Source organism: Streptomyces sp. NPDC005303 (assembly GCF_040607335.1).
Lineage (GTDB): Bacteria > Actinomycetota > Actinomycetes > Streptomycetales > Streptomycetaceae > Streptomyces.
This window is the reverse complement of record NZ_JBEXGM010000008.1, coordinates 95137-150558: the sequence shown is the minus strand read 5'-3', so window position 1 is coordinate 150558 and position 55422 is coordinate 95137. Positions and strand designations below refer to the sequence as shown.

Here is a 55422-nt window from a genome sequence, read left to right as displayed (position 1 = left end):
TCAATCTCCTGCTCGCGAGTAGTTGACGAGCAGCTCTCTAGTGCGCGCCCCCGCGCTCCTCACGGATCTGCGAGACCACGCGCGCCACCGTCTGCCGTACCGCTTCCGTCTCGGTGAGGAAGCGCCAGTAGTCGGGGTGGCGGCCCTCCAGGCCGGCGATCGCCCGGTCCAGGCGGCCCACCGAGTCGTCCAGGGGGCGCGCGTGCCGTGGGTCGGGGGTGGTGCGGCCCGTCATGGCGAGGCGCTGGGCGTCACGGATGGCGAAGCGGGTGCGGTCGATCTCCTGCTGAGGGTCCTTCTGCACGGCGTTCAGCCGGCGCAGCCGGTCACCGGCGGCGGAGACTGACTCGTCGGTGGTGTTGAGCAGGGCTCGGACCGTGGAGAGCAGGGAGGTCGCGTCCGGCCAGCGCTGGTCGTCGCGCGCCGCGCGGGCCTCGCGGAGCTTCTGCTCGGCCTGCCGGACGTTCTCCGCGGCCTGGTCCGGGACGTGCTGGAGGTCCTGCCAGCAGGCGGCGGTGAACCGGCGGCGCAGTTCGCTGAGAACCGGATCGACCTGGCCCGCGCGGGTGGTGAGGGCCTCGGCGCGGGTGCGCAGGGAGACCAGCCGGTGGTCGATCTCCGCGGCCCGCTCCGGCAGCCGCTCGGCCTCGACCCGGACCGACTCGGCCTCCCGCGCGACCCGTTCGGCACGCTCCAGGGTCTGGGGTACACCGTGCTGTCCGGCGCCTTGGTTGAGCTTGGTCAACTCCGGCCCCAGAGCGGCGAGCCGGGCTGCGAGGTCGTCTGCCTTGAGCCCCGACTCCCGTACGGCGTCCAGGGCGTTGGAGGCGGCCAGCAGTCCCTGCCGGGCCCGCTCCACGGCCGGGGCGAGGCGGGCGAGCTGGGTCTCGGCCTTGCCTAGCAGCGGGCCGAGGCTGTCACCGAAACGGTCCAGCTCGTTCTTGACGTTGCCCAGCTCGTCCTTGGCCCGGGTGAGCTCGGTACGCGCGTGTGCGGCGACCGCGGCCTCCAGGTCGTCCCGGTCGAGGTCATGGGCGTCGACGGCCTCGATGTAGTGACTGCTGGCCTCGTCGATGCGCCCGCTGATCGCCTGGAAGTCGGCGACCGCCCGCCGGGCGGCGGGGGAGTCGTCGACGGCCGTGATCGTCTCTATCGAGATCCGCAGATCCCGCTGGGCGGTGTCCAGTTCGTAGAACGCGGCCGCGGCGGCGTCCTTCGCGGCCTGCGCCTCGGCCCGCTGGCTCTCCGCGCGCCCGCCGAACCAGCGCCGGGTGCCGCCGCCGGCGAACGCGGCCGGCAGCGCGAGGGCGGCGAGCAGCGGCAGGCCGACGAGAGTGAGGGTGTCCCTGAGCGCCTGGCGGTGTGCGCGCGGCACCGACGACGACGAGTCCGGCTGCGATGGTGTCGCCGTCACATCCCTCTCCCGTGCTGTGTTCGTCCTGGCGGTGCCCGGTGTCATTCTCCCACCGGTTAGGGACGAACACACGGGCCGGTCAGTTCGCGGTTCGCACCGTGACCTTCCCGTCTCCGCTCTGGGCGGACACGAGGTGGTCGCTGGAGTCGGACCGGGGGACGGACACGTCGACCCCTCCGTCGCCGGTCTTCGTGTCCACGCGGTAGGTGGCTTTCGGCAGCTCGACGGTCACGGAGCCGTCGCCGCTGCGGGTCTCCACCCGGTCCGGTACGGCGCCGAGTTCGAGGTGGAGCGAGCCGTCCCCGGTGCGGGCGGTGACCTGGCGGGAGGTGACCTTCGCGCGCATCGATCCGTCGCCGGTGCGCAGCTCCAGCGGTCCGCTGGAGTCGGTGACCCGCGCGGAACCGTCCCCGGTGCTGATGCTCAGCGGGCGGGTGAACCCTCGGGCCCGCACACTGCCGTCGCCGTCCTCGACCCTCACGCTGATGTCCCGCGGCACCTCGATGCGGTGCTTGGCCGCGCAGTCGGCCACGACACCGCTGCACTTCATCCGCAGCACCAGCCGGTCACCCTTCATCGACCAGGTCACCTTCGGGCCCTCGCCGAAGGCGACGCTTCCCTGGAACCAGCGGGTGACCTCGACCGTGCCCGACCTGTTCGAATCGGCGGCGACGATCTCCAGCGCCGAGTCGTCGGAGTCGACGGTCAGGGTGCGGCCGTGGAGGGCGAAGGACTTGTGGTCCGGGGTCTTGTCGTCCCCGGCGGAGGCACCGCAGGCGGTGGCCCCCGCGACGACGAGCGCGACGACCCCGGCCGCGGCGGCGGCACGTGCGGGAACGGAACGGACCATGACGATCTCCCCCTGATCTAGCCCTGAGCGGGCGGTCGCGGGCACTCCGCGACCCTGCTTCGACCCTAGGGACCGGGGCCTTTGAGGGGGATCCGGGCCGCTCCCGGATCGGGGGTGGGGTTTTCCCCCGTATCGACCCTGACGTCCTCGGGCTCCCGAGTAAGGGTTTGCAGGACAGGGCCTTGGGCAAGGTAGGCTGTCGACTCGTCTCGGGTGCGTAGCTCAGGGGTAGAGCGCCTGCCTTACAAGCAGGATGTCGGCGGTTCGAAACCGTCCGCGCCCACCTCACGGAAGGACCCCGGCCGATCGCGGCCGGGGTCCTTCGTCGTTCCTTGCCGTGCCTTGGGCATGCCCGGGCCGTTCAGCCCGCTTCCTGCCCGCGCGACGCGTGCTTCAGCCCGGTGCGGGCGTCCACGCGGTCCGGGGTCTCCACTTCCGTCCAGAAGCGGTGGGTGGTGACGAAGACCGCGAGCTCGTGTTCGCGCTGCCGGAGCTTCTCCACCTCGGCCTGTTCGTCGGGGGTCCAGCCGGGGGAGGCGGGACGCTCCACCTTCCGCCAGCCGTTGTGGTCGCTGAAGCCGTCCAGAGGCGCGACCGACCAGGGGAGCCGCTTGAGCAGGGCCGACAGCTCGGCCCGGACCTGATGCAGCTCCTCCTGACCGGCGAGGAGGTCGCTAGGAAAGTCATAGGTCTTAGCCACGGCACAATGCTACGCCTGTTCGATTTTGGGTTGCGAGTCGCTTCCGGAGGTTCATGCGAACGGGCGGCCGGTCGACGGTCCAGGAGCAGGGCGGGCGGGCAGCGTCCGCCCCAGCCGGGCCAGCGGCGACAGGGCCATCACCACCGGGGACAGCAGCATGCCCGCGGCCGTCACAAGGAGGCTGGTGCGCAGCCCCCACTCCTGCGCGAGGAATCCGCCGAGCAGGGAGCCGAGCGGGGTCAGGCCCATGCCGACGAACGTGATCGTGGCGGCCGCACGGCCCTGCATCCCGTCCGGGGTGACCGCCTGCCGGACGGCCATGACCGTGACGTTCACCAACTGGCCCCCCGCCCCGAACACGAAGCCGACCGCGAGGAGCGCGGCGACCGTCACCGCGGAGGAGCCGTGCAGCGCGGGCACCCACAGGAACGCGCCGTCGCCGACGGCCGCCGCGGACAGGAGTACGGCGCCGTACCCGAACCTGCCCGGTAGCCGGGCGGCCAGCTCGGAGCCCAGGAGCGCGCCCGGCCCCGTCGCCGCGAGCGACAGTCCCACCTCGCTGCCCGACAGGTGCAACTCCCTTGGCAGGAAGAGCAGATAGACGGTCATCAGCGCGGCGAAGGAGAACTGGAAGGCGGCCGAGGCCAGGCACACGGTCCGCAGCGAGGTGTCGCCGACGACGAAACGGAGGCCCTCATGAATCCGCCGCCCGATGCGAGGGGGACGTTCGGAGCGCTCCGGGACCGACTCGATCCGCCGGATCCGCCGGATCGACAGGAACGACAGCGCGAAGAACAGCGCACCGCAGGCGGCAGCGAAGGGCGCCGACAGGAGTGAGACCAACGCGCCGCCGAGGGCCGGGCCGCCGATCTGCGCCGCGGACCGGCTGCCCTCGAGCGCGCTGTTGCCCCGCACCAGCTGATCCCGTCGTACCAGCCGCACGAGCGAGGACTGGTAGGCGACGTCGAAGAACACGGACAGGGCCCCGACCGCGAAGACGACCACGAACAGCGCGGGCAGGCCGAGCAGGCCGAGGAGCCCGGCGAGGGCGGCGGCGCCCAGGGCCAGGGTGCGCCCGGCGTCCGACAGGACCATCACCGTGCGGGTCCGCCATCGGTCCACCCACGCGCCCACGAGGAGCGAGAGCAACAGGATCGGCGCCTGCCCCACGGCGCGCAGGACGCCCAACTGGCCGGCATCGGCGTCGAGGGTCAGGACGGCGAACAGCGGCAACACCAACAGGCTGGTGTGCTCGCCGAGTTGAGAGGAAGTCTGGCCCAGCCAGAGGCTACGGAAGTCGCGGTCCCGCCAGAGGCTCGACGGGGCGGGGCGACCGGAATCGGACACGGCGGAGGAAGGGGACGGCACAAGGATCCTCGGATCGAAGGCTTGCTGTGCCACACCGTGAAGGGCAGCACGCGATGACGGGCCGAACGGCCCACGACGTCAACGCGTGCTCGGGAAACCGGGCATGTCCTCGCCCCTCCTCGGTGACTCGCCGGCCCCGAACATTAGCCGGGCGAGGCGGGGTAATGGAAGGTCGATCAGCCTGGTGAGAAGGAGCCGAGGATGACCGACGACGCCTACCTGTTCCTGCTCGACGACGCGTCCGCGCAGCTCGGCGTGGCCCCCGCCGCCGTCGGTGGGCTCGCGTGCATGGAGACCCCCGCGGTGCGCGCGTGGCTGGACGCCCAGGGATCCACGCCTACCTCCCCGCACCTGCGGCTGCTGCCGCCGGAGGAGACCGCCGCCGTGCCCGAGGGGGCCGAACGGCTGCCCGTGCCGCTGAGCGACGAGGAACTGAGCCGGGTCCGCCACCACCTGGCACCGCAGTCGCTCGCCGGGGTCGAGGAGGAACTGCTCGCCTACCGCGACCGCGCCGACGGCCTGGACGCACTGATCGGCCGCGCGCTGGCCGCCGGTGTGCCACCGCACCGCATCGTAGAACTGACCGGCGTGGACCCCGCGACGGTCACCGCCGCCGCGCAGGGCTGACCGCGGGACCGCGGGATCGCCTCCCGGCCTCACTCACCCGGGCCGGGGTCCGGGTGCACGGCCGACTCGATGCCGGCGCGGGCCGCTTCCAGCTGGGCGGCGAAGGCGATGCCGAGGAACAGCGCGACAGCGGTGAGGTTCGCCCACAGCAGCAGGGCGATGAAGGCCGTGAGCGGCCCGTACACGGCGCCGAAGGCACCGCTCTCCTCGACGTACAGCGCGAGCAGCCGGGTGGCCGACACCCACAGCAGCAGATGCACGGCGGAGCCGAAGGCCAGCCAGGTGTAGCCGGGCTGCACCCGGCGCGGCGACCAGCGGAAGATCACCGCGGAGGCCACCCAGGCCAGCACGAGCCCCACCGGCAGGTCCAGCACACCCCACCAGCGCGGCCCGCCGCCCTCCCGCCCCGCGGACTCGGCCACCGCGTCGCCCACCGCCTCTCCGGCCACGAGCACGACGAAGCCCAGCACCAGGGGCAGACCGGCGGCGAGCGCGAGCACGATCCCGCGCGCGTACTTGCGCGGGAAGGGACGGTCGCGCTCGATGCCGTAGATCCGGTTCGCGCCGCGTTCGATCTGGCCCATGGCCGAGGCGAGGGTCAAAAGGGCGAAGCCCAGGCCGAGCCACAGGGCGAGCGTGCTCCAGACACTCCCGTGGGCGGTGCGCCGCGTCCCGTCGAAGGCGTCCTTCACGACGTCGGCGCTCGCGCCGGGCACGATCCGGCCGAGCGTGAGCTCGATGATCCGGCCCACGCCCTCCGTGTGCACCGACGTGGCCAGGCCGACCAGCGCCACGGTGCACGGGACCAGACCGAGCACCACCTGGAAGGCGAGGGCCCGGGCGTTGGTGAAGCCGTCGGCGTAACGGAACCGCGCGACGGAGTCGGTCAGCAGCCGCAGACCGCCGTAGTGACGCAGGGCGGTGAACGCCTCGTCTCCGGAGAGCTCGTCCCCGATCATGTCCCGGGTCTGCGGGACGCGGACGGCGGTACCCATGGCGTGGACGCTCCTTGTTCGTACGGCAGGTCCCTGTGCGGTTGCCCCGAGAACCGGGTTGTCAGCGGCGTCCGCCGAACTCCCACTCGTGGACCTCCACCGCGGCGTACCGGTCCGCGGTCAGCACGGCCCGCGCCCGGTCCGGACCCGGGGCGCGGACCAGGGCCGCCGTGCCCAGCCAGGTGGTGGCGTCGTCCGAGAGCAGGGGGCCGTACGCGATCAGGTCGTCCCTCTCGGGCGGTACGGCGAGGTCGACGGCCTCTCCCGTGCCGAGCCCCAGCACCAGATACCGGTCACCGCCGGTCCGGCCGCCGGGGAAGTCCCACATGGTGCGGCCCAGCAGATTGCGCCAACGACGGAGCAGCACGTCCCGGTACGCGCCCGCCTGGTAGTTGGGCTCATCGAACGCGAACGCGCGGGCGGCCGCCGGATCGGGCAGGTCGACGATGTGCACACTTCCGGTGAGCCTATCGCCGCCGTCGGCGAACGTCGGCCCACGGGCGATCAGTTCGGCCTCGTACCGGTCCATGTAGGACCAGTGCGCTTGCGTCAGCTCCTCACGCAGGGACAGGGAACCGGGCCGGTCACGGTGGTAGCAGAAGAACTCCATGCCCCAGAGCCTCGTCCACCGACGATCACATCTCAACGGAATTCGCCTGGCTGCGGGTTGGTCAGCTGCGCGAGCATCGGGGTCAGGCGGGGGGCGAGTTCGGGGCGTGAACGTGCGAGTTCGGCCGTGACGACGGTGATCGTGGCGCCCAGGGCGCGGTCGAGTTCCGCGGCGGTGAGCGAACGGACGAGCGTCGTCTCCAGCGCGGTCGAGAGGTCCTCGGGGATCAGATGGGCGCCCTTCGCGTGCGCGGCGGGGTGGCCGAGTCGTAGACAGGCCAGGGTGATCACATGGTCGCGCAGGGCGCTGATCCAGTGCTCGGCCTGCCACCAGCGGGCGCGTTCGACGCACACGCGCGCGTGGAGGGCGTGGTGCCACAGGAGGCCCACCAAGGTGTCGCCGTCCGGAGGAGTGAAGGGTTCGAGGGGGCGGGTCCGGCCGAAGACCGTCCGCCATTGCGGGCCCCGCGGGCCGAACTCGGCCTCCGGGGCGAACGTCAGGTCGATCTCCAGCCAGCCCGGCAGGAGGAACACCCGGATGACGCCGGCCCCGACGGGCAGGTCCCAGTGGTGCCGGGCGCCGAGATCGTCGTAGAGCCAGCCCGTCCACCGCTCGAGGGTCGGAGCTAGGTCGCCGCGGACGGCCAGCACCAGGTCGGTGTCCGACCAGCGGTCCCCCTCCCCGACGGCGTACGAGCCGGTGAAGGCGGCGCCCACGATGCTGTCGTCGGCTTCCGCGCGCGCGAGCAACCGCTCCCGCAGACGGTCCCGTTCCTCGATCGTGAACATCTGCCCCGCTTTCGTCCAAGTGCCGTCGCTTCTTTGTCCATGGACCGATCAGCCGCCGGGACGCGAGGGTCGGTCCATGGGCGCGGATCTTGAGGATTGTCGTGCATAGCCGGGCGATCGAACGGCGACGGACGCCAGGCGGGCTCGTCGCGCTCGCCGTCGGCGGGTTCGGCATCGGGCTGACCGAGTTCCTGATCGCGGGCCTGCTGCCGCAGGTGGCGTCGAGCTTCGCGGTGTCCGAGGCGGCCGCGGGACGGCTGATCTCGGGGTACGCGCTGAGCGTCGCGGTCGGCGCGATCGTCCTGACCGCGGTGACCGCGCGGCTGCCCCGCAAACACGTCCTGGCCGGCCTGGTGGTCCTCTTCGTCCTCGGCAACCTGCTGTCCGCCATCGCGCCGAGCTACGAGGTGATGCTGCTCGGGCGGATCGTCGCGGCCCTGTGCCACGGCTCGTTTTTCGGCATCGGCTCCCTCGTCGCGCGCAGCCTGGTCGCGCCGGAGCGGAAGTCCCGCGCGGTGGCCGTCATGTTCGCCGGACTGACGGTCGCGAATGTCCTCGGCGTGCCGTTCGGCGCGCTGGTGGGGGAGCGCTGGGGCTGGCGGGCCGCGTTCTGGGCGGTCACCGCGGTCGGCCTGCTCGCGCTCGCGGGAATCATCGCGTTCGTGCCGGGACGCGCCGCACAGACACCGTCGACGGCTCCCACCGCCCTGCGCGCCCAGGTCGGCGCGTTCCGGTCCGGGCAGGTCTGGCTGACGCTGGTGGCCACCGCGCTAGGCTACGGCGGGATGTTCGGCGCGTTCAGCTACATCGCCTACACGTTCACCGAGGTGGGCGGCTTCTCCTCGGCGGACGTCGCCTGGCTGCTCATGGTGTACGGCGTCGGCCTGGTCGTCGGGAACCTGATCGGCGGGCGGGCCGCCGACCACGACCGTGACCGCGCGCTGATCCTCGCCCTGGCCGGTCTCACCGTGACCCTGGCGGTGTTCGGGCTGCTCGCCGCCAGCGCCACGGCCTCGGTGGTGCTGGTGTTCCTCATGGGGGTGTTCGGCTTCGCAGGTGTACCCGGCATGATCACCCGCGTCACCGACCACGCACAGGGCGCGGCCCTGGCCGCCGGCGCCAACGTGTCCGCGTCCAACATCGGCAACGCGCTGGGCGCCTGGGCCGGAGGCCTCGCGATCACGGCGGGCCTCGGCTACACCGCACCGCTCTACGTCGGCGCGGTCATGGTGCTCACCGCCGTCGCCGTCATGGCCGCCGCCGCGCGGCGTGCGCGGTCGTCCGGGCGGCGGGACCGCGCCATGGTGGTCCGGCGGTGACTTTCGGGGTGGAACTGGCTTGCAGGGGGAAAGGGGCCGGCCGCGGCAGGGGTGCACCGCGCCGTCGCCGTGCTGGCCGTCCCCGCGCGCCGGGCGGAGCGTCCGGGCGGCCGGGCGGGCCCCGGCGCTGACTTTCGGGGGCGGGGCCGGTTTTCAGGGGAGGGACGGGGTGCCTCGGGGACAGGGTGCACCGCGCCGCGGCCGGCCGGCGATGACTTTCCGGGGCGGAACCGGTCTCCCAGGAGACGAGGAGCGCCCCGGAGAGGAACAGCCATGGAGAACCCACAGAACGTGCGCACGGCGTCGGTGCCGGACATGGAACCGCAGACCGCCGCCGGAAAGGTGCTCTGGCACTTCACCATGTCGTTGGACGGGTTCGTGGCGGGCCCCGGGCACACGATGGACTGGATGACGGGGTTCTCGTTCCGACCCGGCCTCGTCGAGGAGTACGCCGGCACGACCGGGGCCGTGCTGGGCGGCCGGGACGGCTGGGACGCCTTCCCCGACGCCGGTGCCATCTACGGCGGCGCCTGGCACGGGCCGCTGTTCGTCCTCACGCACCACCCCGAGGACGCGGGACCCGCCGCCGGCGTGACCTTCCTGAGCTGCGACGCCGACGACGCCGTCCGGATCGCCCTGGAGGCCGCAGGCGGCAAGAACGTGGAGGTCTTCTCGCCCACGATCGGTCGCCAGCTCCTGGAACGCGGACTGATCGACGAGATCGACCTCCACATCGCGCCGGTCCTGCTCGGCGACGGGATCCGGTTGTTCGACAACCCCGGCGGCGCTCCCATCCGCCTGCAACGCCTCAACGGCGACCGCGCGGCGACGGTGAACGTGCGCTACCGCCCCTTCACGACGGCTCCCAGCCAGTCGGTCAGGTGACGGCCGACCTCTGCGGGACGTTCCTGCTGGATCCAGTGGCCGCAGCCGTCGAGGAGGTGGGCCGCGTGCAGACCGGGGAGGGTGCCGGGGAAGGCGTCGATGGCGTCGGACAGCCAGGTGGTGGAGGCGTCCAGGGTGCCGCCCAGGAAGAGCGACGACTGGTGGATCGGAGCGCCCGCGTACGCGGCCAGGTCCTCCCAGTCCCGGTCCATCGCGCGGTAGCGGTTCAGGGCACCGGTCAGCCCCGTGCGCTCGAACTCCCCGGCGTAGACGTCGAGATCGTCCTCGGTGAGCCAGCCCGGGAGGCGGCCGACGGGAAAGCGGTCGCGCAGCTGCCCGCCGGGTGCGACGAAGTGCGGGTCGGCGGCCGGGAGGTGGGCGTCGGCCGTGGGCATCGTGTCGGCCGAGAGCGCGGCATAGAAGCCGGCCAGCCAGCCGCGTACGTCCGGCTCGATCTCCCGTTCGGCCCGGCCGGGCTCCTGGAAGTAGGAGACGTAGAACTCCTCCTGCCCGCCGATCCCCGCGAAGACCTCGCTGGGGCGGGGGCCGCCGGGCGGCGTGTACGGCACGCTCAGCAGGGCGACCGCGCGGAAGACGTCCGGCCTCAGCAGCGCCGAGTGCGCGGCGATCGTCGCGCCCCAGTCGTGCCCGACGACCACCGCGGAACGCTCGCCGAGCGCCGCCACCACGGCCGCGTTGTCCTCCACCAGCTCGGTCATCCGGTACGCCGCCACCGCCTCCGGCTTCGAGGAGCGGCCGTATCCGCGCACGTCCACGGCGACCGCGCGGTAACCGGCCGCCGCCAGCACCGGCAGCTGGTGGCGCCACGAGTACCAGGACTCCGGGAAGCCGTGCAGCAGCAGGACGAGGGGCCCGGTGCCCTGTTCCACGAGGTGGATCCGGCCGGCGGGACCGGGGACCAGACGGTGGGTGAGGTGCGGCATGTGTCCTCCGTACGTACGGATCACGGGTTACGACGATCCTGCGGGGTGGCGACCAGGCAGCGCGAGGTCTGTTGCCGGTTCGGCAAACCCGCAGGCCGGGGGCGTTGTCAGACCCGGCGCCTAGGGTGGCCGGCATGGAGACGGAGCAGGTGCGGCTGGTGCCCTGGGCGGAGGGCGACTTCTGGCTGCTGGAGCGGGCCAACAGCCCTGAGATGATGGACCACTTGGGCGGGCCGGAGAGCGAGGAGAAGCTCCTCGACCGGCATCGGCGGTACGTCGAGCTGTCGTCGGGGCGGATGTACCGCGTCACGCTCGCGGACGGCGGGGAGACCGTCGGCTCGGTGGGGTTCTGGGAGCGTGAGTGGCGGAACTCGCTGGTATGGGAGACCGGGTGGGGGATCCTGCCGGAGTTCCAGGGCCGGGGGCTGGCCGCGCAGGCGGCCCGTGCCGTCGTGGCGGAGGCACGGGCGGCCGGCGGACACCGGTATCTGCACGCGTTCCCGAGCGTGGATCACACCGCGTCGAACGGCGTCTGCCGCCGGGCGGGCTTCACGCTGCTCGGACAGGCCGAGTTCGAGTACCCGAAGGGGCACTGGATCACGTCGAACGACTGGCGGTTCGACCTGACGGGGGACGAGCGCTGAGAGCGTGCGTGGAGGCGGGCGGTGACGGTCCGGGCGGGCCGTCAGTCTTCGGCGGTCGCCAACTGCCGTACCACCCGCGTCGCGACGGGCACCTTCACCCCGTGCCGGTCCGCCGCGCGCAGCAACGCCCCGCCGATCGCGTCCAGTTCGAGGGGGCGGCCGGCCTCCGCGTCGCGCTGCATCGAGGACTTCATCCCGGGCGGGAAGGCGTCGTAGCGGGCGAGGGCCTGGGCGGGGTCGGCGGGGCCGCCGCAGGCTCCGCTGACCGCGGCGGTCTCCTCGACCAGCGCGGTCAGTTCCTCGCGGTGGTGGGTGCGCACCTCGCCGAGGGGGAGCGCGTGCAGCGTGGTGAGGAGGGCGAAGGGAGCGAGGAAGGACATCTTGGCCCACAGGGCGGCGGCCTCGTCGTCCAGGACACGGCTCCTGGTGCCGGCCGCGGTAAGCACGGAGGCCAGTGCGTCGAGACGCTCGCGCGGGACGCCGTCGCCGGTCAGGTCGAGCTCGGCGAAGGGGCTGCCGTGCTCGATGACGCCCGGCGCGATCCTCGTCGACTCGACGCGGATGACCGCGGGGGCGACCCGGTCCGGGCGGTAGCGGGTGCGCAGGGTCGCCGGGTGCTCGACGCCGTTCAGCAGGGGGACGACCAGGCCGTCGCCCAGGGCGGTGGGCGGGACGCGGTCGAGGGCGGAGCGCAGGGAGGTGTGCTTGACGGCGATCACGCAGGCGTCGACCGGTTCGCGCAGCTCGGTGTCTGCCTCGACGGGGGTCGTGAAGTCACCGAAGGTGCCGCTGCGGACCTGGATGCCCGCCGTGCGCAGGGTGTCCGCCGTGTCCTCGCCGGCCAGGCATATCACCCGGTGTCCGGTGCGGGCCAGGAGGGCGGCGAGCAGGCCGCCGGTGCCGCCGGGGCCCAGGACGGCCACGGTGAGTCTGCGGTGCGCGGAGTCGTGCGCCATGTCGAGTTGTTCCCTTCGCCGGTCGGCCCCGGGGTCGGTGGCCGCCTCGGCAAGGATCATGGCATCGGGAGCGGGCGGACGGAAGCGCCGATCCGCCCGGGGAGGGAGACTGACGGTATGTGCCGCAGTATCAAGACGCTTCGTCCGCCTGTGTTGCCCGAGGAAGCGACGGAGGAGGAGATCCGGGCCGCCGCGCTCCAGTACGTGCGCAAGGTGTCGGGCTTCCGGGCCCCCGCCGCCCACAACCGGGAGGTCTTCGAACGGGCCGTGGAGGTGATCGCCGAGGCGACGGCCGAGTTGCTGGCCGGCCTGGAAGTCCGGGGAGCGACCCGCCGCGAGGCGGGGTGACCTGGACGGCCCTCGGTGCCGTACCCGGTCCGGGGCCGACCGGGGAACAGGCCCGGCCCGTCGCAGGGCGGGCGCTGCCGTAGTCCGACCTTACGTGGGCGCGGGGCGTGCCGTTGCAAGGCGTACCCGGTGTGGGCCCGGCCGGGCAACAGGTCTGGCCAGTCTCCCGGCGAGGTGCTGCCTCAGCCTCGCCGCTGTGGCCGCGGGGCGGGTCGTTGCGCCGCACCAGCTTGCACGCGCCCTGCCGTCGCCGGGGGAGGTGCTGCCTCAGCGTGGCCGCCGTGGGGCGTGGGGCATGTCACGGGCAGCTCACCCGGCTCGCGGCCGCCGCGCGCCCTGCCGTCCCGGGAAGGTTCTGTCCTATCCCGCCCGTCGGCCCGTGCCGGTGCAGGGCTCCACCGCCCACCACACGACGTACGCCCGCAGACGCAGACGCCCCTGACGCCGAAGCCGCTAGCGCGCCTCCGCTCCCCCCGGACGTGGCCGCATCACATAGGCCGCCGCCGCCCCCGCCCCGAACAGGGCTGCCACCGACACCCCCGTCGCCAGCCAGGTCGCCCCCAGCCAGTGCGCGCCGAAGTAGCCGACGGCCACGCTGTACGCCGCCCAGGAGAGGCCCGCGAGGGCGGACCAGGGGAGGAAGTCACGGGCTCGGCGTTGGGCGGTACCGGCCAGGAGGGAGACCACCGAGCGGCCGGCGGGGGCGAAGCGGGCGAGGACCACCAGGGCCCCGCCGCCCGCGGAGAGCGCGTCGCCGAGACGTTCCTGCGCCGTGGTAAGACGACGCGAGCGGGCGATCGCGCGGTCGAGGCGCGCACCGCCCCGGAAGGCGAGGCGGTAGGCCGCCAGGTCGCCCAGCACGGAGGCGGTCGTCGCGCAGAGGATCAGGGCCATCACGTCGGGGACCTGCCCGGTCGCCGCACTGCCCGCGGCCGCCGCCGTCGCGGCCGTGATGACCAGCACCCCGCTGGGCAGCAACGGCACGAACACGTCGAGGAGCACCGACAGCGCGACCATGGCATAGATCCATGGACTGCCGGTCAGTGACCCCAGGCTCTCCAACACCGCGACTCCCCGTGATTCCCCCGTAGACAGCCATACAGCGTACGCGTGGGCAGTGACAGGAGATTCACGGGGGGCTCATGGGATGAGCGCGGCATGTTCACCCGGCTGCCTCGTACGGTGCCCTCCTCCACGGACAGGGGGAGGGCACCGTACGAGACGATCTCAGGCGGCCACGGGTTCCGCCGCCGGCTTTCGTTCCTCCGCCGAGCGGTGGGCGAACAGCCGGTCAAGGCCGAACGCGCCGGACCCGGTGAAGACCAGCAGCAGGAAGGCCCAGGAGAACATCGCCGCGGCCTCGCCGCCGTTCTCCATGGGCCACAGGGCCATGGGCTGGTGCACCTTGAAGTACGCGTACGCCATGGATCCCGCGGCGAGGAACGCGGCGGCGCGCGTGCCCAGGCCGAGCAGGACGAGGCCGCCGCAGACGAGCTGGATCGCGGCCGCGTACCAGCCGGGCCAGGTGCCCGCCTCCAGGGTGCCGCCGTGGGTGCCCGGGACGCCGCCGAGGACACCGAAGAGGGAGGCCGCGCCGTGGCAGAGGAAGAGCAGGCCGACGACGATGCGGTACAGGCCGAGGGCGTATGGCTGGGCGCTGTTCAGGCGTCCGGTCATTGTGGGGGACTCCTTCGGTCGGGTCGGTCCCACAGGGGGGTCGCCCCAGGGGGGATGGGACCGAGTCGGCTCTCCACGCTAGGTGTCCCTGATCTGTGCTTGCAAGTTCAACATTTAGCCACCGGTTTGCCTCTGACGCCCCTTCCGTTTCATCCGTAGTCGCACGTGGAGCGCCGGTCGCCACCCCGTCGACGTCTCCGAAAGTGTGTCCGAATCTGCACTCGGAAGGGTCGTGCCGAACGTGAACAGCCTTGCCTCGCACCGTTGTTGACGATGTGTCAGTGACGCATGGGTAATGCTCCGTCAGAGCCGGGACGCTTCCCGGCCGCTCTCCCCGGTGAGTTCGGACTCCGAGATCGTCACCAGCCGCGTCAGTCCCGCGCCCGACTCCCGCGCATGGTCCAGCCGCAGTCGCGCCGAACGCCCGCTCAGCGTCAGCGTCATGAGCTGGTTGCCGAACCAAGGGCCGCCCGTGTGCCGCCAGGAGACCGGCGGTCGCGCACAGCGTCCGTGCCGGGAGAGCCCCCGCCCGAGCGCCCGCGCCGTCGCGCTCCAGCCGAAGCGGAAGCCGAACCGGATATAGCCGGGCACGGAGTTGTGGACGGGGGAACAGGTGAGCTGGAGGACGCGCGCGTCCGGTCCGCCGGTGTGCCACTTGGGCTCTGCCACGTACGCGTGATGCACGTCCCCCGACAGCACCAGTACCGTCGCCGGCGCCTCGGGACCCGAACCCACCTCGGCGATCAGATCCGCCAGCGCCGTGAAGGAGTCGGGGAACGCCGCCCAGTGCTCCAAATCCGCCTTGCGCCGCAGATCCTCCCCGAACCGGGCCCAGCGCGCACCGCGCTCCCCGCGGCACAGCGCGGCGTCCCACGCCTCGGCGTCGTGCACCAGGTGTGGCAGCAGCCAGGGCAGCGAGGTGCCGATCAGGAGGTGGTCGTAGGAGGAGCGGTCCTCCAGCGCCTGTCCGCGCAGCCACTCGGCCTCGCCGGGGTCCAGCATCGACCGGTTGTCCTCGTCGAGGACGCGGGCCGCGCGGGAGTCGACCATGACCAGCCGCACCCGGCCGAAGTCGCGCCGGTAACTCCAGCGCACGGACGCCGCGTCGGCCTCGGCCCGGCAGGCGAAGGCGCGCAACTCGTCGGTGCCGTCGGGGGATTGACGTACGGCGGCGTAGAGCGGGTCGGCGGCCAGCTCGGCCGGGGCGAGGTTGCCCAGGTGCTGGTAGACCCAGTACGACATCAGCCCGCTCTGCAGCCGCTCCCGCCACCAGGAGACGGTGCGCATGTCCTCGACCCAGGCGGCGGAGGTGTTCCAGTCGTCGATGACGTCGTGGTCGTCGAAGATCATGCAACTGGGCACGGTGGACAGCAGCCACCGCACCTCGGGGTCGAGCCAGGACTCGTAGTAGAGGTGGGTGTACTCCTCGTAGTCCGCCACCTGGTCGCCCGGCGGGTCGCTCAGGTCGCGGCGGGCGGCCAGCCAGCTCTGCGTGGCCGGGGAGGTCTCGTCGGCGTAGACCTGGTCGCCCAGGAGGAGAAGGACGTCCGGGCGTTCGCCCTCCGGCTCGGCGGCGATCCGGGACGCGAGGGTGTCCAGGGCGTCGGGGCCGACCGGGTCCTTCTCGCCCTCCGGAGGCGCGGCCCAGCGGCAGGAGCCGAAGGCGACGCGGACGGGCGCCTCCTCGGTGGGCGTGTGGATCACGGAGGGCGGGAAGGGCGAGTTCGGCAACGGCCACACGCGTGTGCCGTCCAGGAACACCTCGTACGACCGCCCCGTGCCGGGGGTGAGGCCGTCGACCGGGATCAGGGCGTAGTAGTGGCCCGCGATCTGGAAGGTGGGGGCCTCACCGCCGGTGCCGTCCGAACAGCGCACCTCGGCGGTGCACGGACGGCTCGTCTCGACCCATACGGTCGCGGACGAGCCGTCGACGTACCTGAGCAGTGGTCCGACCCGCAGATCCGTCACGTGATCCTCCTCCGTCGCCCCGTACGGTACGGAACGACGGAGGTCCGCGGGGAGGTTCCGTTACGGAATCGTCAGCAGTTGGCGAGGTAGCTCGTGAGCGCGCTCTTCTCCGCGGAGTCGACGGAGAGGCCGTAGTAGTACTTCACCTGGACCCAGGCGCGGACGTAGGTGCAGCGGTACGAGGTGAGCGAGGGCATCCAGGTGGCCGGGTCCTGGTCACCCTTGGACTGGTTCACGTTGTCCGTCACCGCGAGGAGCTGCGGGCGGGTGACGTCGTTGGCGAAGGACTGGCGGCGGGCCGTGGTCCAGGCGCTCGCGCCGGAGTCCCAGGCCTCGGCGAGCGGGACCAGGTGGTCGATGTCGAGGTCCGAGGCGGCGGTCCAGGTGGCGCCGTCGTACGGGGAGTACCAGCTGCCGCTGGTGGCCGCGCAGGCGGAGTCGGTGACGACGTTGGAACCGTCCCGCTTGAGGATGTACTCGCGCGTGTTGCAGGTGCCGCTGATGGTGATCCACGTCGGGAACAGGTCCCGGTCGTAGCCGGTGCGGTTCTCGGTCGCCACGGTGAGCGAGGCGAGATAGGTGCGGGCGGTGGCCGCGCTGACCGGGGTGGGGAGGGCGGCGGAGGCGGTCGGGCCGTTGAGAACCGCGACGGAGGCTATGAGCGCGGTCAGCGCGCCGAGTATGCTGAGCCGTCGACGCGCGTAGAACTTCGGCATGCGAACTCCCTTGGGGGGCGGGGGTGTTGGAGTGCGAGCGCTCGAATGCTCGCGGCTCCGTGTTGCGGGGAGATGTGCGTACGGTGAGAAGTTAGTGACGCGTACATGACACGACAAGGTTTATGGCGAAACGATCACGTACGATGGATGGCGTTGAAGGGGAGTAGCTCTTCGCCGGACCGTCGACATACTGCTCAGCTCGTCTGAGCCGGCGCCCGGAGGCAGGTCTTCACGGACCGGCCAGCGAGACCTTCGGCCAGTAGTGCACTGACTGTGTGCTGCCGTGCCGAGGCGTCGTTTCGCAGGAACACTCTCGGCGGGGCAGCCCCGACCGATTGAGGACCCTTGATCAGCTTCACCGTGACGGCCGTCGTCTTCGGCGTCGTCTTCCTCGCCGAACTGCCCGACAAGACCGCGCTCGCCGGCCTCGTCCTCGGCACCCGTTACCGCGCCTCCTACGTCTTCGCGGGCGTCGCCGCCGCCTTCGCGCTGCATGTCGCGCTCGCCGTGGCGGCCGGGAGCGTGCTGACCCTGTTGCCGCAGCAGATCGTGCAGGCGCTGACGGGCGTGCTCTTCCTCGGTGGCGCGGCCGTACTGCTGCTGAAGAAGGACGACGGCGACGAGGAGATCCGCAATCCGGAGGACCAGTCCTTCTGGAAGGTCGCCGGAGCCGGGTTCATGCTCATCCTGGTCGCCGAGTTCGGGGACCTGACCCAGATCATGACGGCGAACCTCGCGGCCCGGTACGACGACCCGCTCTCCGTCGGCCTCGGCGCGGTGCTCGCGCTGTGGGCGGTGGCCGGTCTCGGCATCGTCGGCGGAAAGGCCCTGATGAAGCGGGTCCCGCTGAAGCTCATCACCAAGGTCGCGGCGCTGCTGATGCTGGGCCTCGGGCTGTGGAGCCTGTGGGAGGCAGTGACCGGCTGAGCTGAACGGCGGGTGAACTGTTCCGGGCGGTGTCCGGGGGGTGGTGGCGGGAACCCGCCCGATTTTGTACCGTGGAGAAACAAAGTGGCCTCCGCCCGTTTTCCCTGACCGGCGGGCGGGGCCGCCTTGTCCCTCCCGGGGGGCGCGGGGGAGACACCTCCGAAGCCCCACGTCCCGCGTCCTGGAGCTGCCGATGACGGCCACCGCCGCCCCCACCGTGCTCACCGCCCGCGCCCTCCTGCTCGACATGGACGGCACCCTCGTCAACTCCGACGCCGTCGTGGAGCGCATCTGGCGCCGCTGGGCCGAACACCACGGCCTGGACGGCGACGAGGTCATGAAGGTCGTCCACGGCCGCCAGGGGCACGCGTCGATGGCGGTCCTGCTGCCCGGCCGGGCCATGGAGCAGAACCTCGCGGACAACGCGCGCATGCTCGCGGAGGAGACCGCGGACATGGACGGGGTGGTGGCGATACCGGGGGCACCGGAGTTCCTGGCCTCCCTGCGGGGGCTGCGCCACGCGCTGGTGACCTCGGCCGACGTCCCGCTGTCCACGGCCCGGATGGCGGCCGCGGGGCTGGAACTGCCCGATGTCCGGGTCACCGCGGAGTCGGTCGGCGCCAGCAAGCCGGACCCCGAGGGGTTCCTCAAGGGGGCCGCGGAGCTGGGTGTGGCACCGGCGGAGTGCGTGGTCTTCGAGGACTCCGGAGCGGGGATCGCGGCCGGGAAGGCGGCCGGGATGCGGGTGGTGGGGGTCGGCCCGAGGGCCGGTCTGCACGGCCCGGACGTGGTGGTGCGGGACCTCACGCAGGTGCGGGTGGAGCCGGTGGAGGACGGCACGATCCGTCTCCACGTGAGCTAGACGCCCTTCACCGGCGGGGAACCGGGCGGCCGCTCCCTCCAACGGTGGCGCGCACCCCGAAAACGACCTACGGCTCGGTCGTCTCCGACTCCAACCGCTCCCGGGTGACCAGGTCGTACACCCCGTGCTCCGCCCCCTGGATCCCCCGCTGCCACTGATAGGCGGCGACCGCGTCCTCGACGCCCTCGTTGTAGTGCCCGGCCGCCTTGCGTGAGTACAGCCCGACCTGGCTGAGCCGCAGTTCGAGCTCGACCACCTCCGGACCCTCGGACCCCCGGCGCAGCACCGGCGGAGTCACCTCGCGCGCCGCGTCGGACCCGGCCGCCGGTTTCGTCGCGGCGGAGGCCGACGGGGTCGCCGAGGGCTCGACGGACCGCGACGGGGCGGGGGAGGCGCTGGATCTCGACGGGGACGGGGAGGCCGACGGGCTCGCGCTCGCCGTGGCGGGCGGGGGCGCGGAGGACGGCCGTAAGGACGCCGTGGCCGTGGACGGGGGTGCCGACGCCGCGCTCGTCGTCGCGTCCGGGACCGCCGGTCGTACGTCCCGCGGCGCCGCCTGGTCCCGCGACGGCGGCTCGTACGCGAACAGCCCACTGGCCAGGCCGGCCGCGGCGACCACGGCCACGACCGCCCCGATGGCGGCGAGGAGGACCGTACGGCGTCGGGTGCGGTGCGGGTGCGCGCCCGTGGTCTCGCCGCGCGAGGAGGAGCCTCCCGCGGCCTCGAACAGGCTCAGGTCGGCGGGGCTGGGGGTGGCCGCCGGCGGGGTCGGCACGCGCAGCGGCATCGTGGCGTCCGGCGCGGGCACCCTCGGCACCGGTGCGGTCTCGTCGTCCAGCTCCACGTACGGCCGTATGCGCAGCGGATCGAAGTCCTCCGCCGCGGCCGCCTCCGCCGTACGCGCGTCCCGCAGCGCGTCCGAGGCGCGCTGGGTGCACCCGCAGGACGGGGTGTTGTCCGTCCCTCTCGGCGCCCCGCACTCCGGGCACAGATGGCCGCTCGGCTCCGCCATGTGTTCGTCCCTCCCCTCACAAACTCCAGAGATTATGCAGAACCCCTCCACAGCCGACTTTCGCAAGCCCCCGGAATATCGGCTTCCAATGGGACTCAACAGGCCGTAACCGGTCACACCGACCACGATGGAGGGACGACTGGAGCCTCGGGAGGTCTTCATGGCCGCGGATGCGCACGGTATGACGGAGGATGTGCGAGACGCGCGAGAACCCCATGTGTCCGGCAATGTCCTCGTCTCGATCGGGGCGCTGCTGCTCGGCATGCTGCTCGCCGCGCTGGACCAGACGATCGTGTCCACCGCGCTGCCCACCATCGTCAGCGACCTCGGCGGCATGGAGCATCTGTCGTGGGTGGTGACCGCGTATCTGCTGGCCTCCACGGCGGCGACCCCGCTGTGGGGCAAGCTCGGTGACCAGTACGGGCGCAAGCGGCTGTTCCAGACCGCGATCGTGATCTTCCTGATCGGGTCGGCGCTGTGCGGCATGGCCCAGGACATGACCCAGCTGATCGCGTTTCGGGCGCTGCAGGGGCTGGGCGGCGGCGGGCTGATGGTGCTGTCGATGGCGATCGTCGGCGACCTCGTCCCACCGCGCGAACGCGGACGCTACCAGGGACTGTTCGGAGCGGTCTTCGGGGCGACGAGTGTGCTCGGACCGCTGCTGGGCGGGCTCTTCACCGAGCATCTGAGCTGGCGGTGGGTGTTCTACGTCAACCTTCCGGTCGGCGTGGTCGCGCTGTCCGTGATCGCTGTCGTCCTGCGCATTCCCCGTAAGTCGACGAAGCACGTCATCGACTATCCGGGAACCTTCCTCATCGCCGCCGTCGCCACCTGCCTGGTGCTGGTGGCCTCGCTGGGCGGCAACACCTGGGCCTGGGGGTCCCCGCAGATCGTCGGGCTCGCGGTGCTGGGGGTGCTGCTGGCGGTCGCGTTCGTGGCGGTCGAACGGCGGGCCGCCGAGCCGGTGCTGCCGCTGAAGCTGTTCCGGGTGCGGACCTTCACCCTGTCCGCCGTCATCAGCTTCATCGTCGGGTTCGCGATGTTCGGGGCCATGACCTATCTGCCCACCTTCCTCCAGGTGGTGCAGGGGGTCTCGCCGACCATGTCCGGGGTGCACATGCTGCCCATGGTGTTCGGTCTGCTGCTGTCCTCGACCGTGTCCGGGCAGATCGTCAGCCGTACCGGGCGCTGGAAGGTGTTCCCGGTGGCCGGGACCGCGGTCACCACGCTCGGGCTCCTGCTGCTGCACCGGCTGGACGAGAGCAGTTCCACCTGGCGGATGAGCATCTACTTCTGTGTGTTCGGGCTGGGGCTCGGGCTGGTCATGCAGGTGCTGGTGCTGATCGTGCAGAACGCCGTCTCGTACGAGGATCTCGGCGTCGCCACGTCCGGCGCGACCTTCTTCCGGTCCATCGGGGCGTCCTTCGGCGTCGCCATCTTCGGCACGGTCTTCGCCAACCGGCTCGGGGACAAACTGGCCGAGGCCCTGCGCGGGGCCCAACTGCCGCCCGGCGTCTCGGTGTCGGGGATCGAGGCCGACTCCCGGGGGCTCGCGGACCTCCCGGGCTCGCTCAGGCCCGAGGCACTGCACGCGTACGCCTCCTCGATCACCGACGTCTTCCTCTACGCCGCGCCCGTCGCGTTCCTCGGGTTCGTGCTCGCGTGGTTCCTCAAGGAGGACCGGCTGCGCGGGTCGGTCACGGCGCCCGACGTCACGGAGACGCTGGCCAGCAACCCCGTGGAACGGTCGTCCTACGACGAGGTGTGCCGGGCGCTGTCGGTGCTCGGGACCCGGGAGGGGCGGCGGGAGATCTACCGGGAGATCACCGTGCGGGCCGGGTACGACCTGCTGCCCGCGTCGAGCTGGCTCGTGCTGCGCATGCGCAAGTACGGGTGGGTGGAGCCGGCGTTGCTCGCGGACCGTACGTCCGTCCCGCTGAGCGCGATCATCGAGGCGGCCCGGCAGGTGGAGGGACGGGGGCTCGCGTCCAGGGAGGGCCTCGATCTGACGCTCACCGAGCCGGGGCAGGAGGTCGCCGCGCGGCTCGCCTCGGCTCGGGAGGAGTCGCTGGGGGAGCTGCTGGGGGACTGGTGGGGGCCCGACCGGCCCACGGATCTCGCCCAGCTGGTGAAGGACCTGAACGACGAACTCTGCGGCTCCGACCGGGAACAGCCGCGTGAGGGGCCCGCGGCGCGGCTGTGACGGGCGGGCGGTTCCGGGTTCGGTTGTCGGGTGGGTGCGGACCGGTGGGGGCTGGTCGCGCTCACGCGGCGGAGCCGCATATTGATACAGCCGCGCCCCTGAATGCCTGCGGCGGCCTGCGCGGGTTCGGTGGGCCCGGCCCTTCTCGCTACAGCGTCTTGCCCAGGGTGTGGTCCGCGTAGATGTCGTCGCTGTACGGCTCGATCTCCTCGTAACCGAGTCTCGCGTACAGGGCCAGGGCCTCGGTCAGGTCCTTGCGGGTCTCCAGGACCAGGCGGGTCGCGCCCAGGTCCCGGGCCGCGGACTCCGCCGCCGCGACGAGGAGGGCCGCGCCGCCCTTGCCGCGCATGCCCTGGTGCAGATAGACCCTGGTGAGCTCGGCGCTTCCGTCGGAGCGCAGGCGTATACCCGCCGTGCCGGCCGGTTCCCCCGCGTATCTGGCCACCAGCAACAGGCCTTTCGGAGGCGTCAGTTCGCCGCCCGTGTGTCTCGCCACCTCCCTCTCCAGCTCCGCCGGATCTGTCCTGCGGTTCTCGTGGAGGAGGTAGTAGCGGTCGCTGACCTCCGTGTAGTAGGCGCGCCAGAGGGCCGCTGCCGTGGGGGAGTTGGGATGTTCCGGAGTGACGGTCCAGGTCATGGCCTGATTGTCGCGTGCACATATGCGGAGACGGTTTGAACGAACCGTTCACGGCAACCCGGCAGTTATGTCAACAGGCCTGATCATCGCTCTGATCGTGATCGTGGCGGCCGTCGTCGTAGTGGCGGCCGTCCTGTCCCTGCGTGGCCGGGGCGCGCAGCACGGCCGGGGCCTGAAGCGACGCTTCGGGCCCGAATACGACCGTACCGTGGCCCGGCACGACGGGGACGAGAAGGCCGCCGAGCGCGAACTCGCCGAGCGCGTCGAGCGGCACGGATCCCTGCGCGAGCAGCCACTCGAACCGGCGGAGCGCCAGCGGTACGAGGACCGCTGGACGGCCGCCCAGGAACGCTTCGTCGACTCCCCTCGGGAGGCCGTCGCCGAGGCCGACCGGCTGCTCGCCGAGCTCGCCGAGGCCCGGGGCTTCCCGGGCGGCGGGCAGTACGACGAACAGTTCAACGCGCTGTCCGTGCATCACGCGGACCATGTGCACGGCTACCGGCGGGTGCACGCGGTGGTCAGTGCTCACACCAACGCCCGGCAGGACGGCGACGGCCGGACGGACACGGAGGACATGCGCGCCGCCATGGTCGAGGCGCGGGCCCTCTTCGAGGATCTCGTGGGCCCGCCGCGGAGCCGCGAGGAGTCCCGTACACCCAACGGCGAGTCCCAGGCGCGCGCGGGTCAGCCCCGCGACGGTCGCCATGACAGCCGTGGACTTCTGCCGGGGGCATTCAACAGGCGTCACGCGAAGGGGAGTTGAGCTGACATGACGGATGCCACAAGCAGGCCGGGCGCCGACGGGGCCCGGGGTGAGGGACGGACCGGCAGGGGTACGGGCAACGACCCCGCGGGTTCGCACAGCCCCCTGGTGACACCCACCGAGACCGAGGCGCCGGACCTGGACCAGGAGAAACGTCCGGCTGGCACCACCGGCACCGAGCGGGGCACCACCGGCACCGAGCGGGGCACCACCGGCGCCGAGCGGGGCACCACCGGCGCCGAGCGGCGCGGGCCCGGCGTCGGTGACGAGGGCGGCTTCGGCGGCGGCTCCGCCGCCGTCCGTGACAAGACGTCCGGTTTCGGCCGCGAGACCGAGCGGGGGCGGGACGCCGGTTCCGCCGACGCCGTCGGCGGTGTCGGGACGGGAGTGGGTGGCCCCTCCGGCCACAAGAGGCACGAGGGCTCCATCGGCCACGAGGGCCACTTGGGCCACGAAGGCCACGAAGCCGGGCTGCTGCCGCACGACGAGTGCGACAAGCTCAGCACGCGGCTCCAGCACGCCGTCGCCGGGTTCGTGGACGAACCACGGTCCGCCGTCGAGGAGGCCGACCACGTGCTGGAGGAGGCCGCCGCCCGGTTCACCGAGGCCGTGACCCAGCGCCGACGCACCCTGCGCAACTCCTGGCAGAGCGGCGACGGCGGCCAGAACAAGGCCATGAGCGCCGGCGACACCGAGCAACTGCGGCTGGCGCTGCGGGACTACCGCGAGCTGACGGAGCGGCTGCTGCACAGCTGACACATCGTCCATACGTACGAACGGCCTGCCGCCCGGATTCGGGCGGCAGGCCGCTTTGGGTGCCTTGCGCCGGACACCGCCGTGCCGGGCGATTTATCATGCGGCGGCGGCGAGCCGACGTGGTTGCCGCGCAGGAACCTTCCAGGAGGAGCGCACGTGCTCGAACTCACCATGGCCGTCGTCAGCGCGGCGGAGGAGGGGGCCACGGCCGGGATGCAGATGGCCGACGCACCCAGTGACCCGGGCACCGTGCTGCGTGTGGGCCGGGACAAGTCCGTGTGCCGGCTCGCGACTCCCGACGACTGGCTGTTCGTCTCCCGGGTCCACCTGGAGTTCCTGTGCGGGCCCGAGGGCGTCTGGCAGGTGACCTGGCTCCAGGGCTCGCAGCCCGATCCCTCGTCCGAGGTACAACTCGTGGCCGGGGCCTACGCCCAGCCGCTGGTCTACGGCGGCTCCGTGACGCTGCCCCGGGGCGGCAACGGCGAGATCGTCATCCGCGACCGCACCGCCCCGCGCAGCGTCAACGTCGGCTTCTACCACGAGGCGTGAGCGTCCCGGCTCACGGCAGCACGCGCGCCAGCGCGAAGCCGTCGTAGCCCTTGCTGCCCACCGTCTGGATCGCGGTGGCGCTCAACCTGGGGTGCCCGCCGATCAGCTCGAGGGCGGTGCGGGTGCCCCGGACGTCGGGGGCGGGGTTGTCGGGGTCGGCCACCCGGCCGCCCCGTACGACGTTGTCCACGATGATCAGGCTGCCCGCGCTGGTGAGCCTCAGCGCCCACTCCACGTAGTGCGGGTTGTTGGCCTTGTCGGCGTCGATGAAGACCAGGTCGAAGGGGGGCGGGTTCTCGTCGGCCAGCTGGGGGAGGGACTCCAGGGCGGGGCCGACCCGCACCTCGACGACCTTGTCGAGGCCCGCGCGGGCGATGTTGCGGTTGGCGACCTCGGCGTGCTTCGGCTCGTACTCCAGTGAGACCAGGCGGCCGTCGGCGGGCAGGGCGCGGGCCAGCCAGATCGTGCTGTAGCCGCCGAGCGTGCCGAGTTCCAGGATCGTGCGGGCGCCCTGGATCTGGGCCAGGAGCTGCAGGAGCTTGCCCTGTGGCGCCGTGATGGCGATGGACGGGAGACCGGCGGCCTCGCTGTCGCGCAGGGCCGCCCGGAGTGTGTCGTCTTCGGGCGCGAGGTAGGTGGTGAAGTAGTCGTCGACGTCGTCCCAGAGCTGCGACTCGCTCATGCACCTGTGCCTTTCATATGTCTAGTTAGAGTGGCTAACTAGTTGCGCTAATGAATATAGTCGCGCTCCCACGCCCTGTCAGGGAATTCACTTCTGCGGGGGCGAGCCGGGCAGCGGCCGGCCCGCCGACTCCGTCATGAACCACACCGCCACACCGCCGATCACCGCGGCGGCCATCATGTAGTAGGCGGGCATCATCATGTTCCCGGTCGCGCCGATCAGCGCGGTCACCACCAGCGGGGTCGTGCCGCCGAAGAGGGACACCGAGACGTTGAAGCCGACCGACAGGGAGCCGTAGCGCACCCGGGTGGGGAAGAGGGCCGGGAGGGCGGACGGCATCGCCGCCGTGAAGCAGACCAGGAGCAGGCCCAGAGCGCCCATGCCGAGCGCGATCGCGAACAGGCTGCCCTGGCGGATCAGCAGCAGGGCCGGGACGGACAGGGCCAGGAAGCCCGCGCAGCCCGCGGCGATCACCGGGCGGCGGCCGACGCGGTCGCTCAGCGCGCCCGCGAACGGCTGGACGACCATCATCAGCGCCATCACTGCGAGCACGACCAGCAGACCGTGCGTCTCGTCGTACTTGAGCTCGCTGGTCAGATAGCTCGGCATGTACGACAGCAGCATGTAGTCGGTGACGTTGAAGACCAGGACCAGGCCCACGCACAGCAGCAGGGCCTGCCACTGGCCGGTGATCATCTCGCGCAGCGGGACCTTCCGGCGGCTCGACTCGGCCTTCTCCGCCTCGGCCGCGAACGCCGGGGTCTCCTCCAGGCGCAGCCGCAGATAGAGGCCGATGACACCCATCGGGCCCGCGATCAGGAACGGGATCCGCCAGCCCCAGGAGACCAGGTCCTCGGTGGACAGCAGGGCCGTCATCAGCGTGACCAGGCCCGCGCCGGCGATGTATCCGGCCAGGGTGCCGAACTCCAGCCAGCTGCCGAGGAAGCCGCGCTTCTTGTCGGGCGCGTACTCGGCGATGAAGGTGGACGCGCCCGCGTACTCGCCGCCGGTCGAGAAGCCCTGGACCAGGCGGGCGGCCAGGAGCAGCAGCGGGGCGCCGACGCCGATCGTGGCGTACGACGGGATCAGGCCGATGGCGAAGGTGCCGGCCGCCATCATGATCATGGTCACGGCGAGGACCTTCTGGCGGCCCACGCGGTCGCCCAGCGGGCCGAAGACCAGTCCGCCGAGCGGGCGGACCAGGAAGGCCGCGGCGAAGGCGCCGAACGTGGACAGGAGCTGGGCGGTCGGATTGCCGGACGGGAAGAAGACCTTGCCGAGAGTGACGGCGATGTAGCTGTAGACACCGAAGTCGAACCACTCCATGGCGTTGCCCAGCGCGGCGGCCTTCACGGCGCGCTTCACGAGGGCCGGGTCGACGGTGACGGCCTCGGGGGTGCCGGGGTCACGGGGGGTGCGGACAGGATGGGTGAGAGCGGGGGCACTCGGCAAAACTTCGCTCGCCTGCCTTTCGACGGGGACAAGGGCAAAAAGCGACCATAGGCGGACTTGCCGGGCTTACGTGCTGCTCAAGTCCGGTCGCGGACCGTAAATAAACGTGCTGTATGCAGGTACCCTGCGCCTGCTCAGGGACGCGCCTTCCCGGCGCGCGTGTGATCCATCTCGCGCCTGGCTGCGCGACGCTCCGCCCGGCGGACTAGTGTCATTCGGACAAATGGAGACGGACGTCAGGTGACGCGGGGGTGGCCTGCGTCCTTCTTCACGGAGGCATGGCACGAACGGGACGAGAGGCCGACGCGGCGTGGCGAATGCGGAGCACAGTGGGGCCACCGAGATCCAGGCGCGGCTGCGTGCGGCCAGGCTCGTCCTGTGGCTGGTGGCGGCCGTCCTCGCCCTACGAGAGGTGGCCGTCGTCCTCCGTACCCCCAGAGGCGAGCGGCTGACGGACCTGGAGACCTGGGTCGGCCCGGACGGCGTCCTGCATGTGAAGGGCTCGCTGTACGACTCGACGCAGTTCACCGGTACCCCGTTCGGGGGACTCGTCCTGAAGCCGCTCACCCGCGCCGCCGAGCAGGCCCTCGGATGGGGCTGGACCTTCGGCACCCTGCTCCTGGTCGTCGCCCTCGGTCTCGTCGCCGCCCGCGCCCTGCCCCAGCCGGTCGGCCGCCGCACCTCCCTGCTCGCCGCGCCGGTCGCGATCAGCCTGCTCATGCTGTCGCTGCCCGTACGCAACACGCTCTACCTCGGGCAGACCAGCATCATGCCGGTCCTGCTGGTCCTCGTCGCCTGCTTCGTCGTACGGGGTGAGCGGGTCAGCGGAGTGCTCATCGGTCTCGCCGCCGCCCTCCAGCCCACGGTCCTGCTCTTCGCGCCCCTGCTCTGGTTCACCGGCCGCCGCCGGGGCGCCCTCACCACGGCCGCCACCTTCGCCGCGGGCACCGCCCTCGCCTGGGCCGCCCTGCCGCACGACTCGTACACCTACTGGGTGCACCACATCGCGGGCACCGGCCTCGGAGGGCCCGCCGACGACCTCGCCAACCAGTCCCTGCACGGCCTGCTGCTGCGTCTGGGCGTGGCCGGGCCGCTGGAGATCTCGCTCTTCCTGGTGCTCGGCGCGGCCGTCGCCACGCTGGGCGTGCGCCGGGCCGTGCGCTACGCCCGCGACGGCCAGCTGCTGCTCGCCGTCGCCGTCACCGGGTGCGCGGCGATCGCCGTCTCGCCGACCACCTGGCAGCACCAGCTGCTGTGGGTGCTGCTCGCGGTCGTCGGGCGGGTCGGCAAGCGGGCCTCCGACCGGTACGTGTGGCCGGTCGCCGTCGTCGTGGTGATGACCCTGCCCACGAAGATGCTGCTGCCGCACATCGCGGCGCTGTACCCCCTGCGGAACAACATGGTGCTGCTGGCCGCCCTCGCCGCCGCCACCGTGATCCCCTTCCTGTCGCGCACTTCGCCGTACTACCAGACGCCGATCCCCACCCAGCACGCCCCCGCGGTTCCCGCCCGGTTCCGGCGCGTACCGCTGCTGCCGTTCCTGCGGCGGGTGCTCACGCGGCCGAACCTGCTCCTCGAACTGCTGCTGATCCGGGTCACGTACGCCGCCTACCAGCAGGTCAGACTCGCGGCGACCGGCGGCAGCAACTCGGCGGGCCGGGCCACCGCCGAGAAGCACGGCCAGCAGGTCTACGACCTGGAACGCCTGCTGCACATCGACATCGAGCACTGGGTCAACCACACGGTCGTCAAGGTCGACTGGCTGCGGAACTTCTTCGACTACTACTACGAGTCCTTCCACTTCGTCGTCCCGCTGAGCGTGCTCGCCGTCCTGTACTGGCGGCGCCCGGTGGACTACCGGTGGGCCCGTGCCTCACTGGGCCTCGCGACCCTGCTCGCCCTTGTCGGGTTCTGGCTCTACCCGCTCGCCCCGCCTCGCCTCATGCCGGCGCTGGGGATCATCGACACCGTGCACGGCGTGCAGGACTTCTCCAAGCCGGACTACGGGACCCTGACCGCGCTGACCAACCAGTACGCGGCGATGCCCTCGCTGCACTTCGGGTGGTCGTTGTGGTGCGGGGTGGTCATCGCGGTCGTCGCGCCGAAGTGGTGGATGAAGGGGCTGGGGCTGCTGCATCCGTTCTTCACCGTGTCGGCGATCGTGGCCACCGGGAACCACTGGGTGCTGGACGCGGTGGGCGGGGCGGCCGTGGTCGCCGGCGGGTTCGGGTTGTCGTATCTGTTCCAGGGGCCGCGGGCGCGGGTGGTGCGTGTTGCTGTGGAGGCGGATGAGGAGCGGGCGCTCGTGAAGCGGTGAGACCCGCGCCCCCGAGGGGTGCCGTCGGATGACAGGGGACGGTCCGGCGCGGTGCAATGGGCCCGTGGACCTGGAGCTGGCCGAAGGGCGGGACGCCGGGCGGCGGCAGGCCTGGGGTGAGGCCTATGCGCTGCTCGGGGCCGCCGATACCGTACGGCCGCTCGATCTTGGGGACGTCGAACTGCTGGCCGAGGCCGCGGACATGCTGGGGCACGGGGACGAGGCGATCGTGCTGCTGCGGCGGGCCTTCAGCGCGTACGCCGAGGCCGGGGCCGTGGGGGCGGCTCTGCGGTGTGCCTACTGGTTGTGCAAGGGGCTGGCCTGGGGTGGGGAGTTCGCGCAGTCGGGGGCCTGGCTGGGGCGGGCCCGGCGGCTGGCGCAGAGCGATCCCGGCTGTCAGGAGTGCGCCTATCTGCTCATGCTGGAGGCCGAGCTGCACTTCCGGGCCGGTGAGCACGGGCCGATGATCGACGTCGCCCGGCGGCTGGCCGACACCGTCGGGGCCGGGGCGGACGCCGATCTCGTGGCCGGCACGGCGATGACGCTGGGACTCGCGCTGGTGAGCAACGGCGAGACCGTGGCGGGTCTCGCCCAGCTGGACGAGGCGATGGTGGCGGTCGCCGAACGGACGATGTCGGCCCGGATGACCGGGATGGTCTACTGCGTCGTCATCGGCACCTGCCAGGACCTCCAGGAACTGCGCCGCGCCCAGGAGTGGAGCGAGGCCCTCGCCGAGTGGTGCGCCGCCCAGCCCGACTTCTCCGGCGCCTACCGGGGACTGTGCCGGGTGCACCGGGCGGCCCTCCTCCAGCTCGGCGGCGACTGGCCGGACGCCGTCCACGAGGCCCGCCTCGCCTGCGCCCAGCTCACCGCGGGGTACGGGGAGGCCGTCGCCGGCTGCGCGTACTACCAGCTCGCCGAGCTGCACCGGTTGCGGGGCGCGTACCCGGAGGCCGAGCAGGCCTACCGTGACACCCTGCGCTACGGCTGGGACACCCAGCCAGGCCTGGCCCTGCTCCGGCTCGCCCAGGGCCGGCGGCCGACGGCGCTGGCGGCGGTGCGCAGGGCCCTGGCGGAGACCGGGGAGCCGGGGCGCAGGGCGCGGCTGCTGGCGGCGGCGGTGGAGGTGCTGCTGGCGGGCGGGAGGCCCGAGGACACCGGGGACGACCTCGCCGAGGCCGCCCGTGCCGTCGACGAACTCGCGCTGATCGCCGACGCCCACGGGGCCGCCGCACTGCGGGCGACGACCGGGCAGGCGCGGGGTGCCGTGCGCCTGGCCGAGGGGGCCGCGGAAGAGGCGCTGCCCGCGTTGCGCGAGGCCGGGCGGCTCTGGCGGGAGCTGGAGGTGCCGTACGAGGCGGCGCGGGTCGGGGTGCTGGTGGGGCTCGCCTGCCGGGCTCTCGGGGACGAGGACTGCGCGGTGCTGGAGTTCGAGGCGGCCCGGCAGACCTTCGAGCGGCTCGGCGCCGGGCCGGACGGGGAGCGGGTGGCACGGCTGGTGGGCGGTGGCGATTTGGTCCTCTCACCCCGCGAACTCGAAGTCGTACGGCTGCTCGCGCAGGGCCGGACCAATCACGCCATCGCCACCGAGCTGGTCCTCAGCGAGAAGACGGTGGCCCGGCACATCAGCAACATCTTCGGGAAGCTGGACGTGGGCTCCCGTACCGCGGTGGCGGCGTACGCCTTCGAGCACGGGCTGCTCGGGCAGGACGGCTCTGCGTAGAACCACCCATGCCGTGCCCGGGCCGAATGGGCATTGCTGTCGATGCGGGCGCCCGGCCCGCGCGGCGAGCATCGAAGCGTGTCCGACGACGTGAGAACCCTCCGCGAACAGATACGGACGGCCCGGCTGAGGCTCGCCGACTGTGCCGCGGAACTCGGGGTGCTGCTACGGGTGAGCGGTGAGTACGCCGAGGCGGAGCGGATGCTGCGGCAGGCCGTGGCGATCTACGAGGCCGACCGCCGGACACGGACGGGGGCCGGCCGAACCGCGGCCGACCGCAGGACCGAGGAGCCGGCATGAGCACCGAACAGCAGAACGAGCACATCGAGACCGTGGTCGTCGGAGGCGGGCAGGCGGGGCTCGCGACCGGGTACCACCTCGCGCGCCGCGGGCGTCCCTTCGTGATCCTGGAGGCGGGCGAGCGGATCGGCGACTGCTGGCGGAAGCGGTGGGACTCGCTGCGGCTGTTCAGCCCCGCCCGCTTCGACGGGCTGCCGGGACTGCCGTACCCCGGGGACGACTGGGCGTTCCCGACCCGGGACGAGTTCGCCGACTACCTTCAGGCGTACGCGGCCTGGGCGGAGCTGCCGGTGCGGACCGGGGTGCGGGTGCGGAGGCTGTCGTACGACGGGACACGCTATGTCGTCGAGACCGACGGGGAGTTGACGTACACCGCCGACAACGTGGTGATCGCGGCCGGGTACGACCGGCTGCCCAAGGTGCCGGACTTCGCGGCCGAACTCGACCCGGACGTAAGGCAGTTGCATGCCGTCTCCTACCGCGGTCCGGGGCAGCTGCAGGACGGGCCGGTGCTGGTCGTCGGGGCCGGGAACTCGGGGGCGGACATCGCGCTGGAGCTGTCGGCGTCGCGGCGCGTCCTGCTGTCCGGGCCGCATCCGGGGCAGATCCCCTGGCGGATCGAGCGGCGGGTGTCCCGGGCGCTGACACCGGTGCTGTTCTTCCTCTTCCGGCACGTGCTGACCGTACGGACGCCGATGGGGCGGAAGCTGCGGCCCAGGGTGCTCGCGCACAGCGCGCCGCTGATCCGGGTCAAGGCGCGGGACCTGAAGTCGGCCGGGGTGGAGCGGGTGGCCCGGACGGCCGGAGTGCGGGACGGGCGGGTGGAGTTGGCCGACGGCACCCGGCCCGAGGTGGCCAACGTGCTGTGGTGCACCGGGTTCCGGCCGGACGTCTCGTGGATCGACCTGGACGTGTTCGACGGGGACGGGGAGCCGGTGCAGCGGCGCGGGGTCGTCGAGGGGCGGCCGGGGCTGTACTTCGTGGGGCGGCTGTTCCAGTACGCGATGGCCTCGTCGATGATCCAGGGCGTGGGGCGGGACGCGGAGTTCGTCGTACGGCATCTGGCGGGGCGCACCGGCCGGGCACCCGTGGCGGAACGGGCCGACGGCTCGCGGAAGCCGTCGGCCCGTAGCGCCGGAACCGGGGTCAGCCCAGGGTGACCTGGAGCTCCTTGACGCCGTTGATCCACGCCGACCGCAGCCGGCGTGGGTCGCCGGCCGCGCGGAGGTTCGGCATGGCGTCGGCGATGGCGTTGAAGATCAGGTCGATCTCCAGCACCGCGAGGGACTTGCCGAGGCAGTAGTGCGGGCCTCCGCCGCCGAAGCCGAGGTGGGGGTTGGGGTCGCGGGTGATGTCGAAGACGTCCGGGTTCTCGAAGACCTCGGGGTCGTGGTTGGCGGCGGCGTAGAAGATGCCCACCCGGTCGCCCTTCTTGATCTGCTTGCCGCCGAGTTCGGTGTCCTGGGTGGCCGTGCGCTGGAAGGCGTTGACCGGGGCGGCCCAGCGGACGATCTCCTCCGCGGCCGTCGAGGGGCGCTCGGCCTTGTACAGCTCCCACTGGTCGGGGTGGGTGAGGAAGGCGTGCATGCCGTGGGTGATGGCGTTGCGGGTCGTCTCGTTGCCGGCCACCGCCAGCATCAGCACGAAGAAGCCGAACTCGTCGGAGTTCAGGTTGCCTTCGTCCTCGGCGGCCACCAGGGTCGTGACGATGTCCTTGGCCGGGCACTGCTTGCGGTCGGCCGCCATGTTCATCGCGTAGGCGATGACCTCCATGGCCGACTCCTGGCCGACCTGCTCGCTGATCGCGTACTCCGGATCGTCGTACGAGATCATCTTGTTGGACCAGTCGAAGATCTTCGCCCGGTCGTCCTGCGGAATGCCGATGAGCTCGGCGATGGCCTGCAGGGGCAGTTCGCAGGCGACCTGGGTGACGAAGTCGAAGGAGCCGCCGGGCAGGGCGGACGCGCTCTCGACGATCGCGTGGGCGCGGTTGCGCAGGCGTTCCTCCAGGGCGCGGATGGCCCGGGGCGTGAACACCCGCTGGACGATCCCGCGGACCCTGGTGTGCTCCGGCGGGTCCATGTTGAGGAGGATCAGCCGCTGCGCGTCGATGGCGTCGCGCTCGATGCGTTCGTTGAAGCGGATGATCGCCGTGTTGAGGTACGACGAGAAGATCTCCGGGTGCGTGGAGACGTACTTGACGTCCGCGTGCCGGGTGACCGCCCAGTACCCCCCGTCCTGGAAGCCGGCGATGTTCCCCGGCTGGGGGATCCAGCGCACCGGTTCGGCCCGGCGCAGTTCGGCGAACTCCGGCAGCGGTACGCGGCTTTGCAGCAGGTCGGGGTCGGTGAAGTCGAACCCGTCGGGGAGTGCTGGACAGGTCATCGGCAACTCACTCCAGCTGTCTGGAAACGATCTGACGATCCATCAGGAACAGAGCTGCCGTGAAGGTAGTAACGGGTTCTACAAGAGGCAAGGGGTGCAGAGGCCTCAATTGCCTGCAAGACCCTTGCGGTGGTGGCCGGACCGTCCGCAGACTGCAAGCACCGCGCCAACTAGAACACGTACTAGTTCCATGGATCCGTTCGGAGGAGAGGACCCGCACCCATGGCCGCCGAACCCGTGATCGTCGAAGCCGTCCGTACCCCCATCGGCAGGCGCGGCGGCGCGCTCGCCAATCTGCATCCCGCCTATCTGCTGGGCGAGACCTACCGTGAACTCCTCGGCCGTGCCGGCATCCCCGCCGACGCGGTGGAACAGATCGTCGGCGGCACGGTCACCCATGCCGGCGAGCAGTCCATGAACCCCGCGCGCACCGCCTGGCTGACCGTCGGGCTGCCGTACGAGACGGCAGCGACGACGGTCGACTGCCAGTGCGGCTCCTCGCAGCAGGCCTCCCATATGGTCGCCAACATGGTCGCGGCCGGGGTCATCGACGTCGGCATCAGCTGCGGAGTCGAGGCGATGTCCCGGGTGCCGCTGGGCTCGGGTTCGAAGCACGGCCCCGGCAAGCCGTTCCCGGACGAGTGGAACGTCGACCTGCCCAACCAGTTCGAGGCTGCCGAACGGATCGCGCGGCGGCGGGGGTTGACCCGGGAGAACGTCGACTCGCTCGGGCTGATCTCCCAGGAGCGGGCGGCCGTCGCCTGGGCCGAGGAGCGCTTCAAGCGGGAGACGTTCGCGGTTCAGGTGCCGACCACCGAGGACGAACAGCGGGCCGGACAGGGCATGTGGCGGCTCGTCGACCGCGACGAGGGGCTGCGGGACACGTCCATGGAGGCGCTGGCGGGCCTGAAGCCGGTCATGCCCACGGCGATCCACACCGCGGGCAACTCGTCCCAGATCAGCGACGGAGCCGCGGCGATCATGTGGACGTCGAAGCGGATGGCGCGGGCGCTGAAGCTGCGGCCGCGGGCGCGGATCGTGGCGCAGGCGCTGGTCGGCGCCGACCCGCACTTCCACCTAGACGGTCCCATCGACGCGACCCGTGCCGTCCTCGGCAAGGCGGGCATGTCCCTGAAGGACATCGACCTCGTCGAGATCAACGAGGCGTTCGCCTCCGTGGTGCTGAGCTGGGCCCAGGTCTTCGAACAGGACCTGGAGAAGGTCAACGTCAACGGCGGCGCGATCGCGCTCGGACACCCGGTGGGAGCCACCGGGGCCCGGCTCATCACGACGGCCCTGCATGAACTGGAGCGCGCGGACAAGGAGTTCGCGTTGATCACGATGTGTGCGGGCGGGGCGCTGGCGACGGGGACGATCATCCAGCGGCTGTAGAGGCCCGGTGGACGAAGGTGGTGGGGACGCCGGGGTCGATCGTGAGACGGCGGGGTCGATCGTGAGGATCGGTCCCGCCGGGGTCCAGGTCCCTGCCCTTCACGTTTCCGACAGGACGGGGGAATGACCGACGGGCTTCGCTGGGTGGCCGAGGCGTACCCCTTCGGCTACGGCCTCGTCTTCTGCGAGGGCCTTACCCCGGAGGAGGTGCTCCGCAGACTCGGTGCCCCGCGCGAGTCCGTCCTCCCGCTGACCCGGCACGAGGCCCAGGAGATCGAGGTCCGCAACTCCATGGACGAGCCGTTCGGTCCGGACCACCTGGAGGATCTGGACGTCGAGGCCGCGGAGGAACTCGGATTCCTGCGGCGCACGGTGGACGCGGTGGTGCGGGCCGGGGAGATCGACGGCTGGGCCTTCGCGATCCAGGCCTCCACGTCGTACGTCTCCGCGGTGAACTACCTCCCCGCGCTCTCCTCGGGCAGCCGCGTCCTCGCCGCGAGCTGTGACGTCAACGCCGCGCAGCGGGTGGAGTACGCGGTGGACGGGCGGGTGCTGTCCTCCTTCGACCCCGGGATCCCCGGGTACGACGACGGCGCGGACCCGTCGGCCCTCGCCTGGCCGGCGGACGGCGGGAGCATGAGCGCGCCGCAGGCCCTGGAGTACCTGGAGAGCCGGTTCGGGCTGTGGGTGCCGAAGGACTCCGAGGGGCGTCGGCTTCCGGCGGCCGGCCTGTCGACGCGCCGATGACCTCGGTCCGCCGTTGATTCCGGCCCACCGATGATTTCCGTGTGCCGACGCGGTCCTCACTCGGAGGAGGTGGTCGCGATGGGCGCGACGGCAGAGCGGGAAGCTCTGGAACGGCTGCGGGTGCTGGTCGGGGAGTGGGTGGTCGAGGCCGAGTTCCCCGGTCAGGGGGCCGCCGCCGGGCGGAGTGTGTTCGAGTGGACGCTGGACGGGCGGTTCCTGGTGCAGCGGACCGAGGCGCCGAACCCCGCGCCGGACAGTACGTCCATCGTGTCGCTCGAGCCGGAGGCGGGGGCGTACACGCAGCACTACTTCGACGCGCGGGGTGTCGTACGGCTGTACGCGATGACCTTCGACGGTGAGGTGTGGCAACTGCTGCGTGAAAAGGAGGACTTCTCCCCGTTGTCCTTCCGGCAGCGTTTCACCGGGCGGCTGAGCGCGGACGGCGACACCATCCACGGCGTCTGGGAGCAGTCGCAGGACGGGTCGGCTCCATGGGAGACGGACTTCGCGCTGACGTACCGCAGGAGCCGCTGACATGAGGCCGACGGGCGAGAACGCGCGCGGGATCGTCGAGGCGAGCCGGTACCTGGTGCTGGCCACGGCGGACGCGGAGGGGCGGCCCTGGAGCACGCCGGTCTACTTCGCGCATGTGGAGTGCCGGGAGTTCTTCTGGGTGTCCTCGCCGGAGACGGTCCATTCGCGGAACATCGCTGTGCGGCCCGAGGTGGGGATCGCCGTCTTCGACTCCTCGGTGGAGATCGGCACCGGGCAGGGGGTGTACATGTCCGCCGTCGCCGCCGAGCTGGTGGACGGGGCCGAGCGGGCGCTGGAGGTCTTCTCCCGGCGGTCGCTGGGGCACGGGGGGCGGGTCTGGACCCTCGACGATGTGCGGGGCGACTCGGGGATGCGGCTGTACCGGGCGGTGGCCGGGACGTACTCGATGCTGGCGAAGGACGGGCGGCCGGACCACCGGGTGGCGGTGGAGCCGGGGTGAGGGTGTAGCGGTCTACACCTGGGGTTCGGGAGTGCGGTCCCTCGTGGCGGCGGGCGCGGACCGGGATCGTGGATCACGGATCGCAACGGTCCGTCACCCAGGTCACCGCACACGTAAGGAAGATCCCGTGTCCTCTTCGCCCACCGCCGTGAAGTCCTTCTTCGCCGACCTGCTGCTCTGGTCCTTCTTCGCCTGCGGCCTCGCCGCGAGTGCCGGTGCCGGGTCCGTCCTCGACGGTACGCAGAAGGACGTGGCGACCTACGCCGGTGGCGTCGTCGCGCTGATCGCGGGATCACGGATCGCCACGAAGCCGAGGATCAAGGCGTTCCTCTCGCGCCCCGGCACCCTGTGGTTCCTGTTCCTCTTCAACGGTGCCATGGCCGCGACCCTGTACTTCGTCCTCGGCGGGACGGACGGCATCATCGCCGCCTCCGCGATGGGCCTGGTCTCACTGGGCGCGGCGGGAGGACTGGTCACGGGCCGCCGCAAGCGCGGGGACGAGGCGACGAGCGGGGCCCCGGGCCGGACGGCACCGTTGGCGTGAGACCTCGGGGCCGTGTGTCGGCGTCTCGGGTCGGAGCGAGCCTGCGGTGGGTCGCGTCCGGGGGCTGCGATGCGGGCCCGGATCTGGGGGCGCGGGCCCGTGGTGGGTCGTGTCCGGGGCTGAGTGGTCCGTGCTCCGGGTCGGGGGCGAGGTGATGGGTCGGGACCGGAGGCTGACTGGTCGCCGTCCCGAGCCGGTTCCCGGGCCGGACGGCACCGTGCGCGTGAGGCCCGGGGCTGCGGTGTCGGGGTTCCGAGTCAGGGGGGGCCGGGGCGGAGTGTGGACGGAGGTTGAGGTGTCGGCGTTCCGAGCGGGGTCCGGGGCCGGACGGCATCGTGCGCGTGAGGCCCGGGGCTGCGGTGTCGGGGTTCCGAGTCGGGGGCGGGGGCCGGGGCGGGGTGTGGGCGGAGGTTGAGGTGTCGGCGTTCCGAGCGGGGTCCGGGGCCGGACGGCACCGTGCGCGTGAGGCCCGGGGCTGCGGTGTCGGGGTTCCGAGTCGGGGGCGGGGCGGGGGCGCGGGGCGGAGTGTGGGCGGAGGTCGAGGTGTCGGCGTCCCGGGCCGGGTCCCGGGCCGGACGGCACCGTGGGTGTGATCCTCCCGGCTGACGTCCCGGCGTCCCAGGTCAGGGGGCGGCCCGTGGTGGGGCGGGAGCGGGGGCTCAGGTGTCGGGGTTCCGAGTCGGGGGCCCGTCCGCCGTGGGGCGGGTCGGTGGGTCACGTGGTGGGCCCCAGGCGTTCGAGGCCGGCCACCGCCTCCGCGGCGGACGCCGTGTCGCCGAACTGGGTGAACAGGTCGCGGGCCTGGGCGTAGTGTTCGCGGGCCCCGGTGGGGTCGCCGCAGTGTTCCAGGGCCGTGGCGAGCCCGACGGAGGTGTGGGCGCGGAGGCGGTCGATGCCGGCGTGGTCGAGGGGTGTGCCGACGCTCCGGAAGGCCTCCGCCGCCTCGGACCAGCGTTCCAGGGCCAGCAGGTCCCTGGCCGTCTCGCAGCGCAGCAGGGCCGCCGCGAACTCGTTCAGGCCGGGAACGTCCCCGGTCCGGGTGCCGAGCAGGGCCCGGTGCAGGGCCAGCGCCTCCTCGCCGCGCCCGGACTCCCGCAGCGCGGTGCCGAGGACCCGCTGGGAGACCGCCCTGCCGGTGGAGTCACCCGTGGTCTCGAAGAGCCGGGTGGCCCGGGCGGCCGCCTCCGCCGCCTCCGCGGGCCGGGCAAGACCCATGCAGGCCCCGCTGATGTAAGCCCACGCCCAGGCCTGCTGGTCGAGATCACCCGTCTCCGACGCCGGTTCGAGCGCCCGGCGTGCGAGTTGCTCGGCCTCCGCGTACTGGTAGGCGCCGACCGAGTGGGCCCAGGCCAGACAGTTGAGCTGGTGGGCCTCGGCCGAGCGGTCACCGAGGGCGGCTGCGGACCGGACGCCGTGGGAGAAGAGGGTCTGCCACTCGGGCCACTGGCTCCAGCGGTCGGAGAACCAGTACAGGGTGCGCGAGGCGTGCAGGATCTCCGTGTGCCGGCCCGCCGCGAACATCAGGGGCAGGGCGCCCGCCCAGTTGGAACGCTCGGCGGTGAGCCACTGCTCCGCCTCCTCGGCGGACCCCGGGGTGAAGGCTTCGGGGTCGCCCGCCCAGGGTTGTGGCGCACCGGGCGCCTCGAACCGGCGGCCCGCCGCGGAGGCCGACCGCAGGAGCCAGTCAGCCATTCGCAGCCGCGCGACCCGGGTCACCGACTCGGGCTCCTCGGCGCTCAGTTGCTCGCGTGCGAAGAGCCGTACGAGATCGTGCAGGGCGTACCGGCCGGGCGTGGTCTCCTCCAGCAGGCCCCGGTCGACCAGCAGGTCGAGGGAGTCCTCGGTGGTGAGCGGGTCCTCGCCGGTGAGGACCGCGGCGAGGTCGGGGCCGACGTCGTGGCCGGGGATCAGGGAGAGGCGGCGCAGCAAGACGCGGTGCGGGTCGGTGAGTTGGCCGTAGGAGAGGGTGAGGGCACTGCGGACGGCGAGGTCGCCCGCGACCAGTCCGCTCAACCTGCGTTCCTCGTCGGCGAGTTGGCCCGCCAGCCGGGCCGGGGTCCAACTCGGGCGGCTGGAGAGGCGGTTGCCGACGATGCGCAGGGCCAGCGGGAGGTGGCCGCACAGTTCGGTCAGCCGGGTGATCGCCTCGGACTGGCCGTCGGTGCGCGGGGCGCCGAGGATCCGCTCCAGCAGCCTCGTCGACTCCCCGCCGCTGAGACCGCCGAGCCTGATCCGCCGCACGCCTTCGAGGCCGGCCAGCGGCCTTCTGCTGGTGACCAGCACGAAACTGCCCTCGGCGTCCGGCAGCAGCGGCCTGGTCTGGGTCTCGTCGGCCGCGTCGTCGAGGACGACCAGCGCCCGCCGGCCGGTGAGCGCGGCCCGGTAGACGGCCTCGCGGGCCACGGGGTCCACCGGGATCCGGTCCGGAGGGTGCCCCAGCGCCGTCAGCAGGAGTACCAGCGCCTCGGCGGCCGGCAGCGGGGAGTCGCTCATGCCGTGCAGTTGGACGCAGACGCTGCCGTCCGGGAAGTCGACGGCCAGCCGCCGCACCGCTTCCGCCGCCAGGGTCGTCTTGCCCTGCCCGCCCGGACCGAAGAGCACCGCCGCACGGGTGCGCGTGCCGGTGGCGAGCGCCTGGAGATCCGCCAGTTCCTGCTTACGGCCGGTGAAGTCCGGGACGGTCCGCAGGAGATACGGCGAGACCGACGGGGCTCCGCGGTCCCGGCCGGCCTCGGCCAGCCGCCGCAGGCGCTCGCCCTGCTCGGCGTCGAGCCGCAGGGCGGCGGCGAGCGCGTCGACCGTACGCCGCTGCGGTCCCCGGCTGCGTCCGCGCTCCAGGTCGCCGAGCGCGCGCACGCTCACCCCGGACGCCTCGGACAACTCCTCCAGGGTCAGCCGGGCGGCCCGGCGCAGGGAGCGGAGCATCACACCGAAGGCGGTGCCGCCGTGCGGTACACCGGACTGCTGAACTCCGTGATCATGACTGGTCATCACGACAATTAGAACAAGTGCTTCCTGCTTCCGCCCGCACTTCTTCCCGCACTTCTTCCCGTACTTCTGCCGTACTTCCGCCGGTACTTCTGCCTGGTGATCACCGCGCTTCCCTGGTGAGCTGGAGTCTCCCTACAAGGAGGACGGACCGACATGCCGTACATCACCGTTGGTGAAGAGAACAGCGCGCCGATCGAGCTCTACTACGAGGACCACGGCACCGGACAGCCCGTCGTGCTGATCCACGGCTACCCCCTCGACGGCCACTCCTGGGAGAAGCAGCTCCCCGCACTGCTGGAGGCCGGCCACCGGGTCATCACCTACGACCGCCGCGGCTTCGGCCGCTCCTCGCAGCCCACCGTCGGCTACGACTACGACACCTTCGCCGCCGACCTCGACAAGGTGCTCACCACCCTCGACCTGACGGACGCGGTCCTCGTCGGCTTCTCGATGGGCACCGGCGAAGTGGGCCGCTACCTGGGCACGTACGGCTCGGGCCGGGTCGCGAAGGCGGCCTTCCTGGCCTCACTGGAGCCCTTCCTGCTGAAGACCGACGACAACCCGACGGGCGTGGACCAGTCGGTGTTCGACGGGATCCTGGAGGCCGTCACCAAGGACCGGTACGCCTACTTCGACGCCTTCTACCAGGACTTCTACAACCTGGACGAGACGCTCGGCAGCCGGATCAGCGAGGCGGCCGTCCGGGGCAGCTGGAACGTGGCGGCGGGCGCCTCCGCGCACGCGTCCGTGGCCTGCGTGCCGACCTGGATCACCGACTTCCGCGCGGACGTGGCGAAGATCGACGTACCGGCGCTGATCCTGCACGGCACCGGCGACCGCATCCTGCCCATCGACGCGACCGGCCGCCCCTTCCACGCGCTGCTGCCGGCCGCCGAGTACGTCGAGATCGAAGGCGCGCCGCACGGCCTGCTGTGGACCCACGCGGAGGAGGTCACCTCGGCACTGCTGGCCTTCCTCGCCAAGTAGACCTCAGGAGAGCAGGGGCTACTCCCGTCCCGACGCGGTCACCGCCAGCACGGCCACCAGCCCCGCCGCGATCGCCAGCGGAATCGCGAGGCCGTGATGGAGGACCAGCCACGCGCCCACTCCGGCTCCGGCCACCATCGCGACCACCGACGCCGTACGGCGGGGGGATCGCGTGCCGGGGCCGCCGCCGGCCCGGGAGTCGGCGGCGAGGCCGGTCAACGTCATGGTCAGCACGGTCGTCGTCAGGTCAGGGACGCCGAGCCTGCGGACCGTGGCGTTGCGCAGGCCCATGGCGAACGCCGTGACGGCGATCAGGGTGTAGGCGGTGGCCGTGGCGCCGGGCGCGGCGAACGCGACCACCGCCGACACCCCCAGAAGCACCGCCTCGGCGGCGAGCGTGAGCCGGGCCCAGGTGCGGCGGGAGCCGGAGCCGAGCCGTACGGCGATCCGGCCGCCCGCCACCGCGCCCACCACGAACGACACCAGCGAGGTGAGCGTGTGCGCCACCGAGAAACCGGGTGCCCCGGCCGCGGCGAACCCGAGGACGACCACGTTGCCGGTCATGTTCGCGGTGAAGACGTGTTCCAGGCCGAGATAGCTGACGGCGTCGATCAGTCCGCTGACCACCGTCAGCCCCAGCAGTACGGCCACCAGGCGCAGCCCGCGGGCCTCGGGATCGCCGGCTGCCTTCGTGCCGGTGCTGCTCTGTTCGCTCATCGGGTCTCCGGATGGCCGGACGGTCGGGGTGCACCCAAGTCCACCATGGTTGCGGGGGACTCTCGGATGTCGGGGTGACCGGCGCGTCCGTAGCGTCGAGGACATGACTGACGAGACGCGCAAATCCCATGCAGCACAGGCGAGTTGGCGTACGCGGAGGGGACTCGCGGCAGCGGCGGCCCTGTTGCTCACCGGGCTCGCCGCGGCCCCGGTGGCAGCGGCCGCCGGTGAGCGGACGCAGCAGCCGCAGCAGACGCGACGCGGTGACCTGGTCTCCGTCGTGCCGGTCGCCGACCGGGACGCCGGGCAGGTCAGGTCGTTCCTGACCGAACGGGACGTCGACACCGACGTGGTGCGGTACGGCGTACGGGCGTACCGGCTGACATACCGGACCGTCGACCCGCACGGCCGCCCCACCACCGCGACCGGGCTGCTGACGCTCCCCCGGGGCGGCACGCACCGTCTCGACCTGGTCTCCGACACCCACGGCACGATGGTCGCCCGCGACTACGCGCCCTCGGCGAGCGAGGACTTCGGACGGGTGCCGTCGTACGTCAACGCCGCCGCGGGCCGCGCGGTCGCCGCCCCCGACTACCTCGGTCTCGGCAAGGGCCCGGGCCCGCATCCGTACATGGACACCGCCTCGTCCTTGACCGCCTCCGTCGACATGCTGCGCGCCGCGCGGACGGCCGCGGAACGGCTCGGCCGCCCGCTGACCGGTCAGGTGTACGCGACCGGCTTCTCGCAGGGCGGCCAGGTCGCGATGGCGCTCGGCAAGGCCCTGCAGGAAGGCGCCGACCGGCACTTCCGGCTGAGGGCGCTCGCACCGGTCAGCGGCCCGTACGACCTGGAGGGCCAGGAGATGCCCGCCCTGTTCGACGGCCGGGTCAACGACACCAGCGGGGTCCTCTACATCTCGTACTGGCTGGTGGCGCAGAACCGCCTGCACCCCTTCTACAAGGACCCCTCCGAGGTCTTCCGCGCGCCGTACGCGAGCCGCGTCGAGGGCCTGCTCGACGGGAGCTACGAGGAGGAGGACGTCGTCAAGGGGCTCGCACCCTCGGTGAAACAGCTGCTCACGCCTGCCGCCTACGAGCGTCTGCGGCACCCCACCGGCGCGGTGCTGGACGCGATGCGTGCCGCCGACCACACCTGCGAGTGGAAGCCGGACGTGCCGGTACGGCTGTACGCCGGTAGCGCCGACACGGACGTGCCCATCGGCAACACCCGGTCATGCGCCCGCACCCTCGCAGGTCAGGGAGCGAGGGTGCGGGTGGTCGATCAGGGGCCGGTGGACCACTTCGGTTCGGTCCTGGTGTCGGCCCCGCAGGTGGTGCGGTTCTTCGACGGGGTCAGGCGGTGACGCGTATTGCCGCGGCTGCCTCAGTACCAGCCGTTGGCCTGCCAGAAGGCCCAGGCGGCGGTCGGGCTGCCGTAGCGGGAGTTCATGTAGTCCAGGCCCCACTTGATCTGGGTCTTGGCGTTGGTCTTCCAGTCGGATCCGGCGGAGGACATCTTGGAGCCGGGCAGGGCCTGGACCAGGCCGTAGGCGCCGGAGGAGGAGTTCGTGGCGTCGACGTCCCAGCCGCTCTCGTGCTCGACGATCCTGCTGAACGCGTTGTACTGCGCGGCGTTCGGGATCATCTTGTGCGCGATGGCCTTGGCCTGGGCGGAGGAGTTGGTCGTGGCCGCCTGGGCCGGCGCCGCGGTCAGGACCAGGCCGGCGGTGGCGGCGGCCAGCGCGACGGTGGTGATGGCCTTCTTCGGAGAAGCGATGCGGCGGGTGAGGCGGGAGACCGACACGGGGAACCTTTTCTTCGGGGACGGTGGTGTCGCTCGCGATCCCGGGGGACATGCGGCGGCGCCGAGGCCCGTGGGCTTGTCGGCGCCGTGCGACGTCGTCCAGAGAAACAGGCTCGGAAGGTGCCCGCAATGACCCCTTTTACTAGTTGTGACCGAATCGCCGGGAAAGGGGGTGAGTGTGATCCGGCTCTCAACTCGCAGGTCAGAGGGGGTATGCCTGAGGCGTTATGTCCGGAATGTTCCTACTGTTCCCCTTAGTAGGTGAGCTGGGTCATGTGGGGCGCTTCACCGTTCGGGCGCCTCGAATGTGACCTGGGCCTCGAAGGCCGCGCGGCGGGTGGCCCGGCGCAGACCCCGGAGGAGGGCCGGGCCGAGGGTGAGCGTCAGGACGACGGTGACCACGGCCCGGCCGAGGTCCCAGCCGAGGGACGTGGCCAGGCAGTACGTCACGAAACGGGCCAGGTTGGCGGGGACGCCGGCGTGCGGGTCGAAGGCGATGTCCGAGGCCAGGGCCCCCATGAAGGGCCAGCCGGCCATGTTCATGGCGGTGCCGTAGGCGAAGGCGGCGAGAAAGCCGTAGGCGGCCAGCAACCCGACCTCCGTACGGCCCTGCGCGCGGGCGGGCACCGGCAGCAGGCCCGCGCCCATCGTGAACCAGCCCATCGCCAGCATCTGGAACGGCATCCAGGGCCCCACCCCGCCCGTGAGCAGGGCGGAAGCGAACATCGTGACGTTGCCGAGCACGAAACCGAAGCCGGGGCCGAGGACCCGGCCGCTGAGCACCATCAGGAAGAACATCGGCTCGATACCGGCGGTACCGGCGCCGATCGGCCTGAGCGCGGCGCCGGTCGCGGCGAGAACACCGAGCATCGCCACCGCCTTGGGGCCCAGCCCCGACTCCGCGAGGGCGGCGGCGACCACAGCGACCAGGAGGACGAGCAGTCCGGCGAAGAGCCAGGGGGCGTCCTGGGTGTGGGTGCCGACCTGGGAGGTGGGCGGGGCGAGGAAGGGCCAGCCGAAGGCGACGACGCCCACGGCGCTGACCAGGGCGAGGGTGAGGAGGGAGCGGGGGCCGAGGTGGACGGCTCGGGTCGTCGCAGGGGTTCGGGGCGGGCCCGGGGTTCGGGTCATGCCAGGGGCTCGGGTCATGACAGGGCCTTCCTCACCTCGGTGACCGTGAGCCACCGCTGCGGGGCGAGGATCTTGCTGACCTGCGGGGCGAAGGAGGGGGAGGACGTGATGACGTCCGCCGCCGGACCGTCGGCGATCACCTCGCCCTCGGCCAGCAGGATCACCCGGTGGGCGAGTTCCGCGGCGAGCTCGACGTCGTGGGTGGCCAGCATGATCGCGTGGCCGGTGGCCGCGAGCTCCCTCAGCAGGCCGACCAGACGGGCCTTCGCCGCGTAGTCCAGGCCGCGGGTCGGCTCGTCGAGGAGCAGGAGGGGCGGGCGGGCGGTCAGGATCACGGCGAGGGCGAGGGCGAGCCGCTGGCCCTCGGAGAGGTCGCGGGGGTGGGTGTCGTCGGTCACGCCGGGGAGGAGGTCGTCGACCAGCGCGCGGCAGGTGCCGGATGCGGCGCCGGCGTCGTGGTCGGCGGCCCGGCACTCGGCTGCGACCGTGTCGGCGTAGAGCAGGTCCCGGGGTTCCTGGGGGACGAGGCCCACCCGGCGGACGAGGTCCCGGGGGCCGGTGCGGTGGGGCTGGGCGCCGCCGACCCGGACCGATCCGGCGGAGGGTTCCGAGAGGCCGACCAGGGTGTCGAGGAGGGTGGACTTGCCGGCGCCGTTGCGGCCCATGAGGGCGATGGTCTCGCCGGGGCTGATGGTGAGGTCGACGTGGCGCAGGGCTTGGACGCGGGCTCGGCGGACGGAGAGGGAGCGGACTTCGGCGAGGTGGGAGGGGGTGGATACGACCGGTTTGGGGCGGCGCAGCCGACGGACCCGGCTGTCGGCCGGGGATCCGGCGGCCGCGGGTGCCGCGTCCATGCGTGCTCGCCCGGCCAGCCGCTCCCTCAGTTCCCCCGCCCTGCGCCGCGCGTCCCGCACCGTCAGCGGCAACGGGTCCCAGCCCGCCAGCCGCCCCAGGTCCACCACCGGCGGATACACCGGGGACACGGCCATCATCTCGGCCGGGGTGCCGAGGACCGGTGCCTCGCCGTGGGCGGGCAGGAGGGCGACCTGGTCGGCGTACTGGATGACGCGTTCCAGGCGGTGTTCGGCCATCAGGATCGTGGTGCCCAGGTCGTGGACCAGGCGTTGCAGGACGGCGAGGACCTCCTCCGCCGCGGCGGGGTCCAGGGCCGAGGTCGGTTCGTCCAGGACCAGGACCCGGGGGTGCGGGGTGAGCACCGAGCCGATCGCCACGCGCTGTTGCTGGCCGCCGGAGAGGGTGGCCAGCGGGCGGTCGCGCAGGGGCGCCAGGCCCAGCAGGTCCAGGGTCTCCTCCACCCGGCGGCGCATCACCGTCGGCGGCAGGCCCAACGACTCCATTCCGTAGGCGAGTTCGTCCTCTACGGTGTCCGTGACGAAGTGGGACAGCGGGTCCTGGCCCACCGTGCCGACCACGTCCGCCAGTTCGCGGGGCTTGTGGGTGCGGGTGTCGCGGCCGGCCACCGTGACCCGGCCGCGCAGGGTGCCGCCGGTGAAGTGCGGGACGAGCCCGCTGACCGCGCCGAGAATCGTGGACTTGCCGACCCCCGACGGGCCCACGAGCAGCACGAGTTCACCCTCGGGCACCTCTAGGTCGACGCCCCGGACGGTGGGTTCGGACGCCCCGTCGTACGTCACGGAGACATCCTCGAAGCGGATCACGACGACGGCTCCTTGGGGGCGAGGTCCGGGGCGGGGGCGAGGAAGGCCGGCAGGAGGCTCAGGAGGACCGCCGCGGCCGGCCAGACGGGGAGGGCGGGGGCCACGAGCGGCACCACACCGGGTTGCAGGGCGGCCGGATCGGTGGCGCCCGCGAGGAACATCACCGCCGCCACGGCCGCGCCGGAACCGACGACCAGGAAGGACCGCGTGGTCCAGCGGTCCGGACGGTACCGGGTGCGCGGGGTGCGGCGGCCGCCCAGACGCAGACCCGCGAGGGCGGCGGCGAGACCGGTGAGGAGTACGGGGATGCCGTAGGTGCCACCCTCGGCGGTGAGCACTCCGTATGTTCCCGCGCAGACGCCGAGCAGCCCGCCGAGGGTGAGCGCGGTCGTCGTACGGCGAACTCGGGGCGGTACCTCGGCCGTTCGGCCGTAGCCGCGGGCGTCCATCGCCGCGGCGAGGGCGACCGAACGCTCCAACGCGCCCTCCAGGACCGGGAGTCCGACCTGGAGGAGGCCGCGGATGCCCGTGTCCGGGCGGCCCCGGAGGCGGCGGGCGGCGCGCAGGCGCTGGACGTCGGCGATGAGATGGGGGGCGAAGGTGAGGGCCACGACCACTGCCACGCCGAGCTCGTAGAGGGCGCCGGGGAGGGACTTGAGGAGGCGGTGGGGGTTGGCGAGGGCGTTCGCCGCGCCCACGCAGATGAGGAGGGTGGCCAGTTTCAGGCCGTCGTAGAGGGCGAAGACGAGGGACTCCGCGGTGACCCTGCCGCCCAGGCGGATGCCCTGGGCCCAGTCGGGGAGGGGGAGTTCGGGGAGAGCCACCAGCACATGGGTGCCGGGGACGGGGGAGCCGAGAACGACCGTGAAGAGGAGCCGGACGAGCAGGACGGCGAGGGCGAGCTTGAGGAACGCCGTGTACGAACGGGACCAGGGAGTGTCCCTGCGGCAGGACGCCACCACGTAGGCGGAGGCGGCGACGAGAAGGGCGAGCAGTAGGGGGTTGGTGGTGCGGGTGGCCGCGATCCCGAGGGAGAGGGACCAGAGCCACCAGGCGCCGGGGTGCAGGGGCTCGGGCCGGACAGGTGAGCTACGCGGCATTCCTGCGCCGCCTCGATCGCCACACCGCCGCCGCTCCCAGTACGGCGATCGCCGCCAGGCCCGCGAACAGACCCACGGACGGGCCCCGGTCCGACGCGGCCGTCTTCTTCCCCGGCTGCCTCCCCTTCCCCGTCACCTGCTCTCCGCACCCCGCCTCCGGATATCCCGCGATCGCACAGAGCATCGCGTCGGTGCTGTAGCGCAGTGGCTTCGCGGTCGCTGCCAGGGCTTCCGCCGTGGTCGCGTCCGGGGGTACGACCGCGCACTCGGTCCGGCCCGACGGGGGCTCCTCGCCGGACGGGGCGTCCGCGGCCGTACCGAAGTCGATGACCAGCGCCACGCGCTTACGGCCGTCCCGCGCCGCCGTGTCCCCGCAGATCGCCGTGAACGACGCCGTCCCGCGGGGCTTGTCCGCGTCCGCCGAGTTCTCGCTCACCGCGAAGCGGAAGCCCTGGACGTCGCCGTCGGAGGGGACCGCGGTCGAGGGGCCCTGGGTGGCGTAGGTCCAGGTCGTGCCGGTGCGGTCCCAGAAGGACCAGTAGCGGTACCCGGCGGCCCGGGCCGGGCTCACGCCGGCCAGGAGGAGGCCGGTCAGGAGGGCCAGGAGGGCCGCCCGCCGTATCACGGCTGCTTCCTCTTGTTACGGCTGCTGAGCAGGAAGCCGATGCCCGCGCCGGCCGCGAGACCCGCGCCGACCGTCCACCAGACGGACGTGCCGGAGTCGTCCTGCGACTTGATGGTCGGTGTCGGTGTCGACGTCGGCACCGGAGCCGGGCCCGTCGCGGTCAGCCGCTTCACCAGGTCGGTGCCCCCGAAGTCCCGCGGATCGGCACCGCCCGTCCGCGCGGCGAGGATCAGCTGGGCGTAAGCCGCGGGGCCGCTCTGCGCGGCCCACTTCGCGGAGTTCCGCTCCAGCCAGCGCACCGGACCCGCGGCCGCCGCCGTCCCGCCCTGCGCGGCCAGCGCCACGACCGCGTCGGCCGTGTTGCCGTAGTCGGGCTGGTTCTCGGAGCCGGGGAGGGCGGAGGTCAGATGACCGTCCTTCGCGACCGCCTTCGCCAGGTACGCCGCACCGTTGGCCGCCGCCTGCCCCGGAGTCGGGCGAGCCGCGTCGGTGCAGGTGGCGTGCTTCTCGGCGCCGGCCTTCACCGACACCATGTCCTGGCCCAGCGCGCCGACGACGGCCGCCGCGGTCGCGTCCGCGTTGGCCGTGAGCTTGCCCTTCTTGTCGGGCTGGTAGGCGAACGCGCCCGCGTCGGCGCACGGCAGGGACAGCCGCAGCAGGGCGTCATAGGGCGACTTGCCGCCCTTGAGGGACTTGGCGGGGTCGGCACCGGAGGCCCTCAGCGCGCCGATCACCACGGACGTCGAGTTGGCGTCACTGGCCCCGCCGGGGGTGTACCCCCAGCCGCCGTCCTTGTTCTGGGCGGACTTCAGCCAGGTCACCGCCTTGCCGGTCTCGGTCTCGTGCCCGCCGGACGCCGACAGGGCCTGTACGGCGGCGGCCGTGCTGTTGGTGTCGACCATGACCTTGGCGTCGCAGGCCTTGGCCGGATCCGCGCGAAAGGCCGGGAAGGCGCCGTTCGCGCACTGCTGCCCGGCCAGCCAGCCGACGGCCGCGGCGGCGGGCTCCACGTCCACCTGGTGCAGGGCGATCAGGGCGAGGGACTGGCGCCAGACCCCGTCGTACGTGGGATCCGTGCTGCCGTACAACCCGGAGGGGGAGGAGGGAGACGGGGACGGCGAGGCGGCTGCGGCGGGTGCGGCCGTGCCGATCACCACGGTGGCTGCCAGGACCGCGGCGCTGCGGCGGACGTTCATGATCGGCGGATGCCCTTCTCCCTGCGGGGAGCCGGGCAGCACGGGAGGACCCCCGGGCGGCTCGGCTCCGTATACCTCGACGGTGCCGCGCACCGGCCGGTTGCCGATGCACGCGAGCCGGTCACGAACCGTACGGGGCACTCCGGCTGACCGTCGCGGGGACGGTTCACGATGGGGGTACCTCCCAGGCCCTTAAGGCACTGGGGGAGGGTCAGCGCCGGAATTGCACCGGCTTTCCCCTGTACGGGTGTGATGACGACCTGGCTACTGTACTCGCCCGTAGGAAAGCGGCCGTGGGCCGCCCGTGGAGCGACGGCGACGCCCCTCGACCCGGTCAGACAGCCACGTACGTCACCGGATCGCTCCCCGTCACCGCCTCCGCGCGCCCCAGCTTCACCAGTCGCCGCAGATGCGCCTCGGCCTCCGAGACCGCGATGTTCCGTGAGCCGTAGGGGATCTGGTCCCAGGGCCGGTTCCACTCCATGCGCTCGGCGAGCTGCCAGGGGGTGAGGGGCTCGGCGAGGAGGGAGCGCAGGTCGGTGAGGCGTTCCTCGTGGTGGGCGAGCAACTCCCGCACCCGGGCGCTCGCGTCGGTGAAGACGTGCTGGTGGGCGGGGAGGACCTCGGCGGGGGCGAGCCGGCCGACCCGTTCCAGGGAGTCGAGGTAGTCGCCGAGGGGGTCGGTGACAGTGGCGTCGTCGGGGTCCTCGTACAGACCGATGTGCGGGGTGATCTCGGGCAGCAGATGATCGCCGGAGAACAGTCGCCCGTGGCCCGGGAGCCGGGACGGGTGCTCCTCCTCCAGGTGCAGACAGACGTGGCCCGGCGTGTGTCCCGGGGTCCAGATCGCGCGGAGCCTGCGGCCGGGGAGGTCGAGGAGTTCGCCGGGGACGATCCCGCGGTCGGGCAGGGCGGGGGAGAAGCCCGGGAGTTCACGGCGGCGGGCGGTGCGCAGGGGGGCCACGTGTTCCTCGGGGGCGCCCGCGGCCACCAACTTGGCCGTCATGTAGGTGAACCAGCGCTCGGCCCGGGTCTCCCGAGTGCGCCGCACGATCGCGGAGTCCGCCGCGTGCATCGCGATCCAGGCACCGGAGGCGTCCCGCACCTTGCCCGACAGGCCGTGGTGGTCGGGGTGGTGGTGGGTGATGACCACGCCGTGGATCTCGTCGACGGACATGCCGCAGGCCGTCAGACCTTCGGCGAGGGTGTCCCAGGAGCCCGGGTCGTCCCAGCCGGTGTCGACCAGCACCGGCCCCCGGTCGGTGTCGACGACGTACACGAGCGTGTGGCCGAGGGGGTTGTCGGGGATGGGCACCTGGACGGACCGGACGCCTCCGCCGTGGTCGTGCACCTGCGCCATGAGTTCCCCAATCACCGCGTTCGGGCAACTATAACTAGAACGGGTTTCGACGGTAGCCCTAGGTCACCAATGTGGCGGCGCACGGCCCGTGGACTCCTCGGAGTGGAACTGGTATCAGTTCCGTATCTGATGGTTCGTCAGTAAGCCGCCCTGGGAGGCGTTCGCCATGGCCGAGCTCGTGGAACACGGACAGCTGTTCATCGGCGGGGAGTTGACCGACCCCCTGGGCAAGGACGTCATCGAGGTGATCTCCCCGCACAGCCAGGAGGTCATCGGACGGGTCCCGCACGCCTCGCGCGCGGACGTGGACGCGGCGGTCGCCGCGGCGCGCACCGCCTTCGACGAGGGGCCCTGGCCGCGGATGTCGCTCGACGAGCGCATCGAGGTCGTCACCAGGATCAAGGACGCCATCGCGGTCCGGCACGAGGAGATCGCCCGCGTGATCTCCTCCGAGAACGGCTCCCCGTACTCCTGGAGCGTCCTCGCGCAGGCCCTCGGCGCGATGATGGTCTGGGACTCGGCGATCACGGTCGCCCGGAACTTCACCTACGAGGAGCGGCGCGACGGAGTCCTCGGTCCCATCCTTGTGCGCCGCGAGCCGGTCGGGGTCGTGGCCGCCGTAGTCCCTTGGAACGTCCCGCAGTTCGTCGCCGCCGCCAAGCTCGCGCCCGCGCTGCTCACCGGCTGCACGGTGGTGCTCAAGCCGTCGCCCGAGTCGCCGCTGGACGCCTACATCCTGGCCGAGATCACCAAGGAGGCCGGGCTGCCGGAGGGCGTGCTGTCCATCCTCCCGGCCGACCGCGAGGTCAGCGAGTACCTGGTCGGGCACCCGGGGATCGACAAGGTCTCCTTCACCGGCTCGGTGGGCGCGGGCAAGCGCGTGATGGAGGTCGCCGCCCGCAACCTCACGCGCGTGACACTGGAGCTGGGCGGCAAGTCGGCGGCCGTGGTTCTCCCGGACGCGGACGTGGAGGCGGCCGTCGCCGGGATCGTCCCGTCCGCCTGGATGAACAACGGACAGGCCTGCGTGGCCCAGACCCGCATCCTGCTGCCCCGCTCCCGCTACGACGAGTTCGCCGAGGCCCTCGCGGCGGCGGCGAGTTCCCTGGTCGTCGGCGACCCGCTCGACCCCGCCACCCAGGTCGGCCCCCTGGTCGCCGAACGCCAGCAGCGCCGCAACCTCGACTACATCAGGATCGGCCAGGAGGAGGGCGCCAAGATCCTCACCGGTGGCGGCCGTCCGGCCGGCCTGGAGCGCGGCTGGTACGTGGAGCCGACGCTCTTCGGGGACGTCGACAACTCGATGCGGATCGCGCGCGAGGAGATCTTCGGACCGGTGATCTGCCTGCTGCCCTACGGCGACGAGTCCGAGGCCGTGAAGATCGCCAACGACTCGGACTACGGCCTCTCCGGCAGCGTGTGGACGGCCGACGTCGAGCGCGGCATCGAGGTCGCGCGGCAGGTCCGTACCGGCACCTACAACGTGAACACCTTCAGCCTCGACATGCTCGGCCCCTTCGGCGGCTACAAGAACTCGGGCCTGGGAAGGGAGTTCGGCCCGGAGGGATACGGCGACTACCTGGAGCACAAGATGATCCATCTGCCGGCCGGCTGGGAGGGGTGAGCGGCGATGGGTGACCGCTGGCACGTCGAGGTCGACCGCTCCCTGTGCATCGGTTCCGCCCAGTGCGTCCACACCGCCCCCGACGGCTTCCGCCTGGACGCCGCCCGCCAGTCCCACCCCGCCGAGCCGGAGGCCGACGCCAACGAGGAGATCCTGGCGGCGGCGGAGAACTGCCCGGTCGAGGCCATCATGATCAGCCTTCTGGGGAGCGGGGAGCCGGTGTTCCCGCCCGAGGAGTAGACGTCGAGAAAATCATGGTTTGCGGGGTTTCATTCCCGGACGCACGTTCTATTCTGGACCTAGGCCTACGAGACGAGTGAGGGAGTCCGACCGGAGTGGCCGACTCGGGCGTGATGCGAAGGTTTCCGCCGGGGCCGACGACGACGGTAGGGCTGAGAGGCCGGAGAGCAGCGGGATGGCTCGACGGCGACCCCCAGAACCTGATCCGGACCATGCCGGCGAAGGGAACCCGTCTCGTAGGTCATTCATGTGTTCGCGTACGCGTTCTGTCGGCCCTGGGCCCGGTCAGGACCGGGGTTCCGTGAGGTCGATCAGTCGGCACACCGTCTCGATGTCGATCTTCACCTGGGCGATGGAGGCGCGGCCCGAGAGCCACGTGATCAGGGCCGAGTGCCAGGTGTGCTCGATGACGCGGACCGCGGAGAGCTGCTCGGGCGTCGGGTCGTCGAGGCCCATGGCGTCCAGGATGATCAGCGTGGTCTGGTGGGAGACCTGATCGACCTCGGGGCTCACACTGCGGTCCGCGAAGGTCAGCGCGCGGACCATGGCGTCGGCCAGGTGTGGTTCGCGCTGCAGCGCGCGGAAGGCCCGCATCAGGGTCTCCGCGACCCGCTCGGCCGCCGTCTCGCCCTGCGGCGGCTTCTTGCGGAGCGTGCCGTGCATGTGTTCCAGCTGGTCCTGCATGGTCGCGACCAGCAGATGGATCTTGGAGGGGAAGTAGCGGTAGAGGGTGCCGAGCGCGACCTGTGAGGACTCCGCGACCTCACGCATCTGCACCGCGTCGAACCCGCCCCGGCTGGCCAGTTGCGCGCTCGCGTGCAGGATGCGGCGGCGCCGCGCCTCCTGACGCTCGGTCAGCGGTGGCGCGTCGGGTCGCGCGGTACTGGCTTCCACTCCGGCCGACTTGGCCACCTTGTCCACCTTGGGTTCCGTGACAGTCCGTGAGGGCTTGCGATCACACAGCATGGCAGGGTGCCGGGCCGTGGCGCGGTCGCGGCGTTCGTGGCGTGAATCACCTGATCCACCGCTCACAGGACCCCTACCTGCCGGTAGATTCAGAGCCTCCTGAACGATCAAGTCTGAAACTTGTTCTAGATTACCGTCTCGTCGTAATCTCGCGGGACAGTGCAGGCAGAAGGGGGCCCAGAGTGACCGCTGAGGCCAGTCAGGCCAGGGCCTTCGAGGGCTCGGCCGCCGACGGCGAGCGACCGCTCCGTATCGCGCTCCTCACCTACAAAGGGAACCCGTTCTGCGGCGGCCAGGGCGTCTACGTACGGCACCTCTCGCGTGAACTGGCCCGCCTCGGCCACCGCGTCGAGGTCATCGGCTCTCAGCCGTACCCGGTCCTCGACCCGGGCTACGACGGCCTGAGCCTGACCGAACTGCCGAGCCTGGACCTCTACCGCTCCCCGGACCCCTTCCGCACCCCGCGGCGAGACGAGTACCGCGACTGGATCGACGCGCTGGAAGTCGCCACGATGTGGACCGGCGGCTTCCCCGAGCCACTCACCTTCTCTCTGCGGGCCCGACGCCATCTCCGGGCCCGCAGCGGTGAGTTCGACGTGGTCCACGACAACCAGACCCTCGGCTACGGCCTGTTGGGCGACGTCGGTGCCCCGCTGGTGACCACCATCCATCACCCCATCACCGTGGACCGCCAGTTGGAGCTGGACGCGGCCGACGGCTGGCAGCAGCGGCTGTCCAAGCGCCGCTGGTACGCCTTCACGCGGATGCAGAAGCGGGTGGCCCGCCGCCTCCCCTCGGTCCTGACCGTCTCCGGCACCTCCCGCCAGGAGATCGTCGACCAGCTGGGTGTCCGCGACGACCGCATCCACGTCGTGCACATCGGCGCCGACACGGACCAGTTCTCGCCGGATCCGTCGGTCCCCGTGGTGCCGGGCCGGATCGTCACGACCTCCAGCGCGGACGTCCCCCTCAAGGGCCTGGTCTTCCTCGTCGAGGCGCTGGCGAAGGTCCGCACGGAACACCCCGGGGCGCACGTCGTCGTCGTGGGCAAGCGGCCGACCGAGGGTCCGGTGGCGCAGACCATCGAGCGCTACGGCCTCGAAGGCGCCGTCGAGTTCGTCAAGGGCATCTCGGACGCCGAACTGGTCGACCTGGTCCGCTCGGCCGAGGTCGCCTGCGTGCCGTCGCTCTACGAGGGCTTCTCCCTGCCGGCCGCCGAGGCGATGGCGACCGGAACCCCGCTGGTCGCCACGACGGGCGGCGCGATACCCGAGGTCGCCGGCCGCGACGGCGAGACCTGCCTCGCGGTGCCGCCGGGCGACTCCGGCGCGCTGGCGGCGGGCCTGAGCCGGCTGCTGGGCGACCCGGACCTACGGGCGCGGCTCGGGGCGGCGGGACGCGAGCGAGTGCTCTCCCGCTTCACCTGGGCCCGCGCCGCCGAGGGAACGGTGACCAGATACCGGGAGGCGATGGCCGACGCCACGCCGGGGACCGCGCCCGGCCCGACGAGCATCCCGACCCGCACGGCGGCTTCGGGCCCGGCTCGCCCGGTAACGGGCTCGGCCGCTTCGGCGACGGACCTGTCCCGCTCGGTGGCCTCGGACGAGGGCGGTTCCGACGTCCCGGGCCACGGTCGTCCGGCGGTTCCGGGCCAGGGGCGCTCCACGGTCCCGGCCGGTTCGCTGGCGGCGGACTCGTCCCGCTCGGCGGTCCCGGGCCCGGGCCGCTCCGTGAGCCCGGTAGCGGGCTCGGTCGGCCCGGCGGCGGACCTGTCCCGCTCGGTGGCCTCGGACGAGGGCGGTTCCGACGTCCCGGGCCACGGTCGTCCGGCGGTTCCGGGCCAGGGGCGCTCCGCGGTCCCGGCCGGTTCGCTGGCGGCGGACTCGTCCCGCTCGGCGGTCCCGGGCCCGGGCCGCTCCGTGAGCCCGGTAGCGGGCTCGGTCGGCCCG

53 protein-coding genes, 1 tRNA gene and 1 riboswitch are annotated in these 55422 nt (G+C 72.2%); of the genes, 26 read left to right on the top strand and 28 right to left on the bottom strand.

The annotated features are described in order from the left end of the window. Nucleotides 1–37: 37 nt before the first annotated feature. Nucleotides 38–1414, bottom strand: coding sequence for a hypothetical protein (locus ABZT93_RS14930; RefSeq protein WP_356103924.1), 1377 nt, complete (start codon nucleotides 1412–1414; stop codon nucleotides 38–40). Nucleotides 1415–1493: 79 nt separating this feature from the next. Then, nucleotides 1494–2264, bottom strand: coding sequence for a DUF4097 family beta strand repeat-containing protein (locus tag ABZT93_RS14925; RefSeq protein ID WP_356103921.1), 771 nt, complete (start codon nucleotides 2262–2264; stop codon nucleotides 1494–1496). A 211-nt stretch (nucleotides 2265–2475) separates the two neighbouring features. Here ABZT93_RS14925 and ABZT93_RS14920 point away from each other — a divergent pair. Further along, a tRNA-Val gene (locus tag ABZT93_RS14920) sits at nucleotides 2476–2547 on the top strand. A 78-nt stretch (nucleotides 2548–2625) separates the two neighbouring features. On the opposite strand, the gene ABZT93_RS14915 is transcribed toward ABZT93_RS14920, so the two are convergent. Further along, the gene (locus tag ABZT93_RS14915; protein ID WP_356103918.1) at nucleotides 2626–2964 is read right to left on the bottom strand and encodes a hypothetical protein; all 339 of its coding nucleotides are present in this window, start codon (nucleotides 2962–2964) and stop codon (nucleotides 2626–2628) included. Nucleotides 2965–3015: 51 nt separating this feature from the next. Next, nucleotides 3016–4332 (bottom strand): MFS transporter, encoded by a 1317-nt coding sequence (locus ABZT93_RS14910; RefSeq protein WP_356103916.1) that lies wholly within the window; start codon nucleotides 4330–4332, stop codon nucleotides 3016–3018. A gap of 201 nt (nucleotides 4333–4533) precedes the next feature. Between ABZT93_RS14910 and ABZT93_RS14905 the strand changes: the two genes are divergently transcribed. After that, complete coding sequence (locus ABZT93_RS14905; protein WP_356103914.1) at nucleotides 4534–4959, top strand: DUF6003 family protein; 426 nt, start codon at nucleotides 4534–4536, stop codon at nucleotides 4957–4959. A 29-nt stretch (nucleotides 4960–4988) separates the two neighbouring features. Here the strand turns inward: ABZT93_RS14905 and ABZT93_RS14900 are convergent, their stop codons facing one another. The 3 genes from ABZT93_RS14900 to ABZT93_RS14890 form a co-directional block, all read right to left on the bottom strand. Continuing rightward, on the bottom strand, nucleotides 4989–5954 hold the full coding sequence (locus ABZT93_RS14900) for a YihY/virulence factor BrkB family protein (RefSeq protein ID WP_356103912.1): 966 nt from the start codon (nucleotides 5952–5954) through the stop codon (nucleotides 4989–4991). 61 nt (nucleotides 5955–6015) lie between these two features. Continuing rightward, nucleotides 6016–6564: a YciI family protein gene (locus ABZT93_RS14895; protein WP_356103909.1), complete on the bottom strand. Its 549-nt coding sequence runs from the start codon at nucleotides 6562–6564 to the stop codon at nucleotides 6016–6018. A 32-nt stretch (nucleotides 6565–6596) separates the two neighbouring features. Beyond that, nucleotides 6597–7352 carry a hypothetical protein gene (locus ABZT93_RS14890; RefSeq protein ID WP_356103906.1) on the bottom strand — a complete coding sequence of 252 codons (756 nt, stop codon included), beginning with the start codon at nucleotides 7350–7352 and terminating at the stop codon, nucleotides 6597–6599. 101 nt (nucleotides 7353–7453) lie between these two features. Between ABZT93_RS14890 and ABZT93_RS14885 the strand changes: the two genes are divergently transcribed. Both ABZT93_RS14885 and ABZT93_RS14880 read left to right on the top strand, forming a co-directional pair. Then, nucleotides 7454–8671 carry an MFS transporter gene (locus ABZT93_RS14885; RefSeq protein ID WP_356103904.1) on the top strand — a complete coding sequence of 406 codons (1218 nt, stop codon included), beginning with the start codon at nucleotides 7454–7456 and terminating at the stop codon, nucleotides 8669–8671. 273 nt (nucleotides 8672–8944) lie between these two features. Continuing rightward, the gene (locus tag ABZT93_RS14880) at nucleotides 8945–9556 is read left to right on the top strand and encodes a dihydrofolate reductase family protein (RefSeq protein ID WP_356103901.1); all 612 of its coding nucleotides are present in this window, start codon (nucleotides 8945–8947) and stop codon (nucleotides 9554–9556) included. On the opposite strand, the gene ABZT93_RS14875 is transcribed toward ABZT93_RS14880, so the two are convergent. Beyond that, a complete protein-coding gene (locus ABZT93_RS14875; protein ID WP_356103898.1) occupies nucleotides 9514–10500 on the bottom strand; it encodes an alpha/beta hydrolase in 987 nt (328 codons plus the stop codon). The two genes, ABZT93_RS14880 and ABZT93_RS14875, sit on opposite strands and share 43 nt — an antisense overlap. A 134-nt stretch (nucleotides 10501–10634) precedes the next feature. On the opposite strand from ABZT93_RS14875, the gene ABZT93_RS14870 reads away from it, so the two are divergent. Continuing rightward, nucleotides 10635–11144, top strand: coding sequence for a GNAT family N-acetyltransferase (locus tag ABZT93_RS14870; protein WP_356103896.1), 510 nt, complete (start codon nucleotides 10635–10637; stop codon nucleotides 11142–11144). A gap of 41 nt (nucleotides 11145–11185) precedes the next feature. Here ABZT93_RS14870 and ABZT93_RS14865 read toward each other — a convergent pair whose 3' ends face one another. Further along, nucleotides 11186–12100, bottom strand: a complete 915-nt coding sequence (locus tag ABZT93_RS14865) for a 2-dehydropantoate 2-reductase (RefSeq protein ID WP_356104253.1) — start codon at nucleotides 12098–12100, stop codon at nucleotides 11186–11188. A 117-nt stretch (nucleotides 12101–12217) separates the two neighbouring features. On the opposite strand from ABZT93_RS14865, the gene ABZT93_RS14860 reads away from it, so the two are divergent. Continuing rightward, entirely contained in the window at nucleotides 12218–12448 is a 231-nt protein-coding gene (locus ABZT93_RS14860; RefSeq protein WP_356103893.1) for a DUF2277 domain-containing protein, read from the top strand. Nucleotides 12449–12901: 453 nt separating this feature from the next. Here the strand turns inward: ABZT93_RS14860 and ABZT93_RS14855 are convergent, their stop codons facing one another. The 4 genes from ABZT93_RS14855 to ABZT93_RS14840 all read right to left on the bottom strand — a co-directional run bounded on the left by ABZT93_RS14855 (nucleotide 12902) and on the right by ABZT93_RS14840 (nucleotide 16809). Then, nucleotides 12902–13513: a VTT domain-containing protein gene (locus ABZT93_RS14855; protein WP_356103890.1), complete on the bottom strand. Its 612-nt coding sequence runs from the start codon at nucleotides 13511–13513 to the stop codon at nucleotides 12902–12904. Between the two features lie 162 nt (nucleotides 13514–13675). Next, the gene (locus tag ABZT93_RS14850; RefSeq protein WP_356103888.1) at nucleotides 13676–14125 is read right to left on the bottom strand and encodes a DoxX family protein; all 450 of its coding nucleotides are present in this window, start codon (nucleotides 14123–14125) and stop codon (nucleotides 13676–13678) included. A gap of 303 nt (nucleotides 14126–14428) precedes the next feature. Further along, a complete protein-coding gene (locus tag ABZT93_RS14845; RefSeq protein ID WP_356103885.1) occupies nucleotides 14429–16093 on the bottom strand; it encodes an alkaline phosphatase D family protein in 1665 nt (554 codons plus the stop codon). A 71-nt stretch (nucleotides 16094–16164) separates the two neighbouring features. Then, a complete protein-coding gene (locus tag ABZT93_RS14840; RefSeq protein ID WP_356103882.1) occupies nucleotides 16165–16809 on the bottom strand; it encodes an HNH endonuclease family protein in 645 nt (214 codons plus the stop codon). Nucleotides 16810–17154: 345 nt separating this feature from the next. On the opposite strand from ABZT93_RS14840, the gene ABZT93_RS14835 reads away from it, so the two are divergent. Beyond that, nucleotides 17155–17736: a TMEM165/GDT1 family protein gene (locus ABZT93_RS14835; protein ID WP_356103880.1), complete on the top strand. Its 582-nt coding sequence runs from the start codon at nucleotides 17155–17157 to the stop codon at nucleotides 17734–17736. 193 nt (nucleotides 17737–17929) lie between these two features. Further along, on the top strand, nucleotides 17930–18598 hold the full coding sequence (locus tag ABZT93_RS14830; protein WP_356103878.1) for an HAD-IA family hydrolase: 669 nt from the start codon (nucleotides 17930–17932) through the stop codon (nucleotides 18596–18598). Nucleotides 18599–18665: 67 nt separating this feature from the next. On the opposite strand, the gene ABZT93_RS14825 is transcribed toward ABZT93_RS14830, so the two are convergent. Continuing rightward, nucleotides 18666–19610 (bottom strand): peptidoglycan-binding domain-containing protein, encoded by a 945-nt coding sequence (locus ABZT93_RS14825; RefSeq protein WP_356103875.1) that lies wholly within the window; start codon nucleotides 19608–19610, stop codon nucleotides 18666–18668. A 160-nt stretch (nucleotides 19611–19770) separates the two neighbouring features. On the opposite strand from ABZT93_RS14825, the gene ABZT93_RS14820 reads away from it, so the two are divergent. Next, the gene (locus ABZT93_RS14820; protein WP_356103872.1) at nucleotides 19771–21813 is read left to right on the top strand and encodes an MDR family MFS transporter; all 2043 of its coding nucleotides are present in this window, start codon (nucleotides 19771–19773) and stop codon (nucleotides 21811–21813) included. Between the two features lie 148 nt (nucleotides 21814–21961). Here the strand turns inward: ABZT93_RS14820 and ABZT93_RS14815 are convergent, their stop codons facing one another. Further along, nucleotides 21962–22450, bottom strand: coding sequence for a GNAT family N-acetyltransferase (locus ABZT93_RS14815; protein ID WP_356103869.1), 489 nt, complete (start codon nucleotides 22448–22450; stop codon nucleotides 21962–21964). A 67-nt stretch (nucleotides 22451–22517) separates the two neighbouring features. Here ABZT93_RS14815 and ABZT93_RS14810 point away from each other — a divergent pair, with 67 nt between their 5' ends. The 3 genes from ABZT93_RS14810 (at nucleotide 22518) to ABZT93_RS14800 (ending at nucleotide 24518) form a co-directional block, all read left to right on the top strand. Beyond that, nucleotides 22518–23213, top strand: coding sequence for a hypothetical protein (locus tag ABZT93_RS14810; protein WP_356103866.1), 696 nt, complete (start codon nucleotides 22518–22520; stop codon nucleotides 23211–23213). Between the two features lie 6 nt (nucleotides 23214–23219). Continuing rightward, nucleotides 23220–23969, top strand: a complete 750-nt coding sequence (locus tag ABZT93_RS14805; protein WP_356103864.1) for a hypothetical protein — start codon at nucleotides 23220–23222, stop codon at nucleotides 23967–23969. 156 nt (nucleotides 23970–24125) lie between these two features. Next, nucleotides 24126–24518, top strand: coding sequence for a hypothetical protein (locus tag ABZT93_RS14800; protein ID WP_356103861.1), 393 nt, complete (start codon nucleotides 24126–24128; stop codon nucleotides 24516–24518). A 10-nt stretch (nucleotides 24519–24528) separates the two neighbouring features. On the opposite strand, the gene ABZT93_RS14795 is transcribed toward ABZT93_RS14800, so the two are convergent. After that, entirely contained in the window at nucleotides 24529–25200 is a 672-nt protein-coding gene (locus ABZT93_RS14795) for an O-methyltransferase (RefSeq protein ID WP_356103858.1), read from the bottom strand. 87 nt (nucleotides 25201–25287) lie between these two features. After that, nucleotides 25288–26652: a glycine betaine/L-proline transporter ProP gene (gene proP, locus ABZT93_RS14790; protein WP_356103855.1), complete on the bottom strand. Its 1365-nt coding sequence runs from the start codon at nucleotides 26650–26652 to the stop codon at nucleotides 25288–25290. Nucleotides 26653–26962: 310 nt separating this feature from the next. On the opposite strand from proP, the gene ABZT93_RS14785 reads away from it, so the two are divergent. The 4 genes from ABZT93_RS14785 to ABZT93_RS14770 all read left to right on the top strand — a co-directional run bounded on the left by ABZT93_RS14785 (nucleotide 26963) and on the right by ABZT93_RS14770 (nucleotide 32152). Next, nucleotides 26963–28969 carry a bifunctional glycosyltransferase 87/phosphatase PAP2 family protein gene (locus ABZT93_RS14785; RefSeq protein WP_356103853.1) on the top strand — a complete coding sequence of 669 codons (2007 nt, stop codon included), beginning with the start codon at nucleotides 26963–26965 and terminating at the stop codon, nucleotides 28967–28969. Nucleotides 28970–29033: 64 nt separating this feature from the next. Continuing rightward, entirely contained in the window at nucleotides 29034–30692 is a 1659-nt protein-coding gene (locus ABZT93_RS14780) for a response regulator transcription factor (RefSeq protein ID WP_356103850.1), read from the top strand. 78 nt (nucleotides 30693–30770) lie between these two features. Beyond that, a complete protein-coding gene (locus ABZT93_RS14775) occupies nucleotides 30771–30992 on the top strand; it encodes a tetratricopeptide repeat protein (protein WP_356103848.1) in 222 nt (73 codons plus the stop codon). After that, complete coding sequence (locus tag ABZT93_RS14770) at nucleotides 30989–32152, top strand: NAD(P)-binding domain-containing protein (protein ID WP_356103845.1); 1164 nt, start codon at nucleotides 30989–30991, stop codon at nucleotides 32150–32152. The genes ABZT93_RS14775 and ABZT93_RS14770 overlap by 4 nt, the downstream gene beginning before the upstream one ends. Here the strand turns inward: ABZT93_RS14770 and ABZT93_RS14765 are convergent. Beyond that, complete coding sequence (locus ABZT93_RS14765) at nucleotides 32139–33377, bottom strand: cytochrome P450 (protein ID WP_356103842.1); 1239 nt, start codon at nucleotides 33375–33377, stop codon at nucleotides 32139–32141. The genes ABZT93_RS14770 and ABZT93_RS14765 overlap by 14 nt on opposite strands. 222 nt (nucleotides 33378–33599) lie before the next feature. On the opposite strand from ABZT93_RS14765, the gene ABZT93_RS14760 reads away from it, so the two are divergent. From ABZT93_RS14760 to ABZT93_RS14740, 5 genes are all read left to right on the top strand, one after another. Next, nucleotides 33600–34769, top strand: coding sequence for a steroid 3-ketoacyl-CoA thiolase (locus tag ABZT93_RS14760; RefSeq protein WP_356103839.1), 1170 nt, complete (start codon nucleotides 33600–33602; stop codon nucleotides 34767–34769). A 123-nt stretch (nucleotides 34770–34892) separates the two neighbouring features. Next, nucleotides 34893–35516 carry a DUF6461 domain-containing protein gene (locus ABZT93_RS14755; protein ID WP_356103837.1) on the top strand — a complete coding sequence of 208 codons (624 nt, stop codon included), beginning with the start codon at nucleotides 34893–34895 and terminating at the stop codon, nucleotides 35514–35516. Between the two features lie 78 nt (nucleotides 35517–35594). Further along, nucleotides 35595–36050: a hypothetical protein gene (locus ABZT93_RS14750; RefSeq protein WP_356103835.1), complete on the top strand. Its 456-nt coding sequence runs from the start codon at nucleotides 35595–35597 to the stop codon at nucleotides 36048–36050. Nucleotide 36051: 1 nt separating this feature from the next. Then, nucleotides 36052–36510: a pyridoxamine 5'-phosphate oxidase family protein gene (locus tag ABZT93_RS14745; RefSeq protein WP_356103832.1), complete on the top strand. Its 459-nt coding sequence runs from the start codon at nucleotides 36052–36054 to the stop codon at nucleotides 36508–36510. Nucleotides 36511–36637: 127 nt separating this feature from the next. Then, a complete protein-coding gene (locus tag ABZT93_RS14740) occupies nucleotides 36638–37054 on the top strand; it encodes a hypothetical protein (RefSeq protein WP_356103829.1) in 417 nt (138 codons plus the stop codon). A 714-nt stretch (nucleotides 37055–37768) separates the two neighbouring features. On the opposite strand, the gene ABZT93_RS14735 is transcribed toward ABZT93_RS14740, so the two are convergent. Continuing rightward, entirely contained in the window at nucleotides 37769–40045 is a 2277-nt protein-coding gene (locus ABZT93_RS14735) for a helix-turn-helix domain-containing protein (RefSeq protein ID WP_356103826.1), read from the bottom strand. A gap of 153 nt (nucleotides 40046–40198) precedes the next feature. On the opposite strand from ABZT93_RS14735, the gene ABZT93_RS14730 reads away from it, so the two are divergent. After that, nucleotides 40199–41032, top strand: a complete 834-nt coding sequence (locus tag ABZT93_RS14730; protein WP_356103823.1) for an alpha/beta hydrolase — start codon at nucleotides 40199–40201, stop codon at nucleotides 41030–41032. Between the two features lie 18 nt (nucleotides 41033–41050). On the opposite strand, the gene ABZT93_RS14725 is transcribed toward ABZT93_RS14730, so the two are convergent. Beyond that, nucleotides 41051–41749: a YoaK family protein gene (locus ABZT93_RS14725; protein ID WP_356103820.1), complete on the bottom strand. Its 699-nt coding sequence runs from the start codon at nucleotides 41747–41749 to the stop codon at nucleotides 41051–41053. A gap of 103 nt (nucleotides 41750–41852) precedes the next feature. On the opposite strand from ABZT93_RS14725, the gene ABZT93_RS14720 reads away from it, so the two are divergent. Further along, a complete protein-coding gene (locus ABZT93_RS14720) occupies nucleotides 41853–43112 on the top strand; it encodes an alpha/beta hydrolase (RefSeq protein WP_356103818.1) in 1260 nt (419 codons plus the stop codon). Nucleotides 43113–43132: 20 nt separating this feature from the next. Here the strand turns inward: ABZT93_RS14720 and ABZT93_RS14715 are convergent, their stop codons facing one another. The 7 genes from ABZT93_RS14715 to ABZT93_RS14685 all read right to left on the bottom strand — a co-directional run bounded on the left by ABZT93_RS14715 (nucleotide 43133) and on the right by ABZT93_RS14685 (nucleotide 50643). Then, complete coding sequence (locus ABZT93_RS14715; protein ID WP_356103815.1) at nucleotides 43133–43552, bottom strand: transglycosylase SLT domain-containing protein; 420 nt, start codon at nucleotides 43550–43552, stop codon at nucleotides 43133–43135. A gap of 285 nt (nucleotides 43553–43837) precedes the next feature. Further along, nucleotides 43838–44701, bottom strand: a complete 864-nt coding sequence (locus ABZT93_RS14710) for an ECF transporter S component (RefSeq protein ID WP_356103812.1) — start codon at nucleotides 44699–44701, stop codon at nucleotides 43838–43840. Next, entirely contained in the window at nucleotides 44698–46362 is a 1665-nt protein-coding gene (locus tag ABZT93_RS14705) for an ATP-binding cassette domain-containing protein (protein ID WP_356103809.1), read from the bottom strand. The genes ABZT93_RS14710 and ABZT93_RS14705 overlap by 4 nt, the downstream gene beginning before the upstream one ends. After that, nucleotides 46359–47462 carry a CbiQ family ECF transporter T component gene (locus ABZT93_RS14700; protein WP_356103807.1) on the bottom strand — a complete coding sequence of 368 codons (1104 nt, stop codon included), beginning with the start codon at nucleotides 47460–47462 and terminating at the stop codon, nucleotides 46359–46361. The genes ABZT93_RS14705 and ABZT93_RS14700 overlap by 4 nt, the downstream gene beginning before the upstream one ends. Next, the gene (locus ABZT93_RS14695) at nucleotides 47452–48087 is read right to left on the bottom strand and encodes an SCO2322 family protein (protein ID WP_356103804.1); all 636 of its coding nucleotides are present in this window, start codon (nucleotides 48085–48087) and stop codon (nucleotides 47452–47454) included. Before ABZT93_RS14695 ends, ABZT93_RS14700 begins: the two co-directional genes overlap by 11 nt. After that, a complete protein-coding gene (locus ABZT93_RS14690; protein WP_356104250.1) occupies nucleotides 48084–49283 on the bottom strand; it encodes a prenyltransferase/squalene oxidase repeat-containing protein in 1200 nt (399 codons plus the stop codon). Before ABZT93_RS14690 ends, ABZT93_RS14695 begins: the two co-directional genes overlap by 4 nt. 334 nt (nucleotides 49284–49617) lie before the next feature. Continuing rightward, nucleotides 49618–50643, bottom strand: coding sequence for an MBL fold metallo-hydrolase (locus tag ABZT93_RS14685; protein WP_356103801.1), 1026 nt, complete (start codon nucleotides 50641–50643; stop codon nucleotides 49618–49620). 166 nt (nucleotides 50644–50809) lie between these two features. On the opposite strand from ABZT93_RS14685, the gene ABZT93_RS14680 reads away from it, so the two are divergent. Together ABZT93_RS14680 and ABZT93_RS14675 are read left to right on the top strand one after the other, a co-directional pair. Further along, a complete protein-coding gene (locus ABZT93_RS14680; protein WP_356103798.1) occupies nucleotides 50810–52267 on the top strand; it encodes an aldehyde dehydrogenase in 1458 nt (485 codons plus the stop codon). Nucleotides 52268–52273: 6 nt separating this feature from the next. Beyond that, complete coding sequence (locus tag ABZT93_RS14675) at nucleotides 52274–52507, top strand: ferredoxin (RefSeq protein ID WP_356103795.1); 234 nt, start codon at nucleotides 52274–52276, stop codon at nucleotides 52505–52507. Nucleotides 52508–52575: 68 nt separating this feature from the next. Further along, nucleotides 52576–52751: riboswitch (TPP riboswitch) on the top strand. A 41-nt stretch (nucleotides 52752–52792) separates the two neighbouring features. Here ABZT93_RS14675 and ABZT93_RS14670 read toward each other — a convergent pair. After that, nucleotides 52793–53428, bottom strand: a complete 636-nt coding sequence (locus tag ABZT93_RS14670; RefSeq protein WP_356103792.1) for a TetR family transcriptional regulator — start codon at nucleotides 53426–53428, stop codon at nucleotides 52793–52795. A 227-nt stretch (nucleotides 53429–53655) separates the two neighbouring features. Between ABZT93_RS14670 and ABZT93_RS14665 the strand changes: the two genes are divergently transcribed. Beyond that, nucleotides 53656–55422: glycosyltransferase (locus ABZT93_RS14665; protein ID WP_356103790.1), on the top strand; the 1767-nt coding region annotated here is incomplete at its 3' end.

Bases quoted from the DNA above. Each gene is read 5' to 3' on its own strand.
- ABZT93_RS14770 (WP_356103845.1), top strand. From the start codon at position 30,989: ATGAGCACCGAACAGCAGAACGAGCACATCGAGACCGTGGTCGTCGGA.
- ABZT93_RS14925 (WP_356103921.1), bottom strand. From the start codon at position 2,264: ATGGTCCGTTCCGTTCCCGCACGTGCCGCCGCCGCGGCCGGGGTCGTC.
- ABZT93_RS14880 (WP_356103901.1), top strand. From the start codon at position 8,945: ATGGAGAACCCACAGAACGTGCGCACGGCGTCGGTGCCGGACATGGAA.
- ABZT93_RS14745 (WP_356103832.1), top strand. From the start codon at position 36,052: ATGAGGCCGACGGGCGAGAACGCGCGCGGGATCGTCGAGGCGAGCCGG.
- ABZT93_RS14850 (WP_356103888.1), bottom strand. From the start codon at position 14,125: ATGACCGGACGCCTGAACAGCGCCCAGCCATACGCCCTCGGCCTGTAC.
- ABZT93_RS14895 (WP_356103909.1), bottom strand. From the start codon at position 6,564: ATGGAGTTCTTCTGCTACCACCGTGACCGGCCCGGTTCCCTGTCCCTG.
- ABZT93_RS14765 (WP_356103842.1), bottom strand. From the start codon at position 33,377: ATGACCTGTCCAGCACTCCCCGACGGGTTCGACTTCACCGACCCCGAC.
- ABZT93_RS14685 (WP_356103801.1), bottom strand. From the start codon at position 50,643: ATGGCGCAGGTGCACGACCACGGCGGAGGCGTCCGGTCCGTCCAGGTG.
- ABZT93_RS14675 (WP_356103795.1), top strand. From the start codon at position 52,274: ATGGGTGACCGCTGGCACGTCGAGGTCGACCGCTCCCTGTGCATCGGT.
- ABZT93_RS14750 (WP_356103835.1), top strand. From the start codon at position 35,595: ATGGGCGCGACGGCAGAGCGGGAAGCTCTGGAACGGCTGCGGGTGCTG.
- ABZT93_RS14735 (WP_356103826.1), bottom strand. From the start codon at position 40,045: ATGACCAGTCATGATCACGGAGTTCAGCAGTCCGGTGTACCGCACGGC.
- ABZT93_RS14795 (WP_356103858.1), bottom strand. From the start codon at position 25,200: ATGAGCGAGTCGCAGCTCTGGGACGACGTCGACGACTACTTCACCACC.
- ABZT93_RS14730 (WP_356103823.1), top strand. From the start codon at position 40,199: ATGCCGTACATCACCGTTGGTGAAGAGAACAGCGCGCCGATCGAGCTC.
- ABZT93_RS14905 (WP_356103914.1), top strand. From the start codon at position 4,534: ATGACCGACGACGCCTACCTGTTCCTGCTCGACGACGCGTCCGCGCAG.
- ABZT93_RS14815 (WP_356103869.1), bottom strand. From the start codon at position 22,450: ATGACCTGGACCGTCACTCCGGAACATCCCAACTCCCCCACGGCAGCG.
- ABZT93_RS14840 (WP_356103882.1), bottom strand. From the start codon at position 16,809: ATGCCGAAGTTCTACGCGCGTCGACGGCTCAGCATACTCGGCGCGCTG.
- ABZT93_RS14860 (WP_356103893.1), top strand. From the start codon at position 12,218: ATGTGCCGCAGTATCAAGACGCTTCGTCCGCCTGTGTTGCCCGAGGAA.
- ABZT93_RS14710 (WP_356103812.1), bottom strand. From the start codon at position 44,701: ATGACCCGAGCCCCTGGCATGACCCGAACCCCGGGCCCGCCCCGAACC.
- ABZT93_RS14805 (WP_356103864.1), top strand. From the start codon at position 23,220: ATGACGGATGCCACAAGCAGGCCGGGCGCCGACGGGGCCCGGGGTGAG.
- ABZT93_RS14720 (WP_356103818.1), top strand. From the start codon at position 41,853: ATGACTGACGAGACGCGCAAATCCCATGCAGCACAGGCGAGTTGGCGT.
- ABZT93_RS14875 (WP_356103898.1), bottom strand. From the start codon at position 10,500: ATGCCGCACCTCACCCACCGTCTGGTCCCCGGTCCCGCCGGCCGGATC.
- ABZT93_RS14760 (WP_356103839.1), top strand. From the start codon at position 33,600: ATGGCCGCCGAACCCGTGATCGTCGAAGCCGTCCGTACCCCCATCGGC.
- ABZT93_RS14865 (WP_356104253.1), bottom strand. From the start codon at position 12,100: ATGGCGCACGACTCCGCGCACCGCAGACTCACCGTGGCCGTCCTGGGC.
- ABZT93_RS14890 (WP_356103906.1), bottom strand. From the start codon at position 7,352: ATGTTCACGATCGAGGAACGGGACCGTCTGCGGGAGCGGTTGCTCGCG.
- ABZT93_RS14820 (WP_356103872.1), top strand. From the start codon at position 19,771: ATGGCCGCGGATGCGCACGGTATGACGGAGGATGTGCGAGACGCGCGA.
- ABZT93_RS14725 (WP_356103820.1), bottom strand. From the start codon at position 41,749: ATGAGCGAACAGAGCAGCACCGGCACGAAGGCAGCCGGCGATCCCGAG.
- ABZT93_RS14830 (WP_356103878.1), top strand. From the start codon at position 17,930: ATGACGGCCACCGCCGCCCCCACCGTGCTCACCGCCCGCGCCCTCCTG.
- ABZT93_RS14690 (WP_356104250.1), bottom strand. From the start codon at position 49,283: ATGAACGTCCGCCGCAGCGCCGCGGTCCTGGCAGCCACCGTGGTGATC.
- ABZT93_RS14900 (WP_356103912.1), bottom strand. From the start codon at position 5,954: ATGGGTACCGCCGTCCGCGTCCCGCAGACCCGGGACATGATCGGGGAC.
- ABZT93_RS14700 (WP_356103807.1), bottom strand. From the start codon at position 47,462: ATGCCGCGTAGCTCACCTGTCCGGCCCGAGCCCCTGCACCCCGGCGCC.
- ABZT93_RS14680 (WP_356103798.1), top strand. From the start codon at position 50,810: ATGGCCGAGCTCGTGGAACACGGACAGCTGTTCATCGGCGGGGAGTTG.
- ABZT93_RS14825 (WP_356103875.1), bottom strand. From the start codon at position 19,610: ATGGCGGAGCCGAGCGGCCATCTGTGCCCGGAGTGCGGGGCGCCGAGA.
- ABZT93_RS14870 (WP_356103896.1), top strand. From the start codon at position 10,635: ATGGAGACGGAGCAGGTGCGGCTGGTGCCCTGGGCGGAGGGCGACTTC.
- ABZT93_RS14755 (WP_356103837.1), top strand. From the start codon at position 34,893: ATGACCGACGGGCTTCGCTGGGTGGCCGAGGCGTACCCCTTCGGCTAC.
- ABZT93_RS14810 (WP_356103866.1), top strand. From the start codon at position 22,518: ATGTCAACAGGCCTGATCATCGCTCTGATCGTGATCGTGGCGGCCGTC.